We start from the raw sequence: 49,467 nt of genomic DNA, 5'->3' as shown, positions 1-49,467 counted from the left end.
ATCTGACTCTCCGGGGGTTCGAGTGTGGAAACCCAAACCTACCGGAAAGGCCACGCTCACCACCCCATGGAATCTACTGGACCTCAGTCTGTGGCCTTAGTCAGACCAACTCGCATATCCTTCGCCACAAAGACCGATATGCCATCCGCAAGCACGCGGCCGTCGGCAATGCCGAGCACCAGCTTGCCGCGGCGGACCATCCGCATGGCGACTTCGTAGCGCACGCGTCGCGTCTCCGGCGTGACCACTCCGGTGACCTCCACTTCGCCGACGCCGATGGCGCGGCCCTTGCCTGGTGAGCCCGACCAGCCGAGCCAGTAGCCGACCATCTGCCACATCGCATCCAGGCCCAGGCTTCCCGGCATCATCGCATCACCTCGATAGTGACAATCGAAGAACCAGTGGTCCGGCACGATATCCAGCTCGCCGACGATATGGCCCTTGCCGAACGCGCCGCCGTCCAGGCTGATTTCCGTGATGCGGTCCATCATCAGCATCGGCGGCGCCGGCAATTGCGCATTGCCGGGTCCGAAATAGCCGCCTTCGCTCGATCTCAGTAGTTCGTCCCGGGTGTAGGACGGTTGCGGCGTGTGAAAATCATGGGGATTGGGCACGACGACAAGTCCTCGATGCTCGCGCTCTGGCGGCGCAGAAGATGTCGGTCGTCAGGTTGGAATGTCAAGCGCAGCCGTTCGGCATGCCGCGATCGCGTCACGCCACCCGGCTGTGGGTTTCGACCGCGTATTCCGGATCGGCTTCGCAGATCACGCGGTTGCGGCCGTTACGCTTGGCGGCGTAGAGGCAGGCATCCGCACGCTCGATCAGCGCGTCGGTGTCGTCGCCCTGCTTGAGCATGGAGACGCCGACGGAGATGGTGACGCGGCCGAGGATCTCGCCGGTGGACTTCTTCTTCAGTTCCTTCGCCATCACTGCGCGGCGGATGTGGTCGGCCACCGTGAGGGCCTGACGCAGCGCGGTGTTGGGCAGCACGACCGCGAATTCCTCGCCGCCATAGCGCGCGGTGATGTCCTGACCCTTGATGGTCTGCTTCAGCGACAGGCCGACGAGTCGCAGCACCTGGTCGCCGGTGAGATGGCCGTAGGAATCGTTGAACGACTTGAAATGATCGATGTCGAACAGCAGCAGCGATAGCGGCTCGCCCGAAGCAAGGGCACTCTGCACCGCCATGTCGATCATGCGGTCGAAATATTTGCGGTTGCCGAGGCCCGTGAGCGGATCGGTCAGGCTCTCGGCGCGGATCGCCTCCAGGCTCTGCTGGAGATTGCTGATCTCGTTCTTCGACAGCGTCAGCCGGTCTTCCAGCGTCTTGTTGGTCTCGCGCATCTCGGTGGTCGAACGGAGCAGCGTCTCGACGATCGCCTTGATCTGCTCGCGGTTCTTGGCCGACGCCAGTTTCTCGGTGGCGCCCGACAGGCTGGCATCGTAGGAGCCGGTCATGCCGAGTGCATCGCTCAAGACCTTCATCACGTCGTCGATCTCGCCGATGACGCGCGCGCCGACCTTGTCGATGCGGTCAGTGGTCTTGATGTGGGAGAGATAGGTCTCGTAGATCTGCTCGAGATCGGCTTCAGTCAGCTTGCCGCTGCGCGCCAGCGTCTCGTTGACGATCTTGTTGAGCGGCGCGTTGTAGCCGGTGGCGTAGACGTACCAAATCTCATAATTGCGGGGAATTGCCGTCTGACGCAGCGATCGGATCTGCCCGAGTGCTACCTCGGCGAACGCCATCGTGCGTTCGTGTTCATCGAGAACCTTGACCACGGAACATACCCCACAGCGGTCGATGCGCCGTCGACCGCAGCAATGCTTAAATTATGTTCGTAGGCTAACGGACGATCGTGAATACCCCGTAAATATACGTTCACGAATGCATCTAAAAAATTGTGCGGCGGCTTTGCTCAACCGAAACCTGGGGCGCTTCGCGCCTCAGGCTCCGGCGGGGGAGGAGCGAACCGGCCGCAGCAGAAACGCCGGCAGATGCGAATGATCGCCCGGCTCGCTGTCGGCCTCGCGCTGGCGGCGGGGCTCGGGACGGCCGATCGACGGCACGTGCGAATTATTGGCCTGCTGGCGCGCGTCGTGACGCGGCTCGGCCCTGCGCTTGTCGTCGGAACGATGCCTTGCTTCAGCGGGCTGTCTTGCCTCCGAAGAACTCTTTGCTTCGGAAGAATGCCTTGCTTCAGAAGATTGTCTTGCCTCGGAAGCATGTCTTGCCTCGCCACGGGGCTCGCGCGGCTCGTGGCTGCGCTCACGATCACGGCCGCGCTGCGGCTTGCCGCGTCCGCCGCGTGAACGTTCGCGGCCACGCGACTCGCGCGGACGCTCGGTCCCATCGGAGGCTTCGGTGTGGATTTCAAAGTCGCCTTCGGCGCGCGGAATGCTCTGGCCGATCAGCTTCTCGATGGCCACCATCGACTTCTGGTCGAGCGGCGTCACGATCGAGATCGCGGTGCCGGTGCGACCGGCGCGGCCGGTGCGGCCGACGCGGTGGACGTAGTCATCGGGATGATGGGGGACGTCGAAATTGAAGACGTGGCTGACCTCGGGAATGTCGAGGCCGCGGGCGGCGACGTCCGAGGCGACGAGAAGCGGTAGCTCGCCCTTGCGGAACTGTTCGAGCGCCGCCATGCGGGCCGGCTGGTCCATGTCACCGTGCAGTGCGCCAACGCTGAAACCATGCTTCTGGAGCGATTTGTGAACGATGGCGACTTCGCGCTTGCGATTGCAGAAGATGATCGCGTTCTTGAGATCCTTGGCTTCGCGCAGCAGGCGGCGAAGCAGCTCGCGCTTCTCATGCGCCTCGCGTCCCGCGGGCACCTGCGACTGCGTGACGGTCACGGCAGTGGTGGCAGGCTTGGACACTTCGACCTTCTGCGGATTGTGCAGGAAGGCTTCGGTGATGCGCCGGATTTCCGGCGGCATGGTCGCGGTGAAGAACAAGGTCTGTCGCGTGAACGGGACGAGCTTGCAGACGCGTTCGATGTCGGGGATGAAGCCCATGTCCAGCATGCGATCGGCTTCGTCGATGACGAGCAGCTCGACCCCGGTGAGGAGCAGACCGCCGCGCTCGGTGTGGTCGAGCAAGCGGCCGGGGGTGGCGATCAGCACGTCGACGCCGCGCGTCAGCTTGGCATCCTGGTCGCCGAAGGAAACGCCGCCGATCAGAAGCGCGACGTTGAGTTTCTGGCCGGCGCCGTAGCGGTCGAAGTTCTCCTTGACCTGGGCCGCGAGCTCGCGGGTCGGCTCGAGGATCAGCGTGCGCGGCATGCGCGCCCGGGCCCGGCCCTTTTCGAGGATGGTGAGCATCGGCAGCACGAAGGCCGCGGTCTTGCCGGTGCCGGTCTGGGCGATGCCGAGCACGTCCTTGCGTGCGAGGACGTGGGGGATCGCCTGTTCCTGAATGGGGGTGGGGGTGGTGTAACCGGTGGCCGCCACTGCGGCGAGGACTTTTTCGGACAGTCCGAGATCTGAAAAGGACATTGAGCCTCTGGTCGAAACCGCCGTTCGGAATCGAGGGTAATAAGGCTGTCGCGTTCCACCCCGAAACGGCGCGCTCTCAAAGAAGCTGGGGGTGCTGACTCACGCGGACAAAGCGCCAGGCTCAGGAATCGGTCTTCGATCTGAGCCGCGTCGCCCCGGAACATAGGCGGGAATCGGCCAAAGTCAATGGAGCGGGCGCGGGAAGGTCCTAAAAAACCTGAGGTTTTTACCAAATAGCGGGTGTGACTGGGGTTTTTCCGCCCAGCCCCGCGCTCCGGCCGGAGCCGCCAAAACGGCGGCTAACGCCTATCCGAGCCCTGCGCCCGGAAGTCACCCGGGGCCATGCCATAGGCGGCATTGAAGACCCGGTAGTAGGTTGCCAGGCTCTCGAAGCCGCAGGAGGTCGCGATGTCGGCGATCAGCCGCTCCGGTGCCTCACGCATCAGGCGGCGGCTCTGTTTCAGGCGTTCGTCCGTTACGGTCTGCGAGAAGCTCTTCTCCGCGGTCTCGAACAGCATGTGCAGATGGCGCACCGACACGCCGAGCTCGTCGGCCACCATCGTCGGCGCCAGATCCGGATTTTGCAGGTGGCCCGCGATCAGGCGCCGGGCCTGCGAGAGGCGGGCGGTCCGTAGCGCGGCCTGTCCGCGCCGGCTGCCCGGCCTGACGATGCCGCGCTCGATCAGCGCCAGATGGGCCAAAGCCTGGACGAGGGAGGTCGCATCGCCGGCGCCCTGATCCGTAGAGGCGTCGCCGAGCTCGGCAAAGCAGGCCCCGAGCAGGGGCGCCAGGGTGGGATCGCCAAACGTCCGGGGCGCAAGCTCGCGCATGCGTTTGTCCTGCGCCGGAATGCTGCTGACTGGAATCTTCAGGATCCGCAGGTGGAAGCCCCCGGCGCCGAGCGGCGCGGTGCGGTAGGGCAGATCGGTATGGCTGGTGGCGAAACTGCCCGGGGCGATCGCGAAGTCGTTTCCGCGCATGCCGCCGAACCAGCCGCCGCTGCCGAGCTGCTGGTAGACGCAGATGCTGTCGCCGGGTGCGTAGGCGATGTCGGAGCTGCTGCGCTCGACCGTATATTGCGAGGCCTTCAGCTCGACGAGGCCCGCGCCGCCAAGCTGGCGCAGCGAGAATTCGCCGAAAAAGTCCGCGCGCCGTTCGCGCTCGAGTTCGGCGGTAACGCCGAACAATCCCTTGGAGCGCACCTCGCGCCAATAATCGAAGCGATCGTGCGGCTCGACTTCGTCGGTACACCAGCGATACACGGCAGCCCCCTCGCTTCGAGCGCGTTTGCCTGATGCCAAAGAAAAAGCAGATTCCAGCGCAATCTGCCATAGGCAGATCGTGGAACCGGGGCCCGTGCCCTTGAACCCTCGTTACCTCTGGGCCGACTATCACACAGCGGCAGGGGGCAAATGAACTGCTGTTCGAGGGAAGCGGCTTGGCGCCGTTCTGCAACGGGAATTTTGCGATGACGCGTCGGCTTTTCGGAATTCTGGCGGCTCTTGGCCTGGCGGCGGGCCTGAGCGGCTTCGTAGCTCCCGCCTATGCCGAGAAGCGCGTCGCGCTCGTCGTCGGCAACAACGACTACAGGAACGTTCCGAAGCTGCTCAAGGCGGTCAACGACGCCCGCACCATGGGCGATACGCTGAAGCAACTCGGCTTCTCGGTGATGGTCGCCGAGAACCAGAGCCGGCAGCAATTCTCCGAGACCCTGCTCGCCTTCGACAAGACGATCGAGCCCGGCGACACCGCGTTCTTCTTCTACGCCGGCCACGGTTTCGAGATCGCGGGCCAGAACTACCTGCTGCCGACGGACGTGCCGGCGGCGACCGAAGGGCAGGAAGAGCTGGTGCGTGACGCCTCGATCCTGGCCGACCGCATCGTCGAGCGCCTCCAGAACAAGAAGGCGCGGACCTCGATCCTCGTGTTCGACGCGTGCCGCAACAACCCGTTCGAGCGCAAGGGCACCCGCGCAGTTGCCGGTGGCGGCGGGCTTGCCCCGATGGTGCAGCTGCCCGAAGGCGTGTTCTCGGTGTTTTCGGCAGGTCCCCGCCAGACCGCGCTCGACCGCCTCTCCAACGACGACGCCAATCCCAATTCGGTGTTCACGCGCACCTTCGCCAGGGAACTGCTTCAGCCCGGCGAGAACCTCGTGCAGGTAGCGCAGCGCACCCGCCGTGCCGTCAGCGAGATGGCCGATACCGTCAAGCACAGGCAGGTGCCGGTCTATTTCGACCAGATGGTCGACGACGTCTTCCTCAGCGGCATGGCGAAGGATGCCGTCGCGCGGCCGGCTGATCCGCCACCGCAGAAGCTCGCGGCGCTACCGCCCGTGTCCGTGCCGCAACTGCCGAAGGAGGAGACCCTCAACGCGCCGATCGCGAGCTTCTCGCGGCACAATGGCGGCTGGAGCGTGGTGTTCTCGTTCGCCGACCCGACGCTCGGCATTTCCTGGCGCATGGCCGGCAAGGGCGATTTCCGCGAGACCGGTTTCATCGACACGCTCGATCCGCGCACGCGCAAGCGGATGCCGAACCCGTCGATCGAGTTGCCGCCGGATGCTGCGGCCGGCACCATCGAGGTCCGCTATGTCGATCAATCCGGCGACATGCAGGGGCCGTTCCCGATCCGGTTCGATCCTGAGGCCGCGCTGATCCGCGACCAGCGCAAGATCCTCGACATGACGTCGACGAGTTGGCTGTCGTTCCGCGAATTCAACGGGCTGCTGGTCTACTACACGCACCTCGTGTCCTATCGCTGCGCCATCCGCGAGGTGCGCATCGGCATCGACACTGCCGTGCCCAACCAGGTGCTGAAGATGCCTGCTTGCGACATGCGCGACCCCAGCGCGATCACCGCCGGCATGCCGCTCTACATGAAGCTTGCGCCCGCCACGCAGTCCGTCTCGGTGGAGCTGACTTATCGCGACGGCAGCGTCTCGGAGATCAAGAGTTTCCGCAGCGCGAACCGCGGCAATAATTGAGGCCGTGTTCATCGCGTGGGGCGTGACGGGATGGACGAACTTAAATCGGACAAGCCAACGGTGGAAATGTTAGAGCCGGGGATGTCAAAATTCATCATCGTCGTGCTGCTCACGACGCTTCCGGCTCTGGCGCAAACTGCTCCAATCCCCACGCAGCCACTGACCGACCGGGAACGCGTCCAAGCGGACCGTGCGAAGGCCGCCGAGGATGAAAAGGTGGCTCCGATGACGCGTCCCTGGGATCGTGATTCCGATGGCAAGCGCCCATGGGAACGGAAGTCGAAGCCCTGAGGTGGCGGACGTCCGTTCGCCGCAGGCGACGGAACAACTCCTTGGTCACCTGGATTGTCTGTCAAATCAGGGAGACGATTCATGATCCGCAAGTCCATCCTCATAGCCTTCGCATGCGCTGCGCTTTCAACGACCGCTTTTGCCCAGGGAGGCGGGGGTGCTGGCGGAGGCGGCGGTGGTGCGGCTGGCGGTGCCAGTGCCGGGGCCGCGGCCGGGACGGGCACCGGCGGCGCGGGGTCTGCAGCCAGCTCAGGTGCCGGAATGGGCACCTCATCCAGCAGCGCCAATTCGGGGCCGTCGGCTCCTTCGGGAATGGGCATTCGTGGCACCACCACCGGGGCCAACGTCAACACCAACACCGGCCTGAACAATCCGAACGTTCAGTCCCCGACTGCAAACGGCACCTCGCCAGCGGCCGCGCAAGCTGGACGGAACGCTGGTGTCGGTCATGCGCCGAACGGGTTGCCGATCGGCAGTCCGGGCACCGGGACCAGCAATGAGGATCAGAAATAGTCTAGATCCCGTGCAGGAGAGCCCGCCGCAGTGCGGGCCTTTCCGTTGCCGCGCAAGTGGCGACCGGCTGCCGTGACGCACGCGGCTGATGGTAGACGCGGCTCCTCGCCGCGAGCAACGCTAGGCCCTCGGCTCGCTCTCTTCCGCATCGCAGCTTCAGCGCGTGTCCTGATAACAACAGGCGCGCAGCTTCCCGGGATCGGAAGAGCCGGCGTGATCTGAACGGCCGGCGTTGGAGATCGCGCATCAAAATTCAAGCGCCGTTCGACCGGAATCGGCGTTACATTGCCCGCCATATCTTGATCGCTACTCGAATCGCGGATCGTGGTTGCAATGACATCCGACCAACAACCGAACCGGACGAAAAAGGTCCGTTGCTGCATTGTCGGCGGCGGGCCGGCCGGCATGATGCTCGGCTATCTCCTGGGGCGCGCCGGCATCGAGGTCGTGGTGCTGGAGAAGCATGCGGATTTCTTCCGCGATTTCCGCGGCGACACCGTGCATCCCTCGACGCTCGAGGTCATGGACGAGCTCGGTCTGATCGACGGCTTCCTGAAGCTGCCGCATCAACGCCTGCAGAAGATGGACGGCCTGTTCGGCGGCACACCGGTGCGCATCGCCGATCTCAGCCGGCTCCACACCAAATACCCCTTCATCGCCTTCATGCCGCAATGGGATTTTTTGAATTTCCTGCGCGAGGCCGGCCGGCGCTTTGCCTCGCTCGAGGTGATGATGAGCACGGAGGCGGTCGATCTGATCCGCCGCGGCGAGACTATCGCCGGGGTGCGGGCGAAAACGCCTGACGGCATCATCGACATCGAAGCCGATCTCACCATCGCCTGCGACGGCCGGCATTCGACGGTGCGCGAGCGCGCCGGCCTCGTCGTCGAGGAGATCGGCGCGCCGATGGACGTGCTGTGGTTTCGCGCCGGCCGCAAGGCCGACGAGACGGAAAGCGTGTTCGCGCGCGTCGAGCCCGGCAAGATGATGATCACCTTCGATCGCGGCGACTATTGGCAGTGCGCCTATGTCATCGCCAAGGGACAGCACGAAGCGGTGAAGGCGAGGGGACTGCAGGCGCTGCTCGACGACGTCGTGCGCATGGCCCCGATCCTTAAGGCAGGCATCGCCGACGTGAAGAGCTTTGACGACGTCAAGCTGCTGACCGTCGCGATCAACCGCATGGCGCGCTGGACGCGGCCGGGTCTGCTTTGCATCGGCGATGCCGCGCATGCGATGTCTCCGGTCGGCGGCGTCGGCGTCAATCTCGCCGTGCAGGATGCAGTCGCAACCGCCAATCTGCTGGCGGACAAGATGCAGCACGGCTGCCCGTCCGAGAGCGATCTCGATGCCGTGCGCCGTCGCCGCGAGTTCCCGGTGAAGATGACGCAGCGCATGCAGGTGATCGTGCAGAACAAGATCATCAGCGGCGCCTTGCAGGGCAGTGACCGGCCGCTCAAGGTGCCGCTGATCGTGCGCCTCATCACCGCGCTGCCATGGCTGCAGGGCATCCCTGCGCGCCTGCTTGCGCTCGGCGTGCGGCCCGAGCACGTGCACTCGAAAGCTGCGCCGACGGCGTAGCGCGGGAATTCGGTAGGGATAATGTTGCGTTAAACCGCGTGTGCAGCGTTGCGAGGGTGCAACAGCGCCGACGGATTTGCGGACCAGCGCGTGCCCATCCGCCACGTTAACTCTGTTGATTCGAATTTTAGTAACACCCGTCTGTGACCGTGCGTCCATCAAAGGACACGGGGTTGTACCATGCGTAACAAATTGATTGCCGCCTTCGCCTGCACGACCGCTCTGGTTTCGACGGGCGCGGCCTCCGCCGCCGATCTCGGCGCGCGCTACACGAAGGCGCCAGCCTATGTGGAGCCCCTGTTCAACTGGACCGGTTTCTATGTCGGCGGCCACATCGGCGGCGCATGGACCAACCAGCAGTTCATCAACAACGGGACCGGTGCGCCGTTCGGCGATCTCGTCCCGGGCGAGGGCTATCGTCAGCGTAGCGCGGGCATCATGGGCGGCGCCCAGATCGGTTACAACTGGCAAGCCAACAACTACGTGTTCGGCATGGAAGGCACGATCTCCGGCCTCGACAACAAGGGCTCGTTCACCAACACCGCGTTCGGTGCGGGCGACGACGTGTTCTCCTGGCGCACCAACGTGCTCGCGACCGTGGTCGGCCGCGCCGGCTTCGCCGTGCAGAACAACCTCTTGTACGTCAAGGGCGGCTATGCCGGCGCGAACAACCGTCTGTCGGTCAGCGACACCGTCGGTGTGTCGGGCTCCGGCGGCCAAACCCACTGGGCCAACGGCTGGACTGTCGGTGCCGGCTGGGAATACGGCGTAACCCGCAACTGGATCGTCGGCCTCGAATACAACTACGCTGCCTTCGGCAGCCAGACCTATCAGCTCGGCGGCACGTCGGGGAATTACACCTTCGACGCCAAGCCGCGCGACATCCAATGGGCCGTCGTGCGCGCGAGCTACAAGTTCGACGCACCTGCCATTGCCCGTTACTGAGCACGTCGACGACGCAACGCGACCAACGATCAAAAAAGCAATGCCTAAATTCAAAAAGCCCCGGACTTGTCCGGGGCTTCTTTTTTGCGTTGTTGGATGGCCGGAAGGAAGGCCCGGCCTCAGGCCATCACCGAGAAGCCGCCATCGACGGGGATCGCGGTGCCCGTGACGAAGTTCGACGCGGGCGATGCCAGGAACACGGCGATGCCGGCGAAGTCGTCGATGTCGCCCCAGCGCCCCGCAGGCGTGCGCGCCAGCACCCGCTCGTGCAATCCCGACACCTGTTGCCGCGCGCCGCGGGTGAGGTCGGTATCGATCCAGCCCGGCAGGATCGCATTGACCTGGATGTTGTCGGGCGCCCAGGCATTGGCGCAGGCACGCGTGTACTGCACGATGCCGCCCTTGCTTGCCGCGTAGGCGGTGGCGAAGCTCGCACCGAAGATCGACATCATCGAGCCGATGTTGATCACCTTGCCGTTGCCTGACGCCTTCAAGGCCGGATATGCGAGCTTCGAGCACAGGAAGGCGCTGGTGAGGTTGGTGTCGATCACCTTGTTCCACTCGTCGAGCTCGAGCTCGTGCGGCGGCTTGCGGATGCTCATGCCGGCATTGTTGACGAGGATGTCGATGCGGCCGAGATCCTTCACCACACGCGCGATCATGGCTTCGATCGCGGCTTTGTCGGTGACATCGGTCGCAACCGCAATCGCCTTGACGCCGCGCTGCCTGAGATCTTCGACCGCTGCTTTGGACTTGGCCTCGTTGCGTCCGACCACGGCGATGTCGGCGCCGGCATCGGCAAGGCCGCGCGCCATGCCGAGCCCGATGCCGCCATTGCCTCCTGTTACGACCGCGACCTTGCCGCGGAGCTCGAACCGGCTGGATGTCATGCTTGTATTCCCTGGTTTCTTTTATTGGTTGCTCTGCCAGATCAGCACCAGCCCGAAGCCGGCCATGGCGGCGCCATAGCCGGCCCAATGCAGCTGGTTGACCATGAAGCTCGATCGCGGCCAGGGCACCGTACCCGTGCCCTGTCCGATCCAGAGCAGCCCGACGGCGAGGGCAAACAGGCCTGCTACAAGCAGAAATCTGCGCATGCATTCCTCCCCGTCGGTCCGCTTCCGTCGCGACCCGCGGCATCGATCGCCACGGTCAGGAAAGCTTGGCACCAGACTAGCCGTAGCTTCAGTTCAGATACAATGGCCGCCGATGCAGGGCCGCAGGAGGACGCATGTCCGTGGCAGGAACGCTTCCAGCCGCCGCGATCGTGGCCGCGCCGGTTGCGGACCGAGCTGCCATTCCGCACCAGGCGGATCTGCTGCAGGCTAGCGCGCGACGGACTCCCTCGACGAAAAAGCCCCGGACGATGCCGGGGCTTTTGAAGCGCGGTACGAGGACCGATCAGTACTTCGCGACCAGCGGACTGCCCCAGTTGAAGCGGTAGACCAGTTCGCTGCGCACGGTGTGGACATATTTGTGCGAGTCGATCGACGCGCCCGTCGCCGCATTCGTCGCGGTGAAGAGCAGCGGGTTGGTCTTGGTGTCCAGGTCCGAAAACCGGTATTCGGTCTTCCAGAACAAGCCGGGCAGGAAGTTCAGCGCATATTCGTCGCCGGCACCGATGAAATAGCCGTTGTAATTGCGAGACCCGAAATAGAAGCCGGCGGGCGCGCCGATCGGAGCCAGCGCAGACAGCAAATTCACGCGGTCGAAATGAGCTTCAGTGTAGCCGGCCGAGAAGTAGGTCAGCAGATTCGGGGTCACCAGAACGCCGATCCGGCCGCCGACCGACCATTGCGAGCTCAGTTTCTCGGAGCCGTACGTCGCGAGTGTGAAGTTGGGGCTCCCCTTGATGCTGGCGAAATCGTAGTCGCCGAAGGCGCCCACGACCCAGTTCCATGAACCCAGCGCGAACTGATAGTCGCAACCGCCGCCCACCGTGCCAAAGTAACCACGACCGCCACCGGTCGTCGTCGCGCTGAGCTGAGTGCGAGGCGCGGTGGTGTCGTCGTACAGGGTGGTGTCCTGATTCCAGAGGCCGTAACCGCCGCCGCCGCCGACATAACAACCGGTCCAGCTCGGAACGGCGGCAGCTACTGGCGGTGCCTTTGCATAGGGACGGGCGGCCAGATCAGCGGCCGAGGCCGTTCCGCTCATTGCGGCGATCGCCGTCAGAGCCATCAACAATGTCTTCATTGCAAACCTCCCAACTTGGCTCGCCGGGCGGGCGGCGAGTGCCCCGATTCCGTCCATCTAATGTCCGGATGGTAGCTGGTTCGCGCTCCAATGCTGTTGTGAGTTGGTCACATCCTCCAGTAGAACGCACTGCATAAAGCGACGCTCTTGGACTCGGCCGTCGATGTGGGCCCGGTTTCATCGGCTCGTTCAAAACCGTTGCCATAACGAAAAAGCCCCGGCGATGCCGGGGCTTTGACGTCTGAACTTGCGTTCGGATCAGTACTTCGCGACGACTGGACCGGTCCAGTTGAAGCGGTAGACCAGCGAGGTCGAGATCGTCTGGTTCCAGCTGTTGGCGCGGATGTCGCGGCCGACCAGCGCGTTGGTACCGTCGAAGAGCTCGTTCGAGGTCTTGGCGTTGTAGAAGGCCGAACGATACTCGGTCTTCATGAACCAGCCGGGCGAAGAGACGCCGAAGATGTTCAGGCTGTTCTCGACACCGCCGCCGACGAACCAGCCGTTGCGGTTGTAGCTGTTGAGGTGGATGCCGGCGGGGGTGCCGCCCAGCGTGGTGAAGTTGGTCTGGCCGAAGTGGGCGCCCGAGTAACCGCCGTTGACGTAGGAGAGAACGTTCGGGGCGACCAGCCAGCCGAGGCGCACGCCCGCGGCCCAGGAGGTCTCCAGCTTCTGGTTGCCGGTGATGCCGACGATCGGATCCTGGATGGTGGCGCGGATGCTGCCGAACTGGCCGTCAGCGAACACACCGGCGACCCAGGTGCCGCTGAACTGCCAGTCGTAACCGGCGCCGACGGTGCCGAACCAACCGGAGCCGCCCTGACGCTGATCGATCGTCAGCGGAACCGCACCAACGGTGGTCTGGACGTGCTGGTCGGCATTGGAGAGGCCGCCGCCGCCGCCGCCGAAGACGTAGAAACCGGTCCAGTTGGCGACGGGCGCCGGCATCGGGGCCTTCACGTAGGGACGGGCACCGAGATCGGCCGCCGAGGCCGAACCGGTCATCGCGGCAACCGCGGTCAGAGCGAGCAAAACCTTCTTCATGATAAAAATCCCCAACCTTGGTCTGTGTAGCAGCGCGAGCGCACTGAAGTTCGTGTCATCTGATGTCCGGACTATAGACGTTTCCTGCCGGAATGCTGTTGCCGGGCAGGCACAGTCGCCGGAAAACGCCGATACGCGGGCATTCCGGTCGCGGCTGTCGAGATCTGGAATAATCACATAAATTCAAAGCCTTACTGAGATTTTTGGAATTCAACCTCGGGTAAGGTTTCGTTAGCAAATCCCGCCTTGTCCGAAATGGAAGCAATCGTGCCTCCGCCTGAGCGCCGTGAGTCGTTGGCCGAGTCGCAACGACGGTGCCGGGAATCGCTCAAAGCCATACGGACCCCAGCGACGTCATCGCCCCCGCAAAGCAAAAGAGCCCCGGCTTTTCGCCGGGGCTCTCGGTGAAGCGCTACAGCGCCGAGGACTTAAACGTCCAGCAGCTCTTCGCTGGCAAACTCGGCCTTGTCCGAGATGAAGGCGAAGCGCGCCTCGGCCTTGGTGCCCATCAGCCGTTCCACCGAATCCGCCGTGGTGTCGCGATCGTCGGCGAGCAGCACCACCTTGAGCAGCGTGCGCTTGCTCGGATCCATGGTGGTCTCCTTAAGCTGCGCCGGCATCATCTCGCCGAGGCCTTTGAAGCGGTTCACCTCGACCTTGGCGTTGGCGTTGAACGTGCTCTTGATCAGCTCTTCCTTGTGCTTGTCGTCGCGCGCGTAGACCGACTTCGTGCCGTGCGTGAGCTTGTAGAGCGGCGGCACTGCGAGGAAGAGGTGCCCTTCGTCGATGAGCCGCGGCATCTGCCGGTAGAAGAAGGTGATCAGCAGCGAAGCGATGTGTGCGCCGTCGACGTCGGCGTCGGTCATGATGATGATGCGCTGATAGCGCAGATCCTCTTCGCGGTATTGCAGGAGCTGGCCGCAGCCGATCGCCTGCACGAGGTCGGAGAGCTGGGCATTGGCCGTCAGCTTGTCCTTGCCGGCGGAGGCGACGTTGAGGATCTTGCCGCGCAGCGGCAGCACGGCCTGGGTCTTGCGGTCGCGCGCCTGCTTGGCGCTGCCGCCGGCCGAGTCGCCTTCGACGATGAAGAGTTCTGAGCCTTCGGTGCCGGCATCGGTGCAGTCGGCGAGCTTGCCGGGCAAGCGCAGCTTCTTGCCGGCGGTTTTCCGCGCGGTCTCTTTCTCCTGCCGCCGCCGCAGCCGCTCCTCGGCGCGGTCGATCACGAAATCGAGCAGCCTGTTGGCCATGTTCGGATTGCCCGACAGCCAGTGATCGAACGGATCCTTCATCGCCTGCTCGACGATGCGCTGCGCTTCCGCGGTGGCGAGACGATCCTTGGTCTGGCCCTGGAATTCGGGCTCGCGCACGAACACCGAAAGCATCACGGCGGCACCGACCATCACGTCTTCCGACGTAATGGACGAGGCGCGCTTGCCCTGGCCGACGCGCTCGGCGTGATCCTTCAGGCCGCGCAGCAGCGCGCTGCGCAGGCCGGATTCGTGCGTGCCGCCATCGGGTGTCGGGACGGTGTTGGTATAGGAAGAGAGGAAGCCGTCGGCATCCGCGGTCCAGGCCACCGCCCATTCGCAGGCGCCATGCGCGCCATTGCGGCCGGACTTGCCGGAGAAGATATCCGGGTGGACCAGCGTGTCGGCGTGAATTGCTGCCGCCAGATAATCCTTGAGGCCGCCGGGGAAGTGGAACGTCGCCTCCGCCGGGACGTCCTCGACGCCCTTGAGCAGTTCGGGCGCGCAATTCCAGCGGATCTCGACGCCGCCGAACAGATACGCCTTCGAGCGCGTCATCTTGAACAGGCGCTGCGGCTTGAACGCAGCCTTGGCGCCGAAGATGTCGGTATCGGGCTTGAAGCGGACGCGCGTGCCGCGGCGGTTGTTGATCTTGCCGAGATCCTCGAGCTTGCCCTTGGGGTGCCCGCGCTCGAACGTCATGCGGTAGAGCTTCTGGCTGCGCGCGACCTCGACCTCGAGCAACGAGGAGAGGGCGTTCACCACGGAGATGCCGACGCCGTGCAGACCGCCCGAGGTCTCGTAGACCTTGCTGTCGAACTTGCCGCCCGAATGCAGCGTGCACATGATGACTTCGAGCGCCGATTTCTTCGGGAATTTTGGATGCGGATCGATCGGGATGCCGCGGCCGTTGTCGGTGACGGTCAGGAAGCCGTCCGCGGAGAGCTCGACGCCGATGAAGGTCGCGTGTCCCGCCAGCGCCTCGTCCATCGAGTTGTCGATGACTTCGGCGAACAGATGATGCAGCGCCTTCTCGTCGGTGCCGCCGATATACATGCCGGGCCGGCGCCGCACCGGTTCCAGGCCTTCGAGCACCTCGATGTCGGCCGCGGTGTAGTCGGCTTCGCCGCCGGTTCCGCGCGATGCCGCCTTGGCAGGCGCGCGAGGCTTCGGCTCATCGCCGCCGAAAAAGTCGTCTTTTGCTTTGGGTTTCAACTGCTTGGACATATATCTTGATACGCTGTGAGGGCCGCATGAGCGGCGAATCGGTTAGGCCGACTATGCCACTTCTGCCTTGGAAAGGTTACCGCGGGGCGGGCCGGTCGGTTTGGTTGGGAGCCAATCCCGGCGATTTTACGCCGCAGGCCCTGCAATTCCCGGCAATTTGACCGGACCGTCCGCGCCGAGCGAGTTTTGTGACTTGATGTCACACAAGCCCTTGGCTTACCAGTCTTTTTCATCGAGCAGCACCTTGAGACGGGGCGGGAAGGCTTTTTTTAGATGGAGCAGATTGCGCACGCCCTGGCCGATTTCGTGCGCGTTCACCAGGTCTGGGCGGCTCCGATCGTGTTCCTGCTCGCCTTCGGGGAATCGCTGGCCTTCATCTCGCTGCTGATCCCGGCCTGGGGCGCGCTGGTCGCGATCGGCGCGCTGATCGGGGCGAGCGGCATCAGCTTCTTCCCGGTCTGGATCGCCGGCGGATTGGGTGCGGCGCTGGGCGACTGGGTCTCGTACTGGTTCGGCTACCGCTACAAGGAGAAGGTCGCGCAGATGTGGCCGCTCTCGCGCTATCCGGAACTCCTGCCCAGAGGCGAGGCTTTCGTGCGCAGCTGGGGCATCCCCAGCATCTTCATCGGCCGCTTCTTCGGACCCTTGCGCGCCTCGGTGCCGCTGGCGGCCGGCATCTTCGAGATGCCTTATTGGAGCTTCCAGGCCGCCAATTTCGTCTCGGCCCTGATCTGGTCGGCGGTGCTCCTGCTGTTCGGCGACGTGCTCGCCAAGATCATGGAATGGATCTGGCGGGTGATCTGACGCCGAAACCTTGACGGAAACCTGATCTGGCTTTATAGCCGCGCGCCATGATCAACGCCGCGACCATCCTGTTCGCCCGTCGCCGCCGCCGCTCTTTAGCGGTTTGGGCGGTCGATCGCGTTTGAGATCATCGTCTTTGCCGCTGGATCCGATCCGCGGCATTCTCTCTCCTGTCAGCGCGATCTGATCCGGCGGCCCCCCAAGGAGGCCCAGCAGGAGACCACGATGTACACGCCACCCTTTTTCAAGCAGGACCGCGTCGCAAGCCTGAAGTTCGCCGAAGAGCGCGGCTTCGGCACCATGTGCGCCTTTGACGGCAAGAAACCGGTCGCTTCCCCGCTGCCGTTCTATCTGACCTATGCGGCCGACGGCACGCCGCAGGCGGCCCTTCATGTCGCCCGTCACAATCCGCTGCTAAAGCTCGCGGACGGCGCGGTGTCCTGGCTGCTCGCGGTCAATGGCCCCGATGCCTATGTATCGCCGGATTGGTACGTCTCGCCGGACCAGGTGCCGACCTGGCTCTACCAGTCGGTGCATCTGAGCGGGCCGGTGCGGATGTTGTCTGACGACGAGCTGACGGTGCAGATCGCCACGCTCAGCGACAAGTTCGAGAACTGGCTGCTGCCGAAGAAGCCGTGGACATCGGACAAGATGACGGCCGGACGGCTGGAAGCGATGAAGAAGGGGATCGTGGGTCTGGTGATGACGGTTGAGGAGGTCGAAGGCAGCTTCAAGCTCAACCAGCACAAATCGGACGCCGACTATGCGGCGATCGCGAATGCGCTCAGCGTCGGCGATGCCGACGCCAAGCAGATCTCACATTTGATGCGGCAGGCAAGGCCGCAGGTTTTTGCAGACGACACGAACATGCTCGAAGGGAGCGCACCATGAGCCTCGCTGACATCAAACAGGCCCCGAAGGGCGCTGCCACCAAACCCGCGACCGTCTTCGTCGACGGCGGCTCCGGCACCACCGGGCTCGGCATCAACGAGCGGCTGAAGCTCCAGAACGACGTCGTCGTGAAGACGATCGCCGACGACAAGCGCAAGGACCCCGCGGCCAAGAAGACGCTGATGGAGGAGGTGGATCTCGTCATCCTCTGCCTGCCCGACGATGCCGCCAAGGAAACGGTTGCGCTGGTCGACAGCATGGGCGCTGCTGGCCCGAAGGTGCTGGACGCCTCGACCGCGTACCGGGTCGCGCCTGACTGGGCCTATGGCTTTCCGGAGCTGACGCCAGATCAGGCCGGCAAGATCAAGGCCGCCAAGAAGGTCTCCAATCCCGGCTGCTATCCGACCGGCGCGATCGCGCTGCTGCGGCCGATCGTCGATGCCGGCCTGTTGCCGCAGGATTACCCCGTCGCGGTCAACGCGGTGAGCGGCTATTCCGGCGGCGGCAAGTCGATGATCGCGAGCTTTGAGGACGGCAGCGCGCCATCCTTCGAGCTCTACGGCCTCGGCTTCGAGCACAAGCATCTGCCGGAGATGCAGCTCTATTCAAACCTGACGCGGCGGCCGATCTTCATTCCCTCGGTCGGCAACTACCGGCAGGGCATGCTGGTCTCGGTGCCGCTGCAGCTCGACACGCTGCCCGGCAAGCCCGGCGGTGCCGATCTGCAGGCTGCGCTCGCCAAGCGCTACGCCGGCTCGAAATACGTCAAGGTGATGCCGCTGCAGAACGAAGCGTCAAAGGGCGGCCGGATCGAGCCGGAGGCGCTCAACGAGACCAACATGCTCGAGCTCTACGTCTTCGCCAGCGACAAATATCACCAGGCGGTGCTGGTCGCTCGGCTCGACAATCTCGGCAAGGGTGCATCCGGCGCGGCCGTGCAGAACATGCGGCTGATGCTGGGATTGCCGGAGGAGTAGGGCAGTCTCGTGCCCCGGACGCAGCGCAGCGCCACTTGGCGGTGCGCTGCTGAGCCGGGCCCATTCTTGCCAGGCTCGCGGCCTTTGGCTGCGTCCTACGTGAATATCCATTCGAGCAAAGCGTTCTGCGCGTGCAGAAGATAGGCTTTTGCAGCCGGGCTCTGGCAAGCGGGGTGCGGCATCGCATCGGCACTGACCTCCTGGCCTCGCGTGACCGGCGGGCAGGGCAGGAAAATGACGTCGGGTCGGCATCTGTCGAGCATCGATGCCGATACCTGATATTCGAGGAGTTGATGCGCGCCTGCGCCATCAGGCCAGCAATCCGTGACGATTACGTCCGCATCGAACAAGGCGTCCAGGCTGGTGCTGGCGGTGAAGTTCGGGGCCGCGATGTCCTTGATGTGCCAATCTTCCGGATAGATCTGGGTCACCCGGAGCGGCAGCGCGATGGAGGCTTCGACCCACGATCTCAGGATGTTCGCGTCCGGAGCCAAGCCGACGACTTTCAGTCCATCCAGGCTGACCCTCAGGCTCCTGACATAGGCGAGATCGCCGAGCGTTTCGCAGGGGTGGTTCGATCGTGTTCTCGCATTGACGACCGGCGCATGGGCGTGGAACGCGAGCTCTCGCAGAGCCGACAGCTCCCTGGTGCGCACCACCAGAACGTCGAACCAGTTGTCGAGATATTCGGCAAGATCGGCCGTCGCCTCGCTCGTGTTGAATCTGACCTGCGCGTCGACGCAGATTCCGCCCATAGCCTTTACGCCTAGCGCGAAGGCAGCGGTATTCCTCCATCCGCCATCGTCAACGATGAGCGCGACGCGCCTGCCGGCAAGGCTCTGCGGCATGGCGCGGTCGGCCCATGCCGCCGCGAGCACCTGCGCGCGGTCGACGATGGACCGGATCGTGTCGGCCTCGAGGTCGTGGAACTCTACGAAATCCCGCCCGGATTCGCTAAGCATTGCCGGGCGCCGAAGGCATGCGTTCAAACCACCTTGAAGATCGCCAGCGCCAGCACGGCCTGGGCGAGGAAGCCGACGGTGAAGGCCAGCGTGCGGAACACGGGAATGCCGATCGCGTAGACGATGAGATGCGCGACGCGGGACCAGAAATAGACGGCGCAGGCGAGCACGGTCCATTTTGTGGAATAGTCGATGGCGTTGAGGATCAGTACCAGCGGCGCAAAGAGCACGAGGTTCTCGACCGCATTGTCATGCGCGAACATCAGGCGGTTCGCCCATTCCGACTGCGGCTTGTCGCCGCGCGAGGGGTTGGCCAACGCGCCACTGAGGCCGCGGACCTGGCACCGGTTGATGGTGTAGGGGATCCAGAGGATCCCGGTCAGGATCACAGTCAGTGTCAGCCAGAACAATTCGCGCGTCATGGTTCGATCCCCTCTGTCGTCGCTGCGTTGAGCGCGAGTCTATACAAAAGCGCGGAAGATTCCGCTATGCGCGGACCCTGACATAGCTGCCGGGCGCGTCCTCGATCGGGGGCAGGGCGTCGCTGCCGACGCTGCGCGCCGGGACTTGCTCCGGATCGAGCTCGCCCAGCCATTGGCGCCAGTCCGGCCACCACGAGCCCTTGTGCTCCACGGCGTCCTTCATCCATTGCGCGACGTTGACGTCCTTGATGTTGTCGTTGGTCCAGTACTGGTACTTGTTCGAGGCGGGCGGATTGACGACGCCGGCGATGTGGCCCGAGCCCGACAGCACGTATTTCACCGGACCGCCGAAGAACTGTGAGCCGTACAGCACCGATTCAGCGGGCGCGATGTGGTCCTCGCGGGTAGCGAGGTTGTAGACGGGAACCTTGACCTTGGAGAGATCGAGCAGCGTGTTGTCGAGCACCAACGTGCCGGTGGAGAGCCGGTTCTCCAGATAGCAATTGCGCAAGTAATAGGAATGGTTCGACGCGGTCATGCGCGTCGCGTCCGAATTCCAATGCAAGAGGTCGAACGCGCTCGGCTGCTGCCCCTTCAGATAGTTGCTAACGACGTAGGACCAGATCAGATCGTTGGAGCGCAGCATGTTGAAGGCCATCGCCATCTTCGAGCCTTCGAGCACGCCGGCCGCCTTCATGTCCTGCTCGAGCGCCGTGATCTGCTCCTCGTCGACGAACACCAGGAGATCGCCCGCATGGGTGAAGTCGACCTGGGCCGCGAAGAACGTCGCCGAGCTCACGCGCTGGCGGCGCTTTTCGGCGAGCCAGGCCAGCGTGGTCGCGAGCATGGTGCCGCCGACGCAATAGCCGGCGGTGTGCACCTTCATCTCGCCCGTGACCCTCTCGATCACGTCCATCGCCGTGAGCGGACCTTCCTTCATGTAGTCTTCCCAGCTCTTGTTGCCGAGCCGCTTGTCGGGATTGACCCATGAGATCACGAACACGGTGATGCCCTGGTCGACGCACCACTTGATGTAGGATTTCTCCGGCTTGAGATCGAGGATGTAGAACTTGTTGATCCAGGGCGGCACGATCAGGAGCGGGGTGCGCAGCACCGTCTCCGTGGTCGGCGAATACTGGATCAGCTGCATCATCTCGTTCTGGTAGATCACCTTGCCCGGCGTCGTCGCCATGTTGACGCCGACGACGAGGTTGTCCGGATTGGACTGGCGGATCTTCAGCATGCCCTTGCCGGCCGCGATGTCCTCGGCCAGCATCTTCAGGCCGCGGGCGAGGTTCTCGCCGCTGCTGGTCACGGTCTCGCGCAGCACCTCGGGGTTGGTCAGCACGAAGTTGGACGGCGAGAGCGCGTTGGTGACCTGCTGGACGTAGAACTCCGCCTTGCGCCGGGTCTGGGGATCGAGCCCCTCGGCATCACGCACCAGCTCTTGAGCCCATTTGGTCGTGAGCAGATAGAGCTGCATCACGAAATCGAAGAACTGGTTCGACTTCCATTCCGGGTCGGCAAAACGCTTGTCGCGCGGCGAGGGCGCGATCGCGGGCGGCGCGTCCTGGCCGGCCATGCGGCGCACCGCCGAGCCCCAGAGGTCGAGATAGTCCTTGGCGAGCTTGGTCTGCAGATCGGAGGAGCGGGACGTATCCGACAGCCAATATTCGGCGACCGAGGTGAAGGTCCTGACGACCTCGGTAAGCTCGGGCGGCGGGCGATCCTGAACCTCGCCGCTCTCGCGCGGCTTGAGGTAAGCGGCCAGCGCCTTGCCGCCGCTCTCCATCGCCCGCGCGACATTCATCGCGAAGGCTTCCGCATCGAACTTCGTCTCGGGTTTGGGCGTATCGGTCGTGGCCATACTCATGAGCAGAACAGTAACGATTCATTCCGTATTCGTCACCGCGAAGCTCGCATGTTTGACGTTAAACACTCTCGAAGATGTGTTGCACTGCGACAAATCTTCTTGGTTCCGTCACATTCGGGCCGCACCGCTCGGCTTGGTGGGCATTGGCTGTTTTCTCGCTCGCACCATTTGGGCAGCAATGGTTTGAGCTTGGGCGCGGTCTTGGGTAAGGTTGCCCGGGGCCGTGCTTTGGGACGAGTAGGGGATTTCCCAAGTGTTGGCGTTGTGGGACCTGCAAAAGACGCTGCCGATCCGCGGCGCGCTGCTGATCGCGGCGCTTGCCGTCGGCGGCTGCTCGAGTCAGCTCGCGGATATGACGCCCACGGACGCGCAGGCGCATCCCAGGGAGCCCGGCACCTATCTGCCGGTGCACGACCTGCCGCCGGATCGCGATCAAGCGGTCATCCCGCCGGAGCAGCGTGCCAAGATCGAGGCTGAGCTCGCCGCCGCGCGCGATCGCCAGGCCGTCGCCGGCAAGGATGCGAAATGAGCCGCTCCAAGGTAATCGCTGGCGCCTCCGCCTTGCCGTGCTAAAAGATCACGGTTCAGCCGAGAGTCAGGGCGAACGACTTTAATCTTCGTCGTCGATGATTGCTCTAAGCATTTGATTTTGAGTAGTTTTCACGACGGGAATGGACGCCTTTCCGATTCGCCGTCCCGGCCTGTCGATTCTGTCCTGACCGGTTGCCCCGGAGCCCAGAGAGCCATGGAAGAATTTTACCGCATCCGCCGCCTTCCGCCTTACGTGTTCGAGCAGGTCAATCGGGCCAAGGCGGCCGCGCGGAATGCCGGCGCCGACATCATCGACCTCGGCATGGGCAACCCGGATCTGCCGGCCCCGGCGCATGTGCTGGAAAAGCTGAAGGAGACGCTGGGCAAGCCGCGCACCGACCGCTATTCGGCCTCCCGCGGGATCAACGGCCTGCGCAAGGCCCAGGCTGCTTACTACGCCCGCCGCTTCGGCGTGAAGCTCAATCCGGACACCCAGGTCGTGGCAACGTTAGGCTCCAAGGAGGGCTTCGCCAACGTGGCGCAGGCAATCACGGCGCCCGGCGACGTCATCCTCTGCCCGAACCCGAGCTACCCGATTCACGCTTTCGGCTTCCTGATGGCCGGCGGCGTGATCCGCTCGGTGCCCTCGGAGCCGACGCCGCAATTCTTCGAGGCGGCCGAGCGTGCGATCATCCATTCGATCCCCAAGCCGCTCGCGCTCGTCGTCTGCTATCCCTCGAACCCGACCGCCTATGTGGCGAGCCTCGATTTCTACAAGGACCTCGTCGCCTTCGCGAAGAAGCACGAGATCCTGATCCTGTCCGATCTCGCTTATGCCGAGGTCTATTTCGACGAGAACAATCCGCCGCCCTCGGTGCTCCAGGTGCCCGGCGCGATGGACGTCACCGTCGAATTCACCTCGATGTCGAAGACTTACTCGATGGCCGGCTGGCGCATGGGCTTTGCCGTCGGCAATGAGCGCGTGATCGCGGCGCTCGCCCGCGTCAAATCCTATCTCGATTACGGTGCCTTCACGCCGGTGCAGGTTGCGGCCACCGCAGCGCTGAACGGTCCGGACGATTGCATCAAGGAGATGCGCGACACCTACCGCAAGCGCCGCGATGCGCTGGTGGAATCGTTCGGCCGCGCCGGCTGGGAGATCCCACCGCCGGAGGCCTCGATGTTTGCCTGGGTGCCGCTGCCCGAAGCCTTCCGCAGCGTCGGCAGCATGCAATTCGCGACCTTGATGGTGGAGAAATCCGGCGTTGCGGTCTCGCCCGGCGTCGGCTTCGGCGAGCATGGTGAAGGATATGTCCGCATCGCCATGGTGGAAAACGAGCAACGGATCAGGCAGGCCGCGCGCGGCGTGCGACGCTTCCTTGAAAGCGGCATCGAAACGTTGCACAACGTCGTTCCGCTCGCCAATCGGCGTTAAGTTCTCTTCGGCAGGTTTTCTAAGTCATCATGGTTGCACCCCTGAAAGTGGGCATAGCGGGGCTCGGCACCGTGGGCGCCGAAGTTGTCCGTCTGATTGAAACGCAGGCCCGCGTGCTCGCAGGCCGCAGCGGCCGCGGCATCCGCGTCGTCGCCGTCACCGCGCGCACGAAGGCGAAGAAGCGCGGCATCGACCTGCGCGGCGTCGAATGGGTCAAAGATCCCATGGCACTGGCCACGCATCCCGGCATCGATTGCTTCGTCGAGCTGATGGGCGGCGCCGGCGATCCCGCACTGTCGGCCGTCGAGGCCGCGCTCAGCGCCGGCAAGTCGGTCGTCACCGCCAACAAGGCGCTGCTCGCGAAGCACGGTTTGAAACTGGCGAAAGGCGCTGAAAAGCACGGCGGTGCGCTGAATTACGAGGCAGCGGTCGGCGCCGCGATCCCCGTCATCAAGACGTTGCGCGAGGGACTTGCCGGAACCGGCGTCAACCGCGTCTACGGCATCCTCAACGGCACCTGCAATTACATCCTGACCCGGATGGAGCAGGAGGGGCTGTCCTTCGCCGAATGCCTCGCGGATGCGCAGCGGCTCGGTTATGCCGAAGCCAACCCGTCCTTCGACGTCGACGGCCATGACACCGCGCAAAAACTCGCCATTCTCGCCAGCCTCGCTTTCGGCACGAAAGTTGCTCAAAGCGCGGTGTATGTCGAAGGCATCTCCTCCATCGCGCCGGAAGATCTGCGCGCGGCGGCCGATCTCGGCTACCGCGTCAAGCTGCTCGGCGTTGCGGTGCGCACCGCCAAGGGCATCGAGCAGCGCGTGCATCCGACCATGGTTCCGAAATCCTCCTCGATCGCGCAGGTGATGGGCGTCACCAATGCGGTCACAATCGACGGCGAGGGCATTCCGCCGATCACGCTGGTCGGCCCCGGCGCCGGCGGTGCCGCGACGGCATCCGCCGTCGTCGCCGATATCGCCGACGTCGCGCGCGGAATCCGCGCCAATCCGTTCGGCCGGCCCATTTCTCATTTGCGCGACACCAAGAAGGCGCCGATGGAGCGGCACGAGGGCGGCTATTACATCCGCCTCCTGGCACGCGATTTCCCCGGCACCGCGGCTGCGATCGCGACGCGGCTGGCAGAGCAGAAGATTTCGATCGAGTCGATCGTGCAGCGTCATCCCAATGGCGGCGCTGCGCCAGCCGACGGCAAGGCGGTTCCTGTGCCCGTCATCCTGATCACCTATGCGACGCATGAGGACGCGGTGCGCCGCGCGCTCGCCGCCGTGCAGAAGGACAAGGTGATCAGCGGACGGCCGCAGGTGATCCGGATCGAGAAGAACTGAGCATGTCCCGGATCCGAAGGACCGCGCCAGCACAAAGTGCGAAGCGGTTTTCCGGAAAGGTCATGCTGAAACAATGAGGCGGTTGAACGAACGAACCGTGGGCGTTGAGAGTTGATGCGGGCAGAGACTTCTGTCCAAAACCGTTTCGAAGGAGTGAGCCGATGTCGACCCATATTTCAGTCCCCCCGCACGCGTTGCTCGAGCGCATCCTCACGTTGGAGATCGTGCGGGTGACGGAGCGGGCGGCGGTGTCGTCGGCGCGGCTGCGCGGGCACGGTAACGAGAAAGCGGCCGACCAGGCTGCGGTGGATGCGATGCGCCGCGAGCTCAACAAGCTCCCGATCGAGGGCACCATCGTGATCGGCGAGGGCGAGCGCGACGAGGCGCCGATGCTCTTCATCGGCGAGAAAGTCGGCCTGAACGCCGGCCCGCAGGTCGACATCGCGGTCGATCCGCTCGAAGGCACCACGCTGTGCGCCAAGAACATGCCGGGCTCGATCGCCACGATGGCGATGGCCGACGGCGGCACGCTGCTGCACGCCCCCGACGTCTACATGCAGAAGCTCGCGATCGGGCCGGGCTACAACAAGGGCGTCGTCGATCTCGATGCAACGCCGGCCGACAACGTCCGCCGTCTCGCTAAGGCCAAGGGCGTCCAGCCCGACGGCATCACGGTTCTGGTGCTCGATCGTCCGCGCCATGCCAGCATCATCGAGAGCGTACGCTCGACCGGCGCTGCCGTGCGCCTGATCACCGACGGCGACGTCGCCGGCGTGATCCATTGCGCCGATCCCGACAATACCGGCGTCGACATGTATCTCGGCACCGGCGGTGCGCCGGAAGGCGTGCTCGCGGCCGTGGCACTGCGTTGCATCGGCGGCCAGATGCAGTGCCGTCTCATTCTCGATTCCGACGAGAAGCGCGAACGCGCGGCCAAGATGGGCGTCAACGATCCCAAGATGATCTACGGCATCGAGGACATGGCGCGCGGCGACTGCCTGTTCGCCGCCACCGGCGTCACCACGGGCTCGCTCCTCTCGGGCGTCAAATTCCGCAAGGACGGCGTGATCGAGACCGAGACTGTGGTGATGCGTTCGGTCACCGGCACCGTGCGCTACATCAAGGCCGAGCATCGCGAGCTCGCGAAGTTCCATCTGGATTGAGTCCGTCATTCCGGGACGACGGGACCGCGCAAAGCGCGGCCCGGAGAATCGGAATCTCGCGCACAACTTCTGGATTCCGGGTTCGCGCTGATGCGCACCCCGGAATGATAACAAGAACAACAGAGGAAGCGCCATGTCCGAACTCTCCGCCGTCAAAGCCCTGGTGTTCGACGTGTTCGGCACCGTCGTGGACTGGCGCACCAGCCTGATCTCCGACTTCATGTGGTGGAGCAGGCAGCGCGGCATCAGCGCCGACTGGACCGCTCTGGTCGATGGCTGGCGCGGCATGTACATGGCCTCGATGGACGAGGTGCGCAAACATCCCGAGCGTGGCTATGTCATGCTGGATGATCTGCACCGCCGCTCGCTGGAAAAGCTGGTCGCGCAGTTCGCGATCAAAGGCCTCACCGCGGCCGATCTCGATCATCTCACCAAGGGCTGGCACCGCCTCAATCCCTGGCCGGACAGCGTCGCGGGCCTGACGCGGCTGAAGTCGAAATTCGTGATCTCGCCACTGTCGAACGGCAATGTCGCGCTGCTCACCAACATGGCGAAGTTCGCGGGCCTGCCGTGGGACCTCATCATGTCGACCGAGCTGTTCGAGCACTACAAGCCCGATCCCGAGACCTATCTCGGCGCAGCGAAGCTGCTTTGCCTCAAGCCGGAGGAGGTGATGATGGTCGCTGCCCACAACGGCGATCTCGCGGCGGCGCAGAAGAATGGGCTGAAGACCGCGTTCGTCGCACGGCCGACGGAGTACGGTCCGCTCCAAAAGGTCGATTTCGAAGCCACCGGCAATTGGGACATCGTCGCCAAGGATTTTGGCGGGATCGCCGACAGGCTCGGCTGCTAGGCGGCATCTCGATAGGATGGACGCGGCCAGCAACGGTCCGGACGGCGCGGGCCGCCCGGACCTGATCTCGAGAACCTACAGCGTCATCTGCATCGGTTCGGGATAATAGTGGAAGCCTTCACCGGCCTTGGCGACATGGCCGTAACCCGGCCAGGCAAAGTGATAGGACATCACCGGGGTCTTGTTGGCCGCTAGCATCGTCAGCAGTTTGACGCGCGATTCCGCCGCCTGCTTCGGGTCGGTGTCGTAGGAGAATTCCATGCGCGGCCGCTCGAGCAGCAGCACGGAATGGTGCGAGAGGTCGCCGAGGAAGGCGAACGATTTGCCGGCCGAGGAGACCATGAAGATGGTGTGGCCGACGGTATGACCGGGCGCGGAGATCGCCTGCACCCCCGGCAGGAATTCCTGGCCGTCCTTGAAGAATACGATCCGGTCGCGGACCGGCAGCAGATTCTTGCGAGCGTGAACGACGAAGTCCTTGGCCGGGCTGCCGAGCTTGCCTTCGTCGGTCCAGAAGTCGAAATCGGTCTGCGAGATGTAGATCTGCGCGTTCGGAAACAGCGGCTTGCCGCCTTCGTCGACGATGCCTCCGATATGGTCGATATGGGCATGCGAGCACACCACGGCATCAATGTCCCCCGGCTTGATGCCGGCCTCGGTCATGCTCTTCTGTTGCCGGCCGGTGCTGGCGCCGAACATCTTCGATGAGCCCATGCCGGTATCGAACAGGATGAGCTTGTCGCCGGTGTTCACGATCGGGGAGTTCTGTTCGAGCACGACGTTGTCCGGCGACAGGAAATTGTCCGCCAGCATCTTCTTCACCTCTTCCTTGGGAACGCCGGTGAAGGTTCCGGAGGGATCGCCGAGCGGCAGCGGCCCGTCGGACACGACGGTGACCTCGGCATCGCCGAGAACGAAGCGGTGCCAATAGGGAGTCTGGGTGCCAAGCTTGGGTGCCCGCGCCATCGCGCTGGTGCCGAGCATGGCGCTGGCACCAAGGCCCGCTCCAAGCGCGAGTAGGGATCGACGGGAGACATCGACTGTCATGCGTTTCCTCGCTTTTGTCTTTTGTTTTGCGCGATTGTTCGCGCGTTGGGGCCGGCCTGATCGGCCTCGCGGCCGCGGGCCGGCAGAAAAGTATGCTGCTCCGGCCGCGACAAGCTAGCAAGTGGAATTAGCGCGCAGATTCACGCGGAGCGGGAACGAGCCGCGGCAGCGGGCCGGCCGCGTGTGGACGCGCTCTCCGCTGGCCGGGACAACGCGAATTGCGCCTTACGCAATTCTCAGCGTGAGATCGGTCCCTTCCGTCTCGGCAAAGCCAGCCTGCAGGACTTCCTCGCGCTTGTGGCGGAGATGCGCGCGCAAAATGTGGGAGAGGCCGGCACCGTCGCGGCGCTGGAGCGCGTTCAGGATGGCGTCATGCTCCTTCACGGCGAGCGCCCAGCGCTGCGGCGTCATCGGCGTGACGTAGCGCGCGCGCCGGATGCGCGCCGTCACTGATGTGTAGAGCCCCGCGAGCACGGGATTTCCGGCTGCGGTGACGATGCCCTCGTGGATGGCGCGATTGCCGCGATAGTACTGGATCAGATCGCCGTCGCGATAATGCAGCACCATGGCCGCATGCGCGGCGGCGATCTCGTCGATCTCGGCTTCCGTGATGCGCTCGCAGGCGAGCTCGCCGGCGAGGGCCTCCAGGCCCTGGCAGACCTCGAACAGGTCGCGCATGTCCTTGTCGGTCAGTTTTGCCGCGCGTGAGCCGCGATGCGGCAGCAGCTGCACGAGGCCTTCGGCGGCCAGCACCTTGAGCGCCTCGCGCAGCGGCGTGCGCGAGATCTCCAGCCGCTCACATAGCTCGCGCTCGGGAATCCGCGCGCCCGGCGGGATTTCGCCGTCGAGCAGGATTGCGCGGATACGGCCGACGACTTCCTCGTGAAGCATGGGGACCAGCGCTCCAATTTGAATGCAAAACTGGGATAATCGACCGGAGTTCTGAAGTTCCAGCTTGCTAATCGCAGATTTTGCATTCAAAAATGTAAAAAACAAGAGGATATGAGGAAATGGACCTGGCGGTGGAGGCAGACGACCTCGTTTTTGAATGCAATGACGGCATCGGGCGGATCACCTTCAACCGTCCGCAGGCCCGCAACGCCTTCACCTTCGCCATGTACGAGCGGCTCGCCGCGATCTGCGAGGAGGCCAACAGCGATCATGCGATCAAGGTGCTGGTGCTGCGCGGAGCAGGCGACAAGGCCTTTGCGTCCGGCACCGACATCAATCAGTTCCGCGAGTTCAAGACGCCGCAGGATGCGATCGACTACGAGAACCGCATCGATCGGGTGCTGACCACGCTGGAGCAGTGCCGGGTGCCGACCATCGCGGCGATCAACGGCTTTTGCACCGGCGGCGGCGCCGGCATCGCTGCGGCCTGCGACCTCCGCATCGGCACGGCAAGCGCGAAGATCGGTTTTCCCATTGCCCGAACACTTGGCAATTGCCTGTCGATGTCCAATGTCAGCCGTCTTACCGCACTCATTGGCGCCGCGCGCGTCAAGGACCTGATCTTCACCGCACGCCTCGTCGACGCCGCGGAGGCTGCAAGCGTTGGGCTGCTCGGCGAAGTGGTCGAGGACATTGCCGCGCTGGAAAAGCGCGCCGACGAGGTCGCCCGGCTCGTCGCCAGCCATGCACCGCTGACACTGAATGCGACCAAGCAGGCAGTGGCCCGCCTGCAACGGCGGCTATCGCAGGACGAAGGCGAGGACCTCATCCTGATGTGCTACACGAGCCAGGATTTTCGCGAAGGGCTCGATGCTTTCCTCAACAAGCGCGCCCCGCAGTGGCGCGGCCAATAGGACAGGCCCGATGCAAAGCGATCGATCGCAATCCAACTCTCGCCGTTCGGGACCGCTTGCCGGCCTTAGGGTCGTCGACCTCACCCATGTCATGGCCGGGCCGACCTGTACCTTGATGCTTGCCGACATGGGTGCCGACGTCATCAAGATCGAGAAATCGCCGAACGGCGACGACACCCGTCATTCGGTGCCGCCGAAGATCGGCGAGGAGGCGGCCTCCTTCCTGATGATGAACCGCAACAAGCGCGGCATCGTGCTGGATCTGAAGACCGAGGGTGGCAAGCAGGTGCTGCGGCGGCTGATCGCTGATGCCGACGTGCTGGTCGAGAACTTTGCGCCGGGCGCGATGGAGCGCCTCGGCTTCGGCTACGAAGCGTTGCACGAGCAATTCCCGGCGCTGATCTACTGCTCGCTGTCGGGCTTCGGCCGCACCGGTCCCTATAAGCACCGCCGCGGTTTCGATCTCGTCGCGCAGGCCATGAGCGGCATCATGAGCTTTACCGGCGAGCGCCCGGATGGGCCGCCCGTCAAATGCGGCCCGCCGTTGTCCGACATCACCGCCGGCCTGCTCGCCAGCATGGGCATCCTCGCAGCCTATACGCACCGCCTCAAGACCGGCGAGGGGCAGTGGGTCGAGACCTCGCTCTATGAAGCCGCCCTGGTGCAAACCTATTGGCAGTCGACCATTGCGCTCGCCGCGGGCACAGCACCGCGCGCGATGGGCTCGGCCCATCCGCTCAATGCGCCGTATCAAGCCTTTGAAGCTTCCGACAATTGGCTCGTGGTCGGCGGCGCCAACAAGAAGCACTGGCTCTTGATGCTGGAAGCCCTTGGCGCCAGCGAACTCGCCGCCGATCCGCGGTTCGTCACCGGGGCCGACCGCATGGCCAATCTGAAGGTGCTCGAAGCGGTCCTGAGCGAGCGCTTCCGCACGAAGTCGCGGGCGCACTGGCTCGCTGCGCTGGACGAGAAGGGCGTGCCGTGCGGACCGGTGCACGACATGCTGGAGGCGCTCAGCGATCCCCAGACTCTGGCGCGCGAGATGGTCGTCGAGGTCGAGCATTCCACGCTTGGTCCGGTGAAGACGATCGGTCTTCCCGTCAAGTTTTCGGAGACCCCAGGCAAAGTCCTCTCGGGCGCGCCGGTCTATGGTGAGCATACAAGCGAAGTGCTGGCCGAATACGGGTTCGACCAGAAGCAGATCGAAGCGCTCGAAAAAGAAGGCGCAATCGTCGTGGCATCGGGAAGACGCGAGGAACGCGTCGCCTGACCGGACGTCGATACGACAACGATAAAAGACAAAAATCAGCTGGAGGAAATCATGGGTCGGACGTCGATATTTATGCTCTCCGCAGCCGCGACGATGCTCGCCGGCACGATGCCGGCGCTCAGTGCCTGGCAACCGCAAAAGCCGATCGAGTTCGTCGCCACCGCCGGGCCCGGCGGCGGGACCGACAACCTCGCGCGCGCGGTGCAGAACATCATCACCAAGCACAAGCTGACGGAGCAGCCGATCGTCGTCGTCAACAAGGGCGGCGGCAGCGGCGCCGAAGGCTATGTCTACGGCAAGGCCTCCGCCGGCGATCCCTACAAGGTCATCTTCGGCACCTCGAACGCGTGGCAGCAGCCGCTCGTCTCCAAGGTCGCCTTCAACTACACCGATCTCACGCCCGTAGCGGCGATGGCGCAGGACGAGTTTTTGCTCTGGGTCAAGCAGGACGCACCCTACAAGACGGCGGGTGACTATCTGAAGGCGGCCGGATCGGGCGAGTTCAAGATGGGCGGCGCCCAGTCGAAGGACACCGACGAGGTGCTGACGCGCATGATCGAGAAGGCCGGCAAGGTCAAGCTGACCTATATCCCCTTCAAGAGCGGCGCCGAGACCGCCGTGCAGCTCGCCGGTGGACATCTCGACTCCCACGTCAACAATCCCAGCGAAAGCCTCGGGCAATGGCGCGGCGGCACGCAGCGGCCGCTCTGCGTTTTCAGCCCGAAGCGGCTGCCGCAGGGCGCCAAGGTCACCGCGACCGAAGGCTGGGGCGACGTTCCGACCTGCGTCGAGCAGGGGCTCGACATCAAGCAATATGAGCAGCCGCGCACGGTGTGGTTGCCCGGCAAGGTTACGCCGGACCAGGCCGCGTTCTATGTCGATCTTATGAAGAAGGTGCAGGCGACACCGGAGTGGAAGGACTACATCGAGAAGACCTCCCAGGTCGACACGTTCCTGACCGGTGCTGAGCTCGACAAGTTCATCAAGCAGGATCTCGAACACGTCAAACAGGTCGCGGGCGAGCAGGGCTGGCTGGTGAAGTGACGAGGGGTCGTCGCATCAGCCTTGATGGAAGCGGGGTTTCTCCACCAACTCCGCTGTCGTCCCTGCGAACGCAGGGACCCATACCGCGTGATCTCTCGAGGAGTGCTGGTGGTGGTACCGGCGTGGATGTGACGTCAAGTCTTCGTCAAACGTCTCCCTGGGGTTATGGGTCCCTGCGTTCGCAGGGACGACAGCGAGGGCTGGGCAAAGACGCATGCGCCACTACCGACCCTTGTCCGACGCCAGAGCGGAGCCTTCGATGATCTCTCGCCGCGCCCTTGAACTTGCGACCGCGATCCTCACCGGCGGCTTCGGGGTGTCCGTCGTGGTGTCGAGCCTCGACAACGGCATCGGCTGGTCGAGCGCGGGCGTGGACGCCGGCACGTTCCCGTTCCTGACCGGCATCATCATCGTGGTTGGAAGCCTCTACAACCTGGTGCGGGGCGTGTTGCCGGTTGCGTCCCTGGCGAATGTTCCCATCGCGATCACGCCCTTCGAGCTGCGCCGGCTCGCCGGCCTGTTCGTGCCGGCCGCGATTTTCGTGGCAGCGATCCCGCTCGCCGGGATGTACGTCGCCTCGTCGCTGTATGTCTTCGCGGTGCTGGCGATCCCCAGGCATCAATCCGTGCCGCGCGCGCTCGCCATGGCGGCGGCGACGGCACTCGCGCTCTACGTCGTTTTCGAGCGCATGTTCCAGGTGAGCTTGCCGCACGGCGCGCTTGCAGCCGCCCTCGGGTTCTGACGGAGGTCCGATGGACAATCTCGGCGAACTCCTCCACGGCTTCACCATCGCGGTCACCGTGCCGCACCTGGTGCTGATGGTCGTCGGCGTGCTGCTCGGCATTCTCGTCGGCGTGCTGCCGGGGCTGGGTGCGCCGAACGGGGTGTCGCTGCTCCTGCCACTGACCTTCGGCATGCAGCCGGTGTCGGCGATCATCCTGCTCTCCAGCATGTATTGGGGGGCTTTGTTCGGCGGCTCGGTCACCTCGATCCTGTTCAACATTCCCGGCGAGCCGTCGTCGGTCGCGACCACCTTCGACGGCTATCCGATGGCGCGCGACGGAAGGCCGACCACGGCGCTCGCCACCGCCTTCGGCTCTGCCGCCTTCGGCGCGCTGGTTGGCGTCATCCTGATCACTTTCCTCGCATCCTGGGTGGCGCAGGTCGCGCTCGCCTTTGGCCCTGCGGAATATTTTGCGGTTTATTTCCTGGCCTTTGCCAGCTTCGTCGGCATGGGCGGTTCGGCGCCGATCAAGACCGTCGTGGCGCTGGCGATCGGCTTTGCCATCGCCGCGATCGGCATCGACACGGTGTCCGGCAGCGTCCGCCTCACCATGGGCGTCGACGAGCTCGTCAAGGGCGTGAGCTTCGTCGTCGCGGTGATGGGCCTGTTCGGCATCGGCGAGCTGCTGGTCGCGGTCGAAGAGGAATTCCATGCCCGCGCGGTGTCCTCGAAGATCGACTGGCGCGAAGTGTTCCGCGCGGTCGGCCGCCTGCCGCGGCATGGCGTTGCGTTGCTGCGCAGCGCCGCAATCGGCTGCTGGATGGGGATCACCCCGGGCGGGCCGACCGCGGCCTCCTTCATGAGCTATGGCATTGCCCGTCGCTTCTCGCGCCGCGGCCGCTATTTCGGCACCGGAGAGGTCGAAGGCATCATCTCGCCGGAGACGGCCGACCATGCCGCAGGCACCAGCGCGCTGCTGCCGATGCTCTCGCTCGGCATTCCCGGCTCGGCGACCGCAGCCGTCATGATGGGCGGGCTGATGATCTGGGGCCTCAATCCCGGGCCGATGCTGTTCGTCGACCAGAAGGACTTCGTCTGGGGCCTGATCGCCTCGATGTATGTCGGCAACATCGTCGCCGTCGCCTTGGTGCTGCTGACTGTTCCTGTGTTTGCCGCTTTGATGCGGATTCCCTTCGTCGTCATCGCCCCGCTGATCGTCATCATCTGCGTCGTCGGCGCCTATTCGGTGTCGAACTCCTATCTCGACGTTGTCATGATGCTCGGCTTCGGAATCGTTGGCTATCTCTTCAAGAAGCTGTTCTATCCCTTGGCGCCGCTCGTGCTCGCCATCGTCATCGGCGACAAGGCCGAGGATGCGTTCCGGCAGTCGATGCTGATGTCGAAGGGATCAATCGGGATCTTCTTCGCGAACAAGCTGGTGACATGCCTGATCATGGCCGGCATCGCGCTGCTGCTGCTTCCGCTCGTGCTGCAGCTCGCGCGCCTGTGGCGCAAGCCCGTATCCCCCGCGACCGAAACGACCGCCCAGGAGAAGGTGATCATATGACCGCAAAGCCGCTGATTGCATTGGCCATGGGAGACCCCGCCGGCATCAGCCCGGAGCTGACGGCCAAGTTGGTGGCGCAGGACGACGTCCGCGCGAGCTGCCGGCTCGTCGTGATCGGTGACCGCCGCATCTTCGAGGAGGGCGCGCGCATTGCCGGCGTCAAGCCGGCGCTGAAGATGGTGGAGCAGGGGGATCTTCGCGCGGCGGACGGCGAAGCGCTGTTCGTTGATCTCGGTCACCTCGATCCCAAGGAGGTCGAGCCGAAGACCGCGACTCTTGCCGGCGGAAAATTTGCGCTTGCCAACTACAAACACGCGCTCGAGCTCGGCCGCGACGGCCATGTCGATGCGGTCTGCTTTACCCCCTTCAACAAGCAGGCGATGCGGCTCGCCCGCGCCGAGTACGACGACGAGATCGCATTCTCTGCGGAGGTGGTCGGCCTCAAGACCGCGGCGAGCGAGTTCAACGTGCTGGACCGGCTCTGGAACGCGCGGGTGACCTCGCACATCCCGCTGAGGGACGTCGCTGCAAGGCTGTCCAGCGAGCGCATCCATCGTGCGCTCCAGCTGACCGATCGATGCATGCGCAAGGCCGGCTTCGCGCGGCCGCGGATTGCGGTCGCCGGTCTCAATCCGCACGCGGGCGACGGCGGCAATTTCGGTCGCGAGGAGATCGACATCATCGCGCCCGTGGTCGCGGCCGGTCAGCGCGAGGGCATCGCCGCGGAGGGACCGTTCCCGGCCGACACCGTCTTCCTGCGCGCCAAGGCCGGCGCCTTCGATGCGGTGCTGACGATGTATCACGACCAGGGCCAGATCGCGATGAAGCTGATGGGGTTCGATCGCGGCGTCACCATGCTCGGTGGCTTCCCTTTCCCGATCTGCACGCCCGCGCACGGCACCGCCTACGACATCGCAGGACAGGGCATCGCGTCGATCGGCGCCAGCCACGCCGCGTTGCTCCTCGCCGCGGAGATGGCCGCTCGCCGCGCCGCCTGATTTGCACGCACTGGCAGTGAGCGCTTGCTGCGCTCGCCTTGCGGGTAGGATTAGACTTTCGGGAAAAACTGGAAACTTCCGCCCTCACGACGAGTTGGCGTCCCATGGATATCTCCAGGTCGGAGCTGGGAGCATGGTCGACGACGACCCGCTACGAACGGCGGTCGATACCGCTTGGTGCGTGTACCGCGCCCGGCATCGCGATGTCGATGCTGCAGACGGCCGTCGCTGCCTGCTCGAGCGTCATTTGCGAGGGAGACGGGAAGCGCGCGAGAGTAACGGCGATGCCCAGGAGCTCACGGGTTTCGGGCTTGCCTATCTCGAGCGGCTTTCGGACGACTCATGCTGAGCCTGATTGAGAGCCTCGCGTGCCGCCTGGCGAGCGCAAGCGCGAGGCCGCAGTGGACGCTGCTCGCGATCTCGAACCTTCTGTCCGCGACCATCGTGCTGATCGTCCGGTCAGCGGTATAGCGGCGGGCTGTCATGCGCATCGCTCAGCTTGCTCCCCTGGCCGAAAGCGTCCCTCCAAAGCTCTACGGCGGCACCGAGCGGGTGGTGGCTTGGCTGGTCGATGAGCTCGTCAAGCTTGGACACGACGTCACGCTGTTTGCGAGCGGCGACTCCCGCACGACCGGCAAGCTTCACCCGGTATGGCCACGCGCGCTGCGACTCGGCCGAAAGGGCGCGGATCCGGGTGCGGCCAACGCAATGCTGCTCGAAGCGATCGCGAAGCGGGCGAGGGATTTCGATGTGATCCACGCGCATATCGACTGGCTGCAACTCCCGTTGCTCAGTCGGCTTGGCGTGCCGTTCATGACGACCATGCACGGTCGCCTCGACTTGCCTGGGTTGCCCGAATTGGTTCGGCAATTCCCCGAGGCTGGTTTCGTGTCGATCTCCGATCATCAGCGCCAGCCGCTTCCGGATGCGAAGTGGGTGGGAACGATTCAGCACGGATTGCCGCCGGAGCTGTTGCGCCCCTCCTATGAGGAGGGGGCCTATCTGGCGTTTCTCGGTCGCCTGACGGCCGAGAAGGGGCCCGAGGACGCAATCCGCATCGCGCACGCGGCCCGGATGCCTCTGCGCATCGCCGCGAAGATTCCGCGCGCGGAGACCGCCTATTTCAAGAAGCATATCGAGCCTCAAATCGATGGCGAGAAGATCCAGCTTGTCGGCGAAGTCGATGACGTGAAGAAGCAGGCCTTCCTCGACAAAGCCGCCGCGCTGCTATTTCCGATCGATTGGCCGGAGCCTTTCGGGCTGGTCATGATCGAGGCGATGGCCTGCGGAACGCCTGTGATCGCTTACCGCTCCGGCTCCGTCCCTGAGGTGATCGAGCACGGTGTGACCGGCTTCATCGTCGAGAACGAGGATCAGGCGGTCAAGGCGGTCGGCGAATTGAGCAAGCTGGATCGAAAGAGGGTGCGCGCCCGCTTTGAGGAACGCTTCACCGCACGCCGAATGGCGCGACAGTACGAAGATCGGTATCGCGCGCTGATTGCCGCCACAGATCGAGACTTCAACACGCAGCGGACGGAAACATGAAGACCCTTTCGAATAAGAACCCGGCCCCGGCGGGAGTGCGTCTGCAGGCTATTTCGGCATGGGCATCGTCAGCTCCTTGTCGGCCGTATCCACCACGAACACGGCCAGCAGCTTGGCGGGCTCGGTATCGCTGGCGTTCGCGCTGATGCCGTGGCGGTCGCCGGGGTTTTCGGAGAAATTCTCCCCCTTGTGAAAGACCTTGGCCGGGCCGTCATTGACCTGACTGCGGATCGCGCCTTCCAGGACGGTGGCATAGATGAAGGCGGAGGGCGCGTGGATGTGGGCCGGCGACGAGCCTCCGGGACCATACTCGACCAGCACGCCCTTCATGCTCTTGCCGGGGACATTGGGCAGCGCCTGGTCGAATACGACGGTGACTTTCGCCAGTGGGGCCGCCGGCTCGGCTGCATAGGCCGTCAGCGATGAGACGGCATAAACCGCTGTTGCAATCAGCAATCTGCGCATGGGAGTTCCTTCACTGCGATAGGTTCGTAATTGCAAGTCTCAGAGGCGCGCGAGCCATGTTGCGAGCGGCGTCTTCCCGAGCCGAGCCTCGCCGAGCGGGTTCAGCGATGTGTCCTGAATGGAGGCGCCGTAATATTGCGCTTTTGGGTCGCCGACCACCGTACGGCTGTCGCCGGAGGCTTTCTGGCGGCGCGCGACGAACTCATTGAAGGGAGCCTTCTCGGGGCCTGCGATGTCGATGGTGCCATTCAGCGGCCGCCCCGTTGCGATCTCTGCGAGGCAATCGACCACGTCGTCGGCGGCGATCGGCTGAAACAGCGCCGATGGAACGACGATCTTGTCTCCGGCCGCTCCCGCCTCGCCAATGGCGCCGAGGAATTCGAAGAACTGCGTGGCGCGGACGATGGAGTAGGGGACCGTGGAGGCCTTCACGATGGTCTCCTGGGCAAGCTTGGCACGGAAATACGCGATGTCGGGCGAGCGATCGGTCCCCACGATCGAGAGCGCAACGTGATGCTTGACGGCTGCGGCGACCTCGGTCGCGGCGAGATTTCGGCTCGAGCGCTCGAAGAATTCGAGCACGGCGGCGGGCTCCCAGGACGGCGCGTTGGCCACGTCGACGACAACATCCGCGCCCGCCAGCGCCGCAGCGAGGCCTTCCCCGGTCACGGCGTTCACGCCTGATCTCGGCGAGGCCGCCACCGCGTCGTGGCCCTGCTGTTTGAGCTTCGCCACGAGCTTGGATCCGATCAATCCGGTTCCGCCGATCACGACGATCTTCATGGCATGTCTCCTTGGCATGTGACGAGCGCGAGATGATTAGCCAGGGCGGACTCGCGCGCTCACGTCGATTAACGTGATGCGAAGCGACTCTATTCGATCAAGGGCGCGGGGCTCTTGCCTGTTACGGGCGCGGCTTGCCGGAAAATGCTTCAGAAGCCGGGGTGCGATTTCACAAAACCGCTAGGGTCATTCCCTCGTGCCGCAAACACACTCTGCGATGATCGCAGAGTGCCAGTGTTTTGCCCGACTTGTCAAAATGTTTGAGAGAACAAGAAAGGCAAACCCGGTTGAAAACACCAATGAAAGCAGCCGTTTGGCTACTGTGCATGGGGTTGTTTTCGGGTTTTTGAATCGGCCGGCTGTCTCACGCCCCGCAGATGATCACGCCGTACCAGCCGAGCCCGCGATAGGTCTCATAACCCGGCGTCGCATGGAACGCGACCAGGGCGCCCGAGCGGTCATGGTAGAAGCCGGAGCGCTGGCCGTTCAGCGAGATCGAGATGCGCTCGCTGAGGATGCCCTGACCGTCGGACGCCGCGATGATGCGGAGGTTCGAATCGACCAGCAGGACGCGGGCCTTGTCGGTGTCGCCGACGCGCACGCCCTGCACGATGGCGCGAGCCTGCGCCTCCCAGTCGAAGTGGATGGCGAGCACGCCAATCGGAGCGCCGTGGGCCTGACCGCCGGCGCGGACGCTGGCGCAATAGGTCGCCACCTGCGCATTGCCGAGCAGCGGCTGGTTCTCGACGTCGCCGGCGACGTAATCGTCACCGGAGCGCAAGGTTCGCGCCTCGCGAAACCATTTGGTGTGGGCGACGTTCTGGCCGACCACGCGAAAGCGATCGGCGCGGCCGTTGGCGATGACGTTGCCGTCGAGGTCGCAGAGCCAGAGATCGAGATAGACCGTGTAGGCACCGAGGATCACGCCCAGGCGCTGCGAGGCGTGCGACACCGCTGCGGCGGTCGGCGAGGCCGCGCAATCGACCACGGCGGAATCGGTCGCCCACCAGCGCACGTCGCAGGTGCGCTCATAGAGGTTGCGGTCGATCAGCTCGATGGCGTTGAGCGACAGGTCGACCATCCGCTCGCCGCGCGAGCGCTGGCTCATGCGGTCGATCGAGGCGACGAGATCGCCGGTGCGCTTCGTCAGCTGGCTTTCGAGCTCGCGTGCGATGGTCTCGACCTGCTGGCCGACGCCGCGCACCTCCTGCGCCACCACCGCAAAGCCCGCGCCTTGCGCACCGGCGCGCGAGCTCTCGATCAGCGCGTTCAGCGCCAGCATCTTCATCTGGTTGGTGATCTGCTGGATCGACTTGGTCTTGTCGACCGCGATCTGGTTGACCTCCGCGGTCAGGCGGTTGATCAGCGCGGAGATGTCGGAATCGTCGTCAGCGGGTTCGGTGGCGATCGGCTTGGCTTTCAGACCCAGCGCAGCAGACATCGGGGATTTCCCTTGGCAATGAGGTCTGATCTGCAATGAACCCGGTACAATCGCTTACAGATCGAATACGATTCTTTTTCGAGGATTCCGCCTAACGCCTGCTTAATTTGCTGTTCCGCCGAATGCCCAAATGATAGTCAGTCGGCGCAGCAAATCGGCAATCCACCGCTTTGTGCGGCGCGGAGATTGCAAATCCCAGGGGATTCCGGGTCAATCGTCCTGCAAGCCGGACCGACGCGTTACCGTCGGCTCCGGGTTCCTCAAACCAATTGCGACCCATGACGCCGCCTGCAACCGCCTTGCCCGTCGAAGCGCCCCAGGCGTTTCTCGGCGTCGCGCGCTCGCTGACCGACAAGCTCTGGCGCGACCGGCTGGATCCCCGCGGAGCGGCCCAGGCGCTCGCGATGGTGCAGCGGCACCAGCTTCCCGAGCTGTTGGCCCGGGTGCTGGCCGGCCGCGGCGTCGATATCGACGCAGTCGCCGACTTCCTCGATCCGACCATCCGCAAGCTCCTACCGGACCCGTTTACCGTGACGGAGATGGAGGCCGCGGCGAAGCGGATCGCGGATGCGGCGGCGAAGGGCGAGAAGGTCGCGATTTTCGGCGATTACGACGTCGACGGCGCGACCTCGGCGGCGCTGCTCGCCTGGCACCTGCGCCATTGCGGGCTCGATCCGCTGATCCACATTCCCGACCGTATTTTCGAGGGCTATGGCCCCAATGTCGAAGCCGTTCGCGGGCTGGCGGCCAAGGGCGCCACGCTGCTCGTCACCGTCGATTGCGGTACCACCAGCATAGAGCCGCTGGCGGAAGCCAAGCGCCTCGGCATGTCCGTCGTCGTGATCGACCATCACCAGGCCGGCACCGAGCTGCCGGAGGTTGACGCGCTGGTCAATCCGAACCGGCTCGACGATCTCTCCGGCCTCGGCCATCTCGCCGCTGTAGGTCTCGTGCTGGTGACGCTCGTCGCGGTCAACCGCGAGCTGCGTCAGCGCGGTTTCTGGAGCGCGGAGATGCCCGAGCCCGATCTGCTCGGCATGTTGCACCACGTCGCGCTCGGCACGGTTGCCGACGTCGCGCCGCTGATCGGTCTCAACCGCGCTTTCGTCGCCAAGGGGCTGATCGCGATGCGGCGGCGCGACCATGTCGGTCATACCGCCTTGATGGACGTCGCGCGGCTCAACGGGCCGCCGGAGGCCTGGCATCTCGGCTTCATGCTGGGGCCTCGCATCAATGCCGGCGGCCGCATCGGCCGCGCCGATCTCGGTGTGCGGTTATTGCTGGAAGGCGACGGCGTCGAGGCCGCGCGGATCGCGGCCGAGCTCGACCGCCTCAACGGCGAGCGCCGCGTCATCGAGCAGGCGGCCGAAGCGCAAGCCGAAGCCGAGGCGCTGGCCTCGATCGGGCTCGAGGACAAGCTCGGCGTCATCGTCACGGCGTCCGAAGGCTGGCACCCCGGCGTCGTCGGCCTCGTTGCCTCCCGGCTGAAGGAAAAGTTTTCGCGGCCCGCTTTCGCCATTGCCCTCGAGCCCGGCGGCATCGGCACCGGCTCGGGCCGCTCGATCGCGGGCGTCGATATCGGCAAGGCCGTGCGGCAGGCGGTCACTGACGGCATTCTGCTCAAGGGCGGCGGCCACGCGATGGCCGCGGGCGTGACGTTGCGGAAAGAGAAGCTCGCCGAGTTTCGAGCCTATCTCGAAAATGCGCTGGCGCAGGACATCGCCGAGGCGCGCCACGTCAACGAGCTCTATATCGACGGCGCCGTCTCCGCGCGCGCCGTGACGACGGAGCTTGCGGCGACGCTGAACCGTGCCGGTCCGTTCGGCAGCGGCAATCCGGAAGCCGTGCTGGCGCTGCCGGCGCACCAGCTCGTCTTTGCCGACGAGGTCGGGCAGGCGCATCTGCGTCTGCGCTTCAAGTCGGGCGATGGCGCCATCGTCAACGGCATCGCGTTCCGCTCGGTCGGGCAGAAGCTCGGCAACGCGCTGCTGGCCAACCGCGGCCAGCAATTGCATGTCGCCGGCTCGCTCTCGGTCGATCGCTACCAGGGCGTCGAGCGGGTGCAATTCCGCGTCATCGACGTCGCGCTACCGGACCAGGGGCCATCCGTGATTAGATAACGCAAGATCTGACCAGCTCAGACGACACAAAATACGTCGCTCAAACAACAAAAAAGGGAGTGAACATGGCAGGGCAGGTTGAGGGCAAGGTCGCGCTGGTGACCGGCGGTGCCTCGGGTATCGGCGAGGCCATCGTCGAGCTGTTCGTGCGCGAGGGCGCGACTGTTGTCATCACCGACATCGATGAGCTGCGCGGGCCCGAACTCGCCAAGCGCGTGACGAAAGCCGGCGGCAAGGCGATCTTCCTGGAGCAGGACGTCACCAGCGAGGAGCGCTGGATCGATATCGTCGCCGAAATCGCTAAGCGCTACGGTCGGCTTGATATTCTCGTCTCCAATGCCGGCATCGGCATCTCCGTGCCATCGATCGTCGACATGACCCTCGCCGACTGGCGCAAGCAGAATGCGATCAACCTCGACGGCGTGTTTCTCTCGGTCAAGCATTGCCTGCCGCTGATGCGCAAGCACGGCGGCGGCTCGATCGTCATGATGTCCTCGCTCGCGGGCCTGCGCGGCGCGCCGGGCCTGTCGGCCTATTCGGCGACCAAGGGCGGCGTGCGGCTGTTCGCCAAATCGATTGCGATGGAATGCGCGGCGGCCGGCGACGGCATCCGGGTCAATTCCGTGCATCCCGGCATCATCGATACCCCGATCTGGGGCAAGATCCCGACCGGTGCGACCGGCGCCGGCCAGAACGCGCCGATCGATCCCGAGGAGCGCGCCAAGGTCGCAACGCCGCTCGCCCGCGCAGGGCAGGCGGCGGAGATCGCCTCCGGCGTGCTGTATCTGGCCTCCGATGCCTCGCGCTACGTTACCGGCAGCGAGCTCGTCATCGACGGCGGCATGAATGCCGGCGGCGTGCCGCGGCGGACCTGAGCCGCGCAGGGCAGGGTGGCGGTCGCAGGGGCTGACGCGCAGGCGCAGCCCCTGTACAAGACGGCAGCTTTCGACCGACAGAGGTGTCCTTCGCCTTGGCGCACAGCCTTCACGCTTCCTCACCCGCGTCAGCGCCATTCCGCTCGAACCGGCCGGACCTCGCCACCGATGCAATCCGCACCGCACGCGAGGATCTCGCCGCCTGCTTCCGCATGGCGGCGCGCAACGGTTTTGAGGAAGGCATCTGCAACCACTTCTCGGCTGTGGTACCCGGTCATGACGATCTGTTTCTCGTCAATCCCTATGGCTATGCCTTTCGCGAGATCACCGCCTCAATGCTGCTGATCTGCGATTTCCACGGCAATGTGCTCGACGGCGAGGGCGTGCCGGAGGCGACCGCGTTCTACATCCATGCCGAGATGCACAAGCGCCTGCCGCGCGCCAAGGTCGCATTCCACACCCACATGCCCTATGCGACGGCGCTGTCGATGACCGAAGGCGATCCCTTGATCTGGGCCGGCCAGACCGCGCTGAAATTCTACGGCCGTACCGCGGTCGATCGCGACTACAACGGCCTCGCGCTCGACAACCAGGAAGGTGCGCGCATCGCATCCGCCATCGGCGATGCCGACATCGTCTTCATGAAGCATCACGGCGTGATGGTGCTGGCGTCCACCATCGCGGAAGCCTGGGACGATCTCTATTACCTCGAACGCGCCGCCGAAGTGCAAGTGCTGGCGATGTCGACGGGACGGAAGGTGCAGCCGGTCGATCCCGCGATCGCGGCCGAGACCTACAGGCAGATGCGCGAAGGCGATTCCGAATCCGCCCGGCTCCATCTCGCCGCGATCCGCAGGCAGCTCGACGCGGAGGAGCCGCAGTACCGGCACTGACCACAGTGTCGTTCCGGGGCAAGGCAAAGCCTTGAACCCGGAATCCAGAGATGTGGCGCGAGATTCCGGGTTCTCGCTGCGCGAGCCCCGGAATGACTGGGTCCCTACGACCCCTGCCGCAGCTTGGCCAGCACCTTCAGCCCGCCATAGCCGTCCGCTGGCGCAATCCCCGCGCGCTGCTGGAAATCCTTGATCGCCTTCATGGTGTCGTTACCGACCCGGCCGTCGGTGCCGCCGGTGTCGAAACCGGCTTTCGTCAATCGCGTCTGCATCTCCTGCACCTCGGCGAGCGTCAGCGCGCGCTCGGAGCCGGGGAAGGGCTGGATGAAGGGCGGCGCCCCCAGGCAGCGGTCGCCGAGATGGCAGATCGCGAGCGCATAGTTCATGGAAGGGTTGTAGCTCTTCACCGAGTAGAAATTCGGTCCGAGCAGGAAGGTCGGTCCGCCCGCAACCGGTGTCCACATTTGCGCGGATGCGTTCGGCTGCGGGAACGGCTGGCCGTCGGCTCGGGTGACGCCGGCTGACGCCCAAGCCGCATAGGTGCGGCTGCCGCTCATATTGCCGGCGGCGCGCACCTCATAGCCCCAATGCTCGCCGCGATGCCATTTGCCGCGGTTGACGAGATATTTTGCGGTCGAACCCAACGCGTCGTCGGGCTTGCCGAAGGGCGAGACCTTGCCATCGCCGTCATAGTCGATGCCGACATTGAGCCAGACTTCCGGCATCCATTGCGAATGGCCCATCGCGCCGGCCCAGGATCCCTGCATCTGCTCCGGCGTGCTCCAGCCCTTGTCGACGATGCGCAGCGCATTGATCAGCTCGGTCTCCCAATAGGCCTTGCGGCGCGGCTCGTTCCAGGCGAGCGCGGCGAGCGAGGGAAACACCGGCGTCATGTGGTTCTGCTGCACCAGGGGGTCGCCATAAGCGGACTCGACGCCCCACAGCGCCAGCAGCGTGCCGCGCTCGACGCCGAAGTCCCGCTCGATGCGCGCCAGCAGCGCCTCGTTGTTCTTCAGCGCGATCTTGCCGTTGATGATGCGCCAGTCGGAGACGCGACGGTTGATGTATTGCCAGACCTGCTCGTGGAATTCGGGCTGGCTGCGCATCTGCTTGAACACGCTCATGTCGGGCTCGACCCGTCCCATCGCGCGTTGCCATGTCGCGGCCGAAATGCCCTTGGCCATCGCACGTGCGCGAAAGCTCTCGCGCCATTCGTCGAAGCCTGGAGGCGCGGCGAGGACGCGTGTCGGGAATGCGAGCAAAGCGGCTGCACCGAACGTCGATTGCAGCAGGCTGCGGCGAGTCGGATGGAGGGAGGAATCAGCGTGCGTCATGGGCACATTGTAGCCCGAAACATGGCCGGTGTGGGTCGGTTCCTGGAACAGCCGCGCGGCTGATTCTGCGTGGCCCGGGATCATGTTTCTGTCGGAACAAACTGTCGCAGTCCTGCATTCCCTCCATATCCGGAAGGAGGAGATGATGATGAGGAAATATCTGTTTGCCGCCGCCATGATCACCGCCGTCGCGACGCCCGCGTTCGCTGATGAAGTCGGCGTTCACGTCGGCCCGGTTGGCGCCGGCGTGACGGTCGGTCAGTCCCACGAGTATCGTGAGCGGGATCGCGATCGCGACCGCACCACCGTCATCAGGGAGCGCGAGCCCTCTGATCGCACCACGGTGATCAAGAAGCAGGATGAATTCGGCAATCGCAGCAAGACCGTAATTCATCACGACAACGACTGACGGAGCAGGGCCCCGGCGGAGCGTCGGGGCCCGCCTTTCGCATGCAGTCCGTTCATCGAACATTCGGGGTGGAATGAAGATACACACGCATGCGGAAAGCCATGTCGTCGAACTCGACGACGGATCGCAATGGCAGATCTTTCCCGGCGATCTCGCGACCACGCTGAGTTGGAAGCCCGAGACCGATTTGCACCTCGAGCAAAGCGCCGACCGGGTGAGTTCGCATGTGCTGGTGAATGCCACCGACGACAGCCGCGTAAGGGTGATCGCGGCAGACGAGACCTGGGTCGACGGTGAGGTTAAGAAAATGTTGAAGGGCGGGTAGTCGGCTCCCGCGCTTCGCGATATCCCTGACTTCTGACCTGTCGTTTTACGGTCGGTTCGCTTCCGCCTGCGTAAGATGCGGCATGCGGGAGCTGTTCGACATCATCCGTACCAATCCCTGGCCCTTCGGCGCCGGGCTCTTCGTCGTCGTTCTGATGATCATCGCCGAGAACCTTGGCCGCGGTATTCAGGGCGGCGATGGCGGTGCGGGTGGCAATTTCTCGGACGCCGGCGGGTGTGACGGAGGAGACGGCGACTAGACCACACCTAGTCCCCCTGCAACTCCGTCGCGACGTTGGCGAGCCAGCGGCGAATGCTCGCCTCGGCCTTGGCATCGAGGCCGCCAGCCAGACGCTTCTCCAGCGCGATCACGCGTTCTCTGCACGCCTTCAACAACGTCGTTCCGCGCTTGGTCAGCGTCCATTGCTGGATACGGCCGTGGACGGGATGAGGCGTCATCAGAATCGCGCCGTCGCGTTCGAGGTTGCGGATGATGACCCCGACCGTCTGTGGCGTGAGGAAGGTGAGGCGGGCTACATCGGCACCCGATAGTCCCGGATAGGCATTCAGCATCGTCAGCACGGCAAATTGTGGCGACGTCACGCCGAGGTCTGCGAGCGTCCGCTCCATCGTCAGACGGACAGCTGCATTGGCCTGTCGCAAGAGATAGCCGAGATAGCCCTGCTCGCCGCGCTTGCCTTCGCCCGGGGCGGGCACGTGCACGGGACCAGGCTCGGCAGTTTTGTCCCGGGATTTCGATCTCGTGATACCGGGTGTCTTGCGTATCATGTAAGTGCTCTTATAAGATGTAAGCAATCTTATAATAAGACGAGGTGAACCGCAATGTCACATGCCCGTAGCGAATACGAGGATTTCAAGAAGATCGCGCCCGACGTCTACGATCTGGTGCTGGCGCTCGGTCAGCTTGCGACCAAGGCCGGCCTCGACAAGCAACTCATCGAGCTCGTCAAGCTGCGCGCCTCGCAGATCAACGGCTGCGCCTTCTGCGTGCAGCATCATGTCCTGCTGTCGGAGCGGATCGGCGTTCCCGTCGACAAGCTCCATTTGGTCGCGGTCTGGCGCGAGGCGCCGATCTTTTCGCCGCGCGAGCGTGCCGCGCTGGCATGGGCCGAGGCGCTGACCGTCCTGCCCGACGGCGTCAGCGAGGACGTCTATGCCGAAGCTGCCCGGGAGTTTTCCGAGACGGAGCTGATGTACCTGACCTCGGCGGTCGCCTCGATCAACGTCTGGAACCGTTTCGGGGCTGCGTTTCGCTGGACGCCGGCGCCGCGGCCGGTGGCCGCGAATGCCGCGGCATCCTGATTGGCACAAAGGGAGGTCATAATGACAGCAATGAGTTTATCTGCCGTGCAGCGTCCGGGGCCGTCACGTTCGACGGCGTTCGCCGTCGTTGCGGGGCTGGCCTGTGCGCTGGCGATCGGCAAGGCGCTGCCGGTGACGATGGATGCCGTCTCCGGCGCGCTGGCGCCGCTCTGCGCCACGGCGGCGGAGAGCTCGCCGCTCGACAAGGTCGAACCGATCGGCTCCTACGCATTGCCGAACGTGCCGGGCAAGCGCGTCACCATCGTGCGCGTGACCTATGGTCCGGGCGGATTCTCGCGCCCGCATCGTCACGCAGGATCCGTGACCGCCTACGTCACCAAGGGCGAGATCCGTTCCCAGCTCGGCGGCGGTCCTGTCGAGACGTTTGGCGTCGGCCAGTCCTTCTTCGAACCGCCGGGCTCGACGCATCTGGTCTCGGCCAACGCCAGCACCACGGAGCTCGCGGAATTGATCGCGGTGTTCGTGGCGGACGAGGGCGCGCAGCTCACGACGTTCTTGGAGTAGAGTACGGCTAGGAAGCGCGATCCCGCGATCGCCTCAGCCGCTTCCATGCCGGAGAGAGACCGTATTGGACCGCCGGAATCGCAACTGCGCCGACAAGCAGTCCAAGCACGCCTGAGATGGCTGCCTCGACCGACCATCCGATGATGCCGGCAATGGATGGAAGGGAGTGTGCGGCCGCCTCGGTTGCGGCATGGACCGTGCGGCCGACCACGGGCGGCCCGTATTTTTCGATACCGTGCAAGATGATGCCGCCGCCGACCCAGATCATGGCGGCAGTGCCGATGGTGCTCAGCACCGCCAGGAACGTGGGCATACCGCGGACGAGCGCGCGTCCAAGCGAGCGGATTGCGGCGCCAATGACTGAGGCGCCGTCGTAGCCCGCAAGGGCCAGGCCGGCATCGTCCGCCTTCACGATCAGGGCCACCACGCCGTAGACCCCGACCGTGATACCGAAGCCGACCAGCGCCAGCACCAGCGCCTGCATCCAGATGCTGCCCGCCGGGATGGCGGCCAGCGTGATCGCCATGATCTCCGCCGACAGGATGAAATCCGTCTTGATGGCGCTCGCGACCTTATCGTCCTCGACCGACCGGGCATTCAGCGCGATCGGCTCGAGTTGGGCTTCGTGGTGGTGCGCATGATGCGGCATCACGGCTTCGAGCACTTTCTCGGTACCCTCGTAGCAGAGAAAGGCTCCGCCAAGCATGAGCAGCGGCGTCACCGCGCTGGGAAGGAAATAACCAAGCAGCAGGGCAGCGGGAAGCAAAATCAGCAATTTGTTGCGCAGCGATCCGACCGCAATCTTGCCGACGATCGGCAGTTCGCGCTTCGAGGCAAAACCGATGACGTAGTTCGGCGTGACGGCCGCGTCGTCGATGACCACGCCAGCTGCCTTTGCGCCCGCTTTGGCAGCCTGGCTCGCTACATCATCGAGCGAGGCCGCTGCCACCTTTGCAATCGCCGCGATATCGTCGAGAAGACCGATCAGTCCGACACTCATCACCCCGATCCCTGTTTTTGTTTGAGCCGGCGGTGCGCGCGACAACAAGCTCTTGCACCGCCCTTCATTGGAGCGAGCAAGCCCTCAATTCTCCTCGCCGCTCGATCCCTCGCGCAGATCCGGCTTGATGACGTCGTCCGGCAGCGCATGGGCGACCGGCTGCGACGTGATCGCGATCTCCGGGCCGACCTCGCGGCCGCGGGCGTGGATCAGGCGTTCGTAGGCGGAGACCAGGGTGATGTAGGGGCTGACCCAGATCCAGCCGTCGCGTGTGAACACCTGCACGTCGAAATGCAGATGCATCGAGGTGCCGGCGGGATGGTCGAGATAATTCGAGATCACACCGATCTTCTCGCCTTCGGTGACGATGCGGCCATTGAGCACGCCATCGGCGTTCATGGCGTGCGGATTCATGTGCATGTAGCGGAAGCGGATGTGCTCGGTGCGGCTGTTGACTTGCAGCGTCGCGGCCTGGTCCTTGGACGCGCGGATCACGATGGCATCGCGCACGGCGACGACGCCGCGTTGCTTGGGATCGCAGGGCTCGCGGCCTTCGCCGGGCGGCGGGCAGTCGGCGGCGCGGATGTCCTCGCCCTGATGGCCGTAACCGCCCGCGCATTGCCAGACCTCGAAACTGCGGGACTCGCAGAAATTGTCGCGCCAGGGATAGGCGGTCGTGCTCTCCGTCTTGTCGCGCTTGGCATAGGATTGCGAGCGGATGAAGGCGGGTGCCTTTTCGAGCGGAAAGCGGATTTGTGCATAGGCCATTGCGTCGGGATGGCCGCCTTGCTTGCGGTAGCCGGTGTTCGGGATGATATCGCCGCTCGGCCGGTAGCTGAAATCCGGCGAACGGCCCGCCGGACGATCGAGGATGTTGGAGGCGATGTCCGTCAACGGTCGCATGCGCTGGCCGCCGGCGACGCGCAGGGCCTTCAGGAAGCGCTCGGCGACCGGATAGGCTTCCTTGCAGGCCAGCCGCCGCGGCTTGGCGACGCTGTCGAGGCACTGGATCGACACCACATAGGCGACGCCGAAACGGGTGAAAGCGTAGCGGACATAGCCTTCGCGGATGAACCTGCGCAGGTCCGGGTAGAGCGCGGTGAGCGGTTTGATCTGCTCGCCCTTGCCGCCTGAGGGATCGGCGATGTCGTAGACGAGCGCCGAGCCCGTAATCTGCACTTCGACCGGCCTTGTGA

51 protein-coding genes (1 of these 51 only partly in view) are annotated in these 49,467 nt (G+C 64.5%); 30 read left to right on the top strand and 21 right to left on the bottom strand.

The features are described from left to right. Positions 1–83: 83 nt before the first annotated feature. The 4 genes from fabA to RAD04_RS32470 all read right to left on the bottom strand — a co-directional run bounded on the left by fabA (position 84) and on the right by RAD04_RS32470 (position 4,760). Positions 84–614: a bifunctional 3-hydroxydecanoyl-ACP dehydratase/trans-2-decenoyl-ACP isomerase gene (gene fabA, locus RAD04_RS32485; protein ID WP_461627048.1), complete on the bottom strand. Its 531-nt coding sequence runs from the start codon at positions 612–614 to the stop codon at positions 84–86. Between the two features lie 97 nt (positions 615–711). Beyond that, positions 712–1,779, bottom strand: a complete 1,068-nt coding sequence (locus RAD04_RS32480; RefSeq protein WP_461627047.1) for a GGDEF domain-containing protein — start codon at positions 1,777–1,779, stop codon at positions 712–714. Between the two features lie 165 nt (positions 1,780–1,944). Further along, complete coding sequence (locus tag RAD04_RS32475; protein ID WP_461627046.1) at positions 1,945–3,498, bottom strand: DEAD/DEAH box helicase; 1,554 nt, start codon at positions 3,496–3,498, stop codon at positions 1,945–1,947. A gap of 299 nt (positions 3,499–3,797) precedes the next feature. Next, positions 3,798–4,760, bottom strand: a complete 963-nt coding sequence (locus RAD04_RS32470) for a helix-turn-helix domain-containing protein (protein ID WP_461627045.1) — start codon at positions 4,758–4,760, stop codon at positions 3,798–3,800. A gap of 206 nt (positions 4,761–4,966) precedes the next feature. Between RAD04_RS32470 and RAD04_RS32465 the strand changes: the two genes are divergently transcribed. The 5 genes from RAD04_RS32465 (at position 4,967) to RAD04_RS32445 (ending at position 9,811) form a co-directional block, all read left to right on the top strand. Then, positions 4,967–6,481, top strand: a complete 1,515-nt coding sequence (locus tag RAD04_RS32465) for a caspase family protein (protein WP_461627044.1) — start codon at positions 4,967–4,969, stop codon at positions 6,479–6,481. A 30-nt stretch (positions 6,482–6,511) separates the two neighbouring features. Next, entirely contained in the window at positions 6,512–6,772 is a 261-nt protein-coding gene (locus tag RAD04_RS32460) for a hypothetical protein (RefSeq protein ID WP_461627043.1), read from the top strand. 81 nt (positions 6,773–6,853) lie between these two features. Further along, positions 6,854–7,285 carry a hypothetical protein gene (locus tag RAD04_RS32455; RefSeq protein ID WP_461627042.1) on the top strand — a complete coding sequence of 144 codons (432 nt, stop codon included), beginning with the start codon at positions 6,854–6,856 and terminating at the stop codon, positions 7,283–7,285. 333 nt (positions 7,286–7,618) lie between these two features. Further along, positions 7,619–8,866, top strand: a complete 1,248-nt coding sequence (locus tag RAD04_RS32450) for an FAD-dependent oxidoreductase (RefSeq protein ID WP_461627041.1) — start codon at positions 7,619–7,621, stop codon at positions 8,864–8,866. A 180-nt stretch (positions 8,867–9,046) separates the two neighbouring features. Then, positions 9,047–9,811, top strand: coding sequence for an outer membrane protein (locus tag RAD04_RS32445; protein ID WP_461627040.1), 765 nt, complete (start codon positions 9,047–9,049; stop codon positions 9,809–9,811). Between the two features lie 119 nt (positions 9,812–9,930). On the opposite strand, the gene RAD04_RS32440 is transcribed toward RAD04_RS32445, so the two are convergent. The 5 genes from RAD04_RS32440 to parE form a co-directional block, all read right to left on the bottom strand. Continuing rightward, positions 9,931–10,701, bottom strand: a complete 771-nt coding sequence (locus RAD04_RS32440) for an SDR family NAD(P)-dependent oxidoreductase (RefSeq protein ID WP_461627039.1) — start codon at positions 10,699–10,701, stop codon at positions 9,931–9,933. Between the two features lie 21 nt (positions 10,702–10,722). Further along, positions 10,723–10,908, bottom strand: a complete 186-nt coding sequence (locus tag RAD04_RS32435; protein ID WP_028144810.1) for a hypothetical protein — start codon at positions 10,906–10,908, stop codon at positions 10,723–10,725. 304 nt (positions 10,909–11,212) lie between these two features. Beyond that, the gene (locus tag RAD04_RS32430) at positions 11,213–12,007 is read right to left on the bottom strand and encodes an outer membrane protein (protein WP_461627038.1); all 795 of its coding nucleotides are present in this window, start codon (positions 12,005–12,007) and stop codon (positions 11,213–11,215) included. A 258-nt stretch (positions 12,008–12,265) separates the two neighbouring features. Continuing rightward, on the bottom strand, positions 12,266–13,048 hold the full coding sequence (locus tag RAD04_RS32425; protein WP_018323049.1) for an outer membrane protein: 783 nt from the start codon (positions 13,046–13,048) through the stop codon (positions 12,266–12,268). Between the two features lie 428 nt (positions 13,049–13,476). Continuing rightward, positions 13,477–15,522, bottom strand: coding sequence for a DNA topoisomerase IV subunit B (gene parE, locus RAD04_RS32420; protein ID WP_091956837.1), 2,046 nt, complete (start codon positions 15,520–15,522; stop codon positions 13,477–13,479). Positions 15,523–15,795: 273 nt separating this feature from the next. Between parE and RAD04_RS32415 the strand changes: the two genes are divergently transcribed. The 3 genes from RAD04_RS32415 to argC all read left to right on the top strand — a co-directional run bounded on the left by RAD04_RS32415 (position 15,796) and on the right by argC (position 18,194). Beyond that, positions 15,796–16,326 carry a DedA family protein gene (locus RAD04_RS32415; RefSeq protein WP_461627037.1) on the top strand — a complete coding sequence of 177 codons (531 nt, stop codon included), beginning with the start codon at positions 15,796–15,798 and terminating at the stop codon, positions 16,324–16,326. Positions 16,327–16,551: 225 nt separating this feature from the next. Then, the gene (locus RAD04_RS32410) at positions 16,552–17,217 is read left to right on the top strand and encodes an FMN-binding negative transcriptional regulator (protein ID WP_461627036.1); all 666 of its coding nucleotides are present in this window, start codon (positions 16,552–16,554) and stop codon (positions 17,215–17,217) included. Then, positions 17,214–18,194 (top strand): N-acetyl-gamma-glutamyl-phosphate reductase, encoded by a 981-nt coding sequence (gene argC / locus RAD04_RS32405; protein ID WP_461627035.1) that lies wholly within the window; start codon positions 17,214–17,216, stop codon positions 18,192–18,194. The genes RAD04_RS32410 and argC overlap by 4 nt, the downstream gene beginning before the upstream one ends. 95 nt (positions 18,195–18,289) lie before the next feature. On the opposite strand, the gene RAD04_RS32400 is transcribed toward argC, so the two are convergent. The 3 genes from RAD04_RS32400 to RAD04_RS32390 all read right to left on the bottom strand — a co-directional run bounded on the left by RAD04_RS32400 (position 18,290) and on the right by RAD04_RS32390 (position 21,451). Then, positions 18,290–19,156: an ornithine carbamoyltransferase gene (locus RAD04_RS32400; protein WP_461627034.1), complete on the bottom strand. Its 867-nt coding sequence runs from the start codon at positions 19,154–19,156 to the stop codon at positions 18,290–18,292. 23 nt (positions 19,157–19,179) lie between these two features. Then, the gene (locus RAD04_RS32395; RefSeq protein ID WP_091956833.1) at positions 19,180–19,578 is read right to left on the bottom strand and encodes an MAPEG family protein; all 399 of its coding nucleotides are present in this window, start codon (positions 19,576–19,578) and stop codon (positions 19,180–19,182) included. A 64-nt stretch (positions 19,579–19,642) separates the two neighbouring features. Beyond that, positions 19,643–21,451: a PHA/PHB synthase family protein gene (locus RAD04_RS32390; RefSeq protein WP_461627033.1), complete on the bottom strand. Its 1,809-nt coding sequence runs from the start codon at positions 21,449–21,451 to the stop codon at positions 19,643–19,645. A 253-nt stretch (positions 21,452–21,704) separates the two neighbouring features. Between RAD04_RS32390 and RAD04_RS32385 the strand changes: the two genes are divergently transcribed. The 5 genes from RAD04_RS32385 to RAD04_RS32365 all read left to right on the top strand — a co-directional run bounded on the left by RAD04_RS32385 (position 21,705) and on the right by RAD04_RS32365 (position 26,779). Then, positions 21,705–21,980 carry a hypothetical protein gene (locus tag RAD04_RS32385; RefSeq protein ID WP_049815128.1) on the top strand — a complete coding sequence of 92 codons (276 nt, stop codon included), beginning with the start codon at positions 21,705–21,707 and terminating at the stop codon, positions 21,978–21,980. 216 nt (positions 21,981–22,196) lie between these two features. Further along, complete coding sequence (locus tag RAD04_RS32380; RefSeq protein WP_063194328.1) at positions 22,197–23,417, top strand: LL-diaminopimelate aminotransferase; 1,221 nt, start codon at positions 22,197–22,199, stop codon at positions 23,415–23,417. Between the two features lie 29 nt (positions 23,418–23,446). Then, positions 23,447–24,763 (top strand): homoserine dehydrogenase, encoded by a 1,317-nt coding sequence (locus tag RAD04_RS32375; protein WP_461627032.1) that lies wholly within the window; start codon positions 23,447–23,449, stop codon positions 24,761–24,763. 161 nt (positions 24,764–24,924) lie between these two features. After that, positions 24,925–25,926, top strand: coding sequence for a class II fructose-bisphosphatase (gene glpX / locus RAD04_RS32370; protein ID WP_018323059.1), 1,002 nt, complete (start codon positions 24,925–24,927; stop codon positions 25,924–25,926). A 133-nt stretch (positions 25,927–26,059) separates the two neighbouring features. Then, the gene (locus RAD04_RS32365; RefSeq protein WP_461627031.1) at positions 26,060–26,779 is read left to right on the top strand and encodes a haloacid dehalogenase type II; all 720 of its coding nucleotides are present in this window, start codon (positions 26,060–26,062) and stop codon (positions 26,777–26,779) included. A 75-nt stretch (positions 26,780–26,854) separates the two neighbouring features. Here the strand turns inward: RAD04_RS32365 and RAD04_RS32360 are convergent, their stop codons facing one another. Together RAD04_RS32360 and RAD04_RS32355 are read right to left on the bottom strand one after the other, a co-directional pair. Continuing rightward, positions 26,855–27,826 carry an MBL fold metallo-hydrolase gene (locus tag RAD04_RS32360; protein ID WP_091956830.1) on the bottom strand — a complete coding sequence of 324 codons (972 nt, stop codon included), beginning with the start codon at positions 27,824–27,826 and terminating at the stop codon, positions 26,855–26,857. Between the two features lie 225 nt (positions 27,827–28,051). Further along, positions 28,052–28,717, bottom strand: a complete 666-nt coding sequence (locus tag RAD04_RS32355) for a GntR family transcriptional regulator (protein ID WP_461627030.1) — start codon at positions 28,715–28,717, stop codon at positions 28,052–28,054. Between the two features lie 119 nt (positions 28,718–28,836). Here RAD04_RS32355 and RAD04_RS32350 point away from each other — a divergent pair, with 119 nt between their 5' ends. The 9 genes from RAD04_RS32350 to RAD04_RS32310 all read left to right on the top strand — a co-directional run bounded on the left by RAD04_RS32350 (position 28,837) and on the right by RAD04_RS32310 (position 36,779). After that, complete coding sequence (locus tag RAD04_RS32350; protein WP_461627029.1) at positions 28,837–29,631, top strand: enoyl-CoA hydratase/isomerase family protein; 795 nt, start codon at positions 28,837–28,839, stop codon at positions 29,629–29,631. Between the two features lie 10 nt (positions 29,632–29,641). Then, the gene (locus RAD04_RS32345) at positions 29,642–30,901 is read left to right on the top strand and encodes a CaiB/BaiF CoA transferase family protein (protein ID WP_461627028.1); all 1,260 of its coding nucleotides are present in this window, start codon (positions 29,642–29,644) and stop codon (positions 30,899–30,901) included. A gap of 51 nt (positions 30,902–30,952) precedes the next feature. Beyond that, positions 30,953–31,945, top strand: coding sequence for a Bug family tripartite tricarboxylate transporter substrate binding protein (locus tag RAD04_RS32340; protein ID WP_461627027.1), 993 nt, complete (start codon positions 30,953–30,955; stop codon positions 31,943–31,945). Between the two features lie 259 nt (positions 31,946–32,204). After that, positions 32,205–32,687 carry a tripartite tricarboxylate transporter TctB family protein gene (locus RAD04_RS32335; RefSeq protein ID WP_461627026.1) on the top strand — a complete coding sequence of 161 codons (483 nt, stop codon included), beginning with the start codon at positions 32,205–32,207 and terminating at the stop codon, positions 32,685–32,687. Between the two features lie 10 nt (positions 32,688–32,697). After that, positions 32,698–34,236 carry a tripartite tricarboxylate transporter permease gene (locus RAD04_RS32330; protein WP_461627025.1) on the top strand — a complete coding sequence of 513 codons (1,539 nt, stop codon included), beginning with the start codon at positions 32,698–32,700 and terminating at the stop codon, positions 34,234–34,236. Next, complete coding sequence (locus RAD04_RS32325) at positions 34,233–35,234, top strand: 4-hydroxythreonine-4-phosphate dehydrogenase PdxA (RefSeq protein WP_461627024.1); 1,002 nt, start codon at positions 34,233–34,235, stop codon at positions 35,232–35,234. The genes RAD04_RS32330 and RAD04_RS32325 overlap by 4 nt, the downstream gene beginning before the upstream one ends. 133 nt (positions 35,235–35,367) lie before the next feature. After that, complete coding sequence (locus RAD04_RS32320; protein ID WP_461627023.1) at positions 35,368–35,583, top strand: hypothetical protein; 216 nt, start codon at positions 35,368–35,370, stop codon at positions 35,581–35,583. Then, positions 35,577–35,705 (top strand): hypothetical protein, encoded by a 129-nt coding sequence (locus RAD04_RS32315; protein WP_283807988.1) that lies wholly within the window; start codon positions 35,577–35,579, stop codon positions 35,703–35,705. The genes RAD04_RS32320 and RAD04_RS32315 overlap by 7 nt, the downstream gene beginning before the upstream one ends. 12 nt (positions 35,706–35,717) lie before the next feature. Next, on the top strand, positions 35,718–36,779 hold the full coding sequence (locus RAD04_RS32310) for a glycosyltransferase family 4 protein (protein WP_461627022.1): 1,062 nt from the start codon (positions 35,718–35,720) through the stop codon (positions 36,777–36,779). A 48-nt stretch (positions 36,780–36,827) separates the two neighbouring features. Here the strand turns inward: RAD04_RS32310 and RAD04_RS32305 are convergent, their stop codons facing one another. The 3 genes from RAD04_RS32305 to RAD04_RS32295 all read right to left on the bottom strand — a co-directional run bounded on the left by RAD04_RS32305 (position 36,828) and on the right by RAD04_RS32295 (position 39,468). Next, positions 36,828–37,244 carry a cupin domain-containing protein gene (locus RAD04_RS32305; protein WP_461627021.1) on the bottom strand — a complete coding sequence of 139 codons (417 nt, stop codon included), beginning with the start codon at positions 37,242–37,244 and terminating at the stop codon, positions 36,828–36,830. Positions 37,245–37,283: 39 nt separating this feature from the next. Next, a complete protein-coding gene (locus tag RAD04_RS32300; RefSeq protein WP_461627020.1) occupies positions 37,284–38,027 on the bottom strand; it encodes an SDR family oxidoreductase in 744 nt (247 codons plus the stop codon). Between the two features lie 364 nt (positions 38,028–38,391). After that, the gene (locus RAD04_RS32295; RefSeq protein WP_461627019.1) at positions 38,392–39,468 is read right to left on the bottom strand and encodes a methyl-accepting chemotaxis protein; all 1,077 of its coding nucleotides are present in this window, start codon (positions 39,466–39,468) and stop codon (positions 38,392–38,394) included. A gap of 278 nt (positions 39,469–39,746) precedes the next feature. Here RAD04_RS32295 and recJ point away from each other — a divergent pair, with 278 nt between their 5' ends. The 3 genes from recJ to RAD04_RS32280 all read left to right on the top strand — a co-directional run bounded on the left by recJ (position 39,747) and on the right by RAD04_RS32280 (position 43,356). Continuing rightward, complete coding sequence (recJ, locus tag RAD04_RS32290; protein ID WP_461627018.1) at positions 39,747–41,588, top strand: single-stranded-DNA-specific exonuclease RecJ; 1,842 nt, start codon at positions 39,747–39,749, stop codon at positions 41,586–41,588. A 65-nt stretch (positions 41,589–41,653) separates the two neighbouring features. Further along, positions 41,654–42,463, top strand: a complete 810-nt coding sequence (locus RAD04_RS32285; protein ID WP_461627017.1) for an SDR family NAD(P)-dependent oxidoreductase — start codon at positions 41,654–41,656, stop codon at positions 42,461–42,463. Between the two features lie 95 nt (positions 42,464–42,558). After that, a complete protein-coding gene (locus RAD04_RS32280) occupies positions 42,559–43,356 on the top strand; it encodes an aldolase (protein WP_461627016.1) in 798 nt (265 codons plus the stop codon). A gap of 104 nt (positions 43,357–43,460) precedes the next feature. Here RAD04_RS32280 and RAD04_RS32275 read toward each other — a convergent pair whose 3' ends face one another. Further along, a complete protein-coding gene (locus RAD04_RS32275) occupies positions 43,461–44,690 on the bottom strand; it encodes a lytic murein transglycosylase (protein WP_461618912.1) in 1,230 nt (409 codons plus the stop codon). 148 nt (positions 44,691–44,838) lie between these two features. Between RAD04_RS32275 and RAD04_RS32270 the strand changes: the two genes are divergently transcribed. The 3 genes from RAD04_RS32270 to RAD04_RS32260 all read left to right on the top strand — a co-directional run bounded on the left by RAD04_RS32270 (position 44,839) and on the right by RAD04_RS32260 (position 45,683). Further along, entirely contained in the window at positions 44,839–45,099 is a 261-nt protein-coding gene (locus RAD04_RS32270; RefSeq protein WP_461618913.1) for a hypothetical protein, read from the top strand. A 73-nt stretch (positions 45,100–45,172) separates the two neighbouring features. Next, a complete protein-coding gene (locus RAD04_RS32265; protein WP_461627015.1) occupies positions 45,173–45,424 on the top strand; it encodes a hypothetical protein in 252 nt (83 codons plus the stop codon). Between the two features lie 82 nt (positions 45,425–45,506). Then, entirely contained in the window at positions 45,507–45,683 is a 177-nt protein-coding gene (locus RAD04_RS32260) for a hypothetical protein (protein WP_461627014.1), read from the top strand. A 7-nt stretch (positions 45,684–45,690) separates the two neighbouring features. Here the strand turns inward: RAD04_RS32260 and RAD04_RS32255 are convergent, their stop codons facing one another. Beyond that, positions 45,691–46,212, bottom strand: coding sequence for a MarR family winged helix-turn-helix transcriptional regulator (locus RAD04_RS32255; RefSeq protein WP_461627013.1), 522 nt, complete (start codon positions 46,210–46,212; stop codon positions 45,691–45,693). A gap of 54 nt (positions 46,213–46,266) precedes the next feature. Between RAD04_RS32255 and RAD04_RS32250 the strand changes: the two genes are divergently transcribed. Both RAD04_RS32250 and RAD04_RS32245 read left to right on the top strand, forming a co-directional pair. Beyond that, positions 46,267–46,746, top strand: coding sequence for a carboxymuconolactone decarboxylase family protein (locus RAD04_RS32250; protein ID WP_104461446.1), 480 nt, complete (start codon positions 46,267–46,269; stop codon positions 46,744–46,746). Positions 46,747–46,767: 21 nt separating this feature from the next. Beyond that, a complete protein-coding gene (locus RAD04_RS32245; RefSeq protein WP_461627012.1) occupies positions 46,768–47,271 on the top strand; it encodes a cupin domain-containing protein in 504 nt (167 codons plus the stop codon). A 7-nt stretch (positions 47,272–47,278) separates the two neighbouring features. On the opposite strand, the gene RAD04_RS32240 is transcribed toward RAD04_RS32245, so the two are convergent. Together RAD04_RS32240 and RAD04_RS32235 are read right to left on the bottom strand one after the other, a co-directional pair. Then, positions 47,279–48,271, bottom strand: a complete 993-nt coding sequence (locus RAD04_RS32240) for a DUF808 domain-containing protein (RefSeq protein WP_461627011.1) — start codon at positions 48,269–48,271, stop codon at positions 47,279–47,281. Between the two features lie 84 nt (positions 48,272–48,355). Continuing rightward, positions 48,356–49,467: the 3' portion of a M23 family peptidase gene (locus RAD04_RS32235; RefSeq protein ID WP_461627010.1), read on the bottom strand. The gene runs 511 nt beyond the window's last position; only the last 1,112 of its 1,623 coding nucleotides appear in the window; the start codon falls outside the window, past its right edge — the gene reads right to left on this strand; it ends in the stop codon at positions 48,356–48,358.

It is taken from the genome of Bradyrhizobium sp. 25ACV (genome assembly GCF_054863005.1).
The sequence above is the reverse complement of the archived record's forward strand: the minus strand, read 5'-3'. Positions and strand labels throughout refer to the sequence as shown.

Bases quoted from the DNA above. Each gene is read 5' to 3' on its own strand.
- RAD04_RS32475 (WP_461627046.1), bottom strand. From the start codon at position 3,498: ATGTCCTTTTCAGATCTCGGACTGTCCGAAAAAGTCCTCGCCGCAGTG.
- RAD04_RS32465 (WP_461627044.1), top strand. From the start codon at position 4,967: ATGACGCGTCGGCTTTTCGGAATTCTGGCGGCTCTTGGCCTGGCGGCG.
- RAD04_RS32460 (WP_461627043.1), top strand. From the start codon at position 6,512: ATGGACGAACTTAAATCGGACAAGCCAACGGTGGAAATGTTAGAGCCG.
- RAD04_RS32455 (WP_461627042.1), top strand. From the start codon at position 6,854: ATGATCCGCAAGTCCATCCTCATAGCCTTCGCATGCGCTGCGCTTTCA.
- RAD04_RS32450 (WP_461627041.1), top strand. From the start codon at position 7,619: ATGACATCCGACCAACAACCGAACCGGACGAAAAAGGTCCGTTGCTGC.
- RAD04_RS32445 (WP_461627040.1), top strand. From the start codon at position 9,047: ATGCGTAACAAATTGATTGCCGCCTTCGCCTGCACGACCGCTCTGGTT.
- RAD04_RS32440 (WP_461627039.1), bottom strand. From the start codon at position 10,701: ATGACATCCAGCCGGTTCGAGCTCCGCGGCAAGGTCGCGGTCGTAACA.
- RAD04_RS32435 (WP_028144810.1), bottom strand. From the start codon at position 10,908: ATGCGCAGATTTCTGCTTGTAGCAGGCCTGTTTGCCCTCGCCGTCGGG.
- RAD04_RS32430 (WP_461627038.1), bottom strand. From the start codon at position 12,007: ATGAAGACATTGTTGATGGCTCTGACGGCGATCGCCGCAATGAGCGGA.
- RAD04_RS32425 (WP_018323049.1), bottom strand. From the start codon at position 13,048: ATGAAGAAGGTTTTGCTCGCTCTGACCGCGGTTGCCGCGATGACCGGT.
- parE (WP_091956837.1), bottom strand. From the start codon at position 15,522: ATGTCCAAGCAGTTGAAACCCAAAGCAAAAGACGACTTTTTCGGCGGC.
- RAD04_RS32415 (WP_461627037.1), top strand. From the start codon at position 15,796: ATGGAGCAGATTGCGCACGCCCTGGCCGATTTCGTGCGCGTTCACCAG.
- RAD04_RS32410 (WP_461627036.1), top strand. From the start codon at position 16,552: ATGTACACGCCACCCTTTTTCAAGCAGGACCGCGTCGCAAGCCTGAAG.
- argC (WP_461627035.1), top strand. From the start codon at position 17,214: ATGAGCCTCGCTGACATCAAACAGGCCCCGAAGGGCGCTGCCACCAAA.
- RAD04_RS32400 (WP_461627034.1), bottom strand. From the start codon at position 19,156: ATGCTTAGCGAATCCGGGCGGGATTTCGTAGAGTTCCACGACCTCGAG.
- RAD04_RS32395 (WP_091956833.1), bottom strand. From the start codon at position 19,578: ATGACGCGCGAATTGTTCTGGCTGACACTGACTGTGATCCTGACCGGG.
- RAD04_RS32390 (WP_461627033.1), bottom strand. From the start codon at position 21,451: ATGAGTATGGCCACGACCGATACGCCCAAACCCGAGACGAAGTTCGAT.
- RAD04_RS32380 (WP_063194328.1), top strand. From the start codon at position 22,197: ATGGAAGAATTTTACCGCATCCGCCGCCTTCCGCCTTACGTGTTCGAG.
- RAD04_RS32375 (WP_461627032.1), top strand. From the start codon at position 23,447: ATGGTTGCACCCCTGAAAGTGGGCATAGCGGGGCTCGGCACCGTGGGC.
- glpX (WP_018323059.1), top strand. From the start codon at position 24,925: ATGTCGACCCATATTTCAGTCCCCCCGCACGCGTTGCTCGAGCGCATC.
- RAD04_RS32365 (WP_461627031.1), top strand. From the start codon at position 26,060: ATGTCCGAACTCTCCGCCGTCAAAGCCCTGGTGTTCGACGTGTTCGGC.
- RAD04_RS32360 (WP_091956830.1), bottom strand. From the start codon at position 27,826: ATGACAGTCGATGTCTCCCGTCGATCCCTACTCGCGCTTGGAGCGGGC.
- RAD04_RS32355 (WP_461627030.1), bottom strand. From the start codon at position 28,717: ATGCTTCACGAGGAAGTCGTCGGCCGTATCCGCGCAATCCTGCTCGAC.
- RAD04_RS32350 (WP_461627029.1), top strand. From the start codon at position 28,837: ATGGACCTGGCGGTGGAGGCAGACGACCTCGTTTTTGAATGCAATGAC.
- RAD04_RS32345 (WP_461627028.1), top strand. From the start codon at position 29,642: ATGCAAAGCGATCGATCGCAATCCAACTCTCGCCGTTCGGGACCGCTT.
- RAD04_RS32340 (WP_461627027.1), top strand. From the start codon at position 30,953: ATGGGTCGGACGTCGATATTTATGCTCTCCGCAGCCGCGACGATGCTC.
- RAD04_RS32335 (WP_461627026.1), top strand. From the start codon at position 32,205: ATGATCTCTCGCCGCGCCCTTGAACTTGCGACCGCGATCCTCACCGGC.
- RAD04_RS32330 (WP_461627025.1), top strand. From the start codon at position 32,698: ATGGACAATCTCGGCGAACTCCTCCACGGCTTCACCATCGCGGTCACC.
- RAD04_RS32325 (WP_461627024.1), top strand. From the start codon at position 34,233: ATGACCGCAAAGCCGCTGATTGCATTGGCCATGGGAGACCCCGCCGGC.
- RAD04_RS32320 (WP_461627023.1), top strand. From the start codon at position 35,368: ATGGTCGACGACGACCCGCTACGAACGGCGGTCGATACCGCTTGGTGC.
- RAD04_RS32315 (WP_283807988.1), top strand. From the start codon at position 35,577: ATGCTGAGCCTGATTGAGAGCCTCGCGTGCCGCCTGGCGAGCGCAAGC.
- RAD04_RS32310 (WP_461627022.1), top strand. From the start codon at position 35,718: ATGCGCATCGCTCAGCTTGCTCCCCTGGCCGAAAGCGTCCCTCCAAAG.
- RAD04_RS32305 (WP_461627021.1), bottom strand. From the start codon at position 37,244: ATGCGCAGATTGCTGATTGCAACAGCGGTTTATGCCGTCTCATCGCTG.
- RAD04_RS32300 (WP_461627020.1), bottom strand. From the start codon at position 38,027: ATGAAGATCGTCGTGATCGGCGGAACCGGATTGATCGGATCCAAGCTC.
- RAD04_RS32295 (WP_461627019.1), bottom strand. From the start codon at position 39,468: ATGTCTGCTGCGCTGGGTCTGAAAGCCAAGCCGATCGCCACCGAACCC.
- recJ (WP_461627018.1), top strand. From the start codon at position 39,747: ATGACGCCGCCTGCAACCGCCTTGCCCGTCGAAGCGCCCCAGGCGTTT.
- RAD04_RS32285 (WP_461627017.1), top strand. From the start codon at position 41,654: ATGGCAGGGCAGGTTGAGGGCAAGGTCGCGCTGGTGACCGGCGGTGCC.
- RAD04_RS32275 (WP_461618912.1), bottom strand. From the start codon at position 44,690: ATGACGCACGCTGATTCCTCCCTCCATCCGACTCGCCGCAGCCTGCTG.
- RAD04_RS32270 (WP_461618913.1), top strand. From the start codon at position 44,839: ATGAGGAAATATCTGTTTGCCGCCGCCATGATCACCGCCGTCGCGACG.
- RAD04_RS32265 (WP_461627015.1), top strand. From the start codon at position 45,173: ATGAAGATACACACGCATGCGGAAAGCCATGTCGTCGAACTCGACGAC.
- RAD04_RS32260 (WP_461627014.1), top strand. From the start codon at position 45,507: ATGCGGGAGCTGTTCGACATCATCCGTACCAATCCCTGGCCCTTCGGC.
- RAD04_RS32255 (WP_461627013.1), bottom strand. From the start codon at position 46,212: ATGATACGCAAGACACCCGGTATCACGAGATCGAAATCCCGGGACAAA.
- RAD04_RS32250 (WP_104461446.1), top strand. From the start codon at position 46,267: ATGTCACATGCCCGTAGCGAATACGAGGATTTCAAGAAGATCGCGCCC.
- RAD04_RS32245 (WP_461627012.1), top strand. From the start codon at position 46,768: ATGACAGCAATGAGTTTATCTGCCGTGCAGCGTCCGGGGCCGTCACGT.
- RAD04_RS32240 (WP_461627011.1), bottom strand. From the start codon at position 48,271: ATGAGTGTCGGACTGATCGGTCTTCTCGACGATATCGCGGCGATTGCA.